The sequence below is a fragment of the Microvirga soli genome (genome assembly GCF_016734765.1).
GTDB classification, from domain to species: Bacteria; Pseudomonadota; Alphaproteobacteria; order Rhizobiales; family Beijerinckiaceae; genus Microvirga; species Microvirga soli.
Genome location: NZ_JAERQE010000002.1, coordinates 340,321 through 395,211, shown reverse-complemented (window position 1 = coordinate 395,211; position 54,891 = coordinate 340,321). Strand labels below are relative to the sequence as shown.

The following is a 54,891-nucleotide window of genomic DNA, read 5'->3' as shown; positions in this document are numbered from 1 at the left end:
GGTGACAGGATAGAACTTTGTCATGGAGCGTCCGCTCGTTTCAGATGCACTTGAAGTAGTCGAAAGGCTCGAGGCAGGCGTCGCACCGATACTGCGCCTTGCACGGCGTCGAGCCGAACTCGCTGATGCGCGAGGTGTTCTCGGACTTGCAGCGCGGGCAGGCGATCGTCAGCGGCTTGCGCAGCAGGCGGTCGAAGACTGAGGGGCCTCCTGCGTTCTCGGCCGGAGGCGCGATGCCGTAGGCTTCGAGCTTGCGCCTGCCGTCCTCACTGATCCAGTCTGTCGTCCAGGGCGGCGAAAGCCGGCGCTCGACGCGCAGGCGGTCAAGTCCCCGCGCCCGCAATGCGGCCTCGATATCGAAGGCGATGACGCTCGTGGCCGGGCAGCCCGAATAGGTGGGCGTGATCGCCACGACAAGCTCGTCGCCAGCCCATTGCACATCGCGCACGATGCCGAGATCCATGACGGAAACAGCCGGCACCTCCGGGTCGGGAACCTCTTCGAGCCAGGTTCTGATCTGCTCCAGGCCGGGCCGTGTCAGGCTGCTCGTCATGGCTGCCGTCTCCCTACCACGTTGCGTTGGGATAGGCCCGCTGCAGGAACTGGAGATCCGCCAGGATGTAGCCGAGATGCTCCGAGTGGATTCCACGCTTGCCGCCGCGCTGCGCCCATCCGGGCTGAGGCAGGGTGAGCGTCGCCTCCTCGGCGGTCGAGCGCATCAGGCCGAGCCAGGGCTCGTGCAGCGACGAGGGATCCGGCCCGATGCCATCGCGCACCATGGCCTCGTCCACCGCGTCGGACTCGAACATCTCGCCCGTATACATCCAGAGATCGTCGATGGCCGTCTGCATGCGGCGATGGCTCTCTTCCGTGCCGTCGCCGAGGCGCAGCACCCATTCCTGGCTGCGCTCCAGGTGATAGGTGACTTCTTTGAGGCCCTTCGCGGCGATCTCGGCGATGCGCGCTTCCTTCGAGCCCGTGAGTTCCCGCAGCAGCAGGTAATGCCACGCATCGAAATAGAACTGGCGCGCCATCGTGGCGGCGAAGTCGCCGTTCGGCTGCTCCACGAGCAGGACATTGCGGAAGTCGCGACCATCGCGCAGGTAAGCGAGCTTGTCGGCATCGCGCCCCTTGCCTTCGATCTCTCCCGCAAGGTTCAGCCAGAGCTGCGTCTGCCCGATGAGATCGAGCGCCACGTTGGACAGCGCCAGATCCTCTTCCAGCGCTGGCGAATGCCCACACCATTCCGACAGGCGATGACCGAGGATCAGGGTGTTATCGCCAAGCCGCAGCAGATACTCGAAAAGAGCCTCCTGCCCGCTCATCACATATGCCCCAGCTCTTCGGGAATCTCGTAGAAGGTCGGGTGCCGGTAGACCTTGCTGTTGGCCGGATCGAAGAGCGGCCCCTTCTCGCTCGGCGAGCTTGCCGCGATGTCGGAGGCGCGCACCACCCAGATGCTCACGCCCTCATTGCGGCGCGTATAGACGTCGCGCGCATTCATGATCGCCATTTCGGCATCGGGCGCATGCAGGCTGCCCACATGGCGATGGGCGAGCCCGTGCTGGCTGCGGATGAATACCTCCCAGAGAGGCCATTCCTTCTTGTCGGTCATTGCACCCTCCCCTATGCGGCCTTGGCCTTGGCGCGCGCTGCTTTCTTGGCTGCATAAGCGTCAGCGGCATCGCGCACCCAACGACCTTCTTCATAGGCCTTCACCCGCGTGCGCAGGCGGTCGCGGTTGCAGGGGCCGTTGCCGGCGACCACCTGATAGAACTCATTCCAGTCGACCTCGCCGAAATCGTAGTGCCCGCGCTCCGCGTTCCATTTGAGGGCCGGATCGGGCACCGTGAGTCCGAGGTACTCGGCCTGCGGCACGGTCTGGTCGACGAATTTCTGGCGCAGCTCGTCGTTGGAGTTGATCTTGATCTTCCAGCGCATGGATTGCGCGCTGTGAACAGACTCCGCATCGGACGGGCCGAACATCATCAGCGACGGCCACCACCAGCGGTTCAGCGCATCCTGGGCCATCTGCTTCTGCTCGGGCGTGCCGCGCGCAAGCTTGGTCATGGCATCGTAGCCCTGGCGCTGGTGGAAGCTCTCTTCCTTGCAGATGCGGATCATGGCGCGGGAATACGGACCATAGGAGCAGCGCTGCAGCGGCACCTGGTTCATGATCGCGGCGCCGTCCACCAGCCAGCCGATGGCGCCGATATCGGCCCAGGTGAGCGTCGGATAATTGAAGATGCTCGAATACTTCGCCTTGCCGCTGTTGAGCTGCTCCATCAACTCGTCGCGGCTCACGCCCAGCGTCTCGGCCGCGCAGTAGAGATAGAGGCCGTGGCCTGCCTCGTCCTGCACCTTGGCCAGCAGGATGGCCTTGCGCTCAAGCGTCGGCGCGCGGGTGATCCAGTTGCCCTCCGGCTGCATGCCGATGATCTCGGAATGCGCATGCTGGGAGATCTGCCGGATCAGGGTCTTGCGATAGGCTTCCGGCATCCACTCCTTGGGCTCGATCTTGATGTCCTGGTCGACGCGATCCTGGAAGGCGCGCTCCTCGGGAGACATCTCCTCCTTGGATTGGATGTGGTCGACGCCCGTTTTCACCATCTGTGCATACACGGCGCTTCTCCTTGAGCCTTCGTTGTGTCGTCCGGTCTCGCGGCAACCGGTTAACGCCCGCAAGGCAGCAATTTTCCATGCGCCACTGTCCAAGCGTCAGGCAGCATGCCCCGAGGGCTAGCAGGCTGCCTTCTCAATATGTCACAAAAACTGGCTTATTCAAGACATTCTTGTAACGGATCGTCTAGCCGGCCTTCAATTTTGCAACCGGCTGAACTGCCGCAAACCGCTCCTGAAAGCTTCGACCCACGGGCGGGAGCGGGCCTTGATCGTTCTGCGCGTGGCTGTCAATCCAGCTTTCGGCGGCCGGGAGCAGGGTCTTGTAGATTGTCCCGCACAGCCCGCGGGCGGCCGCTCCGGTCCAGGAGTCCGGGAGAAGCTCCTGGGGCAGCAAGGGGTCCTTCAGGACGGCCCGCCGGTAGTCATGGATAAGGAGGATGCGGACCAGCAGGGCGTCGAGGCTGCCGAACCGGGCGCCCCCCTCAAGCGCCGCGAGGGTTCCCGCATAGGTGTCGATGAAGCGCCTGTAGCGGCCCTCAATGCTGTCCAGAGGCCAGGCGCGCTGGGCCAGCCGCCGGGCAGTCGCGACATCGGCCGGAGCGGCCGAAAGGCGAAGCGCTCCTTCCCTCTCATTGGGGGATGCCGTGGCAGCGATGAGGAGGTCCGGCCCAAGAACCCCATAGCCGATCCCGGTCAGTTCGGTGCGGAGAGCGCCCCGGTCCTGTCCGTTGTCGAGGAGGAGAAGGTCGAAGGAGCCGTGCCACCCCTGCGGCGGCTCGGCATAGATCCGCTGCGTCGCCTGGGCAAAAGCCTCTTGCCCCTGGGGTGTGAGCCGGTAATAGCTGTTGCGGCCAACCTTCCAGCGCTCGAACCACCCCTCCGACACGAGACGGGACAGGGCTGTCCTGACCAGGGTATCGCTGATGCGGAACGCCCGCATGATCTCATGCAGCGAGGACAAGGACAGGACCCCGCCCCGCGGCACGACCGCGTCCCCGAAGACCGTCACGATCAGCGACCCCGCCCGGATCGGGGTCCGCTCGTGGAACCGGTCCAGAAGGGTTTCGACAAACGCGGCCATTCACGCCAACTCCGCTGCTTCAAGATCCGACGGTCATCACCCCGAGGGTCCATCGTGCCCTAACCTATTCATGCTTCCCCTGCCCCTGTCGACTCCGGAGTCCCGGAGTTGAGATCCCAAAATTTCTTGACTAACCGACCGGTCGGTCAATAATGCGGACACAGGTGCAGCTCCATTTGAGCCGACGCTGCCGCCCCATTCCTTGAGGTGCCCAGATGAGACTTGAGAGCTTCGTTCGCGAACGTTGGATGTCCCCGGGTCAGGAGCTGGCGGAGGTTCGCAGTGCGGTGACCGGCGACGTGGTCGCCGAGGTCGCCAGTGGCGGTTTCGACATGGGCAATGTGCTGGCTTATGCCCGGCAGGTTGGCGGCCCCAATCTGCGGCGGCTGACCTTCCATCAGCGCGCAGAGCTTCTGAAACGTCTTGCCATTCATCTGTCAGAGCGCAAGGAGCAGCTCTACAAGCTCTCCTACCAGACAGGTACCACGCGGTCCGACAACTTCATCGACGTAGACGGCGGCATCGGCACCCTCTTCGTCTATGCCTCCAAAGGCCGTCGCGAACTGCCCAACACCACCTTCCTCCTGGACGGCGCCGTCGAGCCGCTCTCCAAGGGAGGCAGCTTCGTCGGCCAGCATGTGATGGCGCCGCTGGCTGGCGTCGCCGTTCATATCAACGCCTTCAACTTCCCCTGTTGGGGCATGCTGGAAAAGCTCGCGCCGGCCATTCTGGCTGGCGTGCCAGTGGTCACGAAACCAGCAACGATCACGTCCTACGTGGCGCATGCGCTCGTCCGCATGATCGCGGAGTCGCGCATTCTTCCCGAAGGTGCGCTCCAGTGCATCATCGGCTCGACGGGCGATCTCTTCGATCACCTCACCTGCCAGGATGTCGTCTCCTTCACCGGCTCGGCGGACACGGCCCAGAAGCTGCAGCGACATCCGGTCATCGCCAGGGAATCCGTCCGCTTCATCGCCGAGCGCGACTCGCTCAATGCCGCGATCCTCGCGCCCGATGCCGGGCCAGGCACACCGGAATTCGAGCTCTTCATCAAGGAGGTCGCGAAGGAAATGACGGTCAAGGCCGGGCAGAAATGCACCGCCATCCGCCGTGCGATTGCACCAAACAATCATATGCCTGCCGTCATCGAGGCCTTGCGCGAGCGGCTCTCAAAGATCACGGTGGGCAACCCGGAACTCGACAACGTCCGCATGGGCCCGGTCGTCGGCCTTGGTCAGCGCCGGGACGTGCTGGCGCAGGTGGCGAAGCTGCGGAGCGAAGCTGACATCGTGGTCGGCGATCCGGACAACTTCACAGTCGAGGGCGCGGACCGCGAGCGTGGCGCCTTCATTCCCCCGCTCCTATTGCACTGCCCGGACCCGATCCGCGCCACCAACGTGCACAGCGTCGAAGCCTTCGGCCCGGTCTGCACCGTCATGGGCTATGACGGGCTCGATCAGGGCATCGCGCTTGCCAACCGGGGGGACGGAAGCCTTGTCGCCTCGGTCTATACCTATGATCCTGCGGTGGCATCCGACCTCGTCTTCGGCGTCGGCGCCTTCCATGGCCGCCTCGTGCTGATCGACCGTGACTGCGCCAAGGAGCAGACCGGTCACGGCTCGCCCATGCCGCACATGGTCCATGGTGGACCGGGACGTGCCGGCGGCGGCGAGGAACTCGGCGGCATGCGCGGCGTGCACCATTACATGCAGCGCACGGCCCTGCAGGGCTCGCCCGCCATGCTGTCGCGCGTGACGCAGAGCTGGATCAAGGGTGCTCCGATGGTTCAGGAAGGACGCCACCCCTTCCGCTACCACTTCGAGGATCTCGCCATTGGCCAGACCTTCATCTCGAAGGAGCGCACGATCACCCTGGAGGACATTGAGCACTTCGCCGCGTTCACCGGCGATACCTTCTATGCCCATATGAGCGAAGAGGCCACGAAGGACCATCCGTTCTTCCCCGGCCGGGTTGCTCACGGCTATCTGCTGCTATCCTTCGCGGCCGGGCTCTTTGTCGATCCGGATCTGGGGCCGGTGCTCGCCAATTACGGCCTCGATTCCTTGCGCTTCATCAAGCCCTTGCAGCCGGGCGAGACGATCAAGGTGCGCCTCACGGCCAAATCCAAGTCGCCGCGCAACGAGCAGTATGGTGAGGTGCGCTGGGACGTGGAGATCACCACCGACAAGGGCGAGACGGTCGCGACCTATGACCTGCTCACCATGAACGCGGTACGTGCGTGATGGAAGATCATTGGCAGCACATGCCAGTTGCTTTGAGATAAGACTGGTATCCGCCGCTTCGCCACGGCTGGCAGCGGATATCAGAAGAAGAATGTTTGGGGGAGCCAATGGCCACATTCGATCAAGCGACTGCGGAGCGGATGCTCAGGGACGTCTTCGCGCCCTGGATTCAGGCTCTCGACCTTTCCATCGAGAGCCTCAGCGCCGAGGGTGCGGTTCTGCGCATGCCGTTTTCGGAGAGGCTGTGTCGCGACAATGGCGTGATCTGCGGGCAGGCACTCATGAGCTTGGCCGACACCGCCATGGTGTTTGCCGTCTCCTCCTCCGGAGGTGCGTACCGCCCCATGACAACGGTGGATCAGACCATGCATTTCCTCCGCCCTGCCGCGAAGATCGATGTGCTGGCGGACGCGAAGGTCGTGCGGCTCGGGCGAACCATGGCCTTCGGCAGCGTGACGCTCACGACCGTGGGCGACGATCGCCCCGTCGCCATCGCGCAGCTCGCCTACGCGCTGCTGCCCGAGAGCAAGTAAACCAGATGCATCTCAGAACGGCAGCGCCACGCTGGTCTTGATCTCCTTCAGGATCACGTTGGTACGCACATGCCGGATGCCGGGCAGCCGGAACATGAACTCGTCGAGGAACGCGTTGTAGGCCTTCATGTCCCGCACCACGACGCGCAGGTGGTAATCGGCATCCCCCGTCGTGGCGAAGCATTCCAGAACTTCCGCGCGCGCTGTTACACGTGAAACAAATTCGTCGACGAATTTGGCGTCATGCCGTTCCAGCGAGACGTGCAGGATCGCCGATGTGGTGAACCCCGCCTTTTCCCGATCCACGAGGGCCGAGTAGCCGACGATCACGCCGGCCTCTTCGAGCACGCGGACGCGACGCCAGCAGGCGGAGGTGGACATGCCCACGTCCTCGGCCAGTTGCTGGTTAGTGGTGCGACCCTCCTTCTGAAGCTGCACCAGGATGTGCTCGTCCTGCTTCTCCAGCATGGCGCCCTCCCGTCCGGTATTTTTTACCAGATATAGCGCCAAGATCCGAAACATCTACCACAAAGGAGGCCCAAGGAGGAACAAAGAGGAAGCACCTACCAGCCGTTCGGAACTACCATAGTTAGCCAGAACATGGCTCTCTCCTTGGGATCAGGCTGATGACAAGCGTTCCGTCCCTTGACGATTACCGGCTCTCCGACCGCTATGCCCGCGAGACCGGCCGGGCGTTCCTCACCGGCACGCAGGCCATCATCCGCATCGTGCTCGATCAAGCCAAACGCGACCAAGCGGCCGGCCTCAATACGGCGGGCTTCGTGGCGGGCTACCGCGGTTCGCCGCTCGGCGGCGTCGATCTCGAGTTCTGGCGGGTGAAGGAGCAGCTGAAGGAACATCGGATCGAGTTCCTGCCCGCCGTCAACGAGGACCTCGCGGCCACCGCCGTTCTCGGCTCGCAGCAGGTGGAGACCGACCCCAACCGGCAGGTCGAGGGTGTGTTCGGGCTCTGGTACGGCAAGGGTCCCGGCGTCGACCGATCGGGCGATGCGCTCAAGCACGGTAATGCCTATGGCTCTTCGCCCCATGGCGGCGTGCTGGTGGTGGCAGGCGACGACCATGGCTGCGTGTCCTCGTCGATGCCGCATCAATCCGATGTGGCGTTCATGAGCTGGTTCATGCCCACGCTGCATCCCGCGAGCGTCGCCGAGTATCTCGAGTTCGGCGAGTACGGCTATGCGCTGAGCCGCTTCTCCGGCATGTGGGTTGGCTTCAAGGCCGTGTCGGAGATCGTGGAATCCGGCACATCTGTGGAGTTGCATCCGCCGCGCCAGTTTGTTGAGCCCGATTTCACCCCGCCTCCGGGCGGCCTGCATTACCGCTGGCCTGATCTGCCGGGGCCGCAGATCGAGGAGCGCATGGAGGCGAAGAAGCACGCCGTTTATGCCTTCGCCAAGGCGAACCCCATCGACCGGCGGATCTACGACATTCCAGATGCCTCCTATGGCATCGTTACCACCGGCAAGGCCCATCTCGATCTCATGGAGGCCCTGCGCCTCATCGGCCTCGACGAGGCCGCCTGCCGTCAGCATGGCATCGACATCTACAAGGTCGGCATGGTGTGGCCGCTGCCGCTGCACGACGCCATGGAATTCGTGAAGGGCAAGCGCGAGATCCTCGTGGTCGAGGAAAAGCGCGGCATCATCGAAAGCCAGTTCAAGGAATATTTCTACGACTACCCGGGCTCGAAGCCCGAGCGGATGGTCGGCAAGCACGACGAGACCGGTGAGCGCCTCATCCCCTGGACGGGAGAGCTCACGCCGCGCTTCCTCGCCGGCGTTCTGGCGAAGCGCCTCGACCCGATCTTCCCCGATCTCGACCTCGCGCAGCACGTCGCCGCCCTCACCCCCGACGCGGAGCGCGTGATCGCGGTACCGGGCGCAACGCGCACGCCCTATTTCTGCTCCGGCTGTCCGCACAACACCTCGACCAAGGTGCCGGAAGGCTCCAAGGCCCTCGCCGGGATCGGCTGCCACTTCATGGCGAGCTGGATGGACCGGGAGACCTCGTCGCTGATCCAGATGGGCGGCGAAGGCGTGAACTGGGCGGCCTCATCGAAGTTCACAGGCCAGGGCCACATCTTCCAGAATCTCGGCGAAGGCACCTATTATCATTCCGGTTCCATGGCGATCCGGCAGGCCATGGCGGCGGGCGCCAACATCACCTACAAGATCCTGTTCAACGACGCGGTCGCCATGACCGGCGGCCAGCCTGTGGACGGTCCGATCAGCGTCTATGCCATCGCCCACAGCGTTCGGGCGGAAGGCGTCGAGCGCATCGCGCTCGTGTCGGACGATCCCGACAAATTCGTGCCGGCGGATCTGCCCAAGGGTGTGACGATCAATCACCGCGAAGATCTCGATGCCGTGCAGCGGGAGCTGCGCGAGATTTCCGGCGTCACGGTGCTGATCTACGAGCAGACCTGCGCTACTGAGAAGCGCCGTCGCCGCAAGCGCGGCCAGATGGAGGATCCCAAGCGCTTCGCCTATATCAACGATCTCGTCTGCGAAGGCTGCGGCGACTGCTCGGTGGCGTCCAACTGCCTCAGCGTGGAGCCGAAGGAAACGCCCTTCGGTCGCAAGCGCAAGATCAACCTCTCCACCTGCAACAAGGATTTCTCCTGCCTGGACGGCTTCTGTCCCAGCTTCGTCACGGTGGAAGGTGCCACGCGCAAAGCGAAGAGCACGTCGACCTTCGACGCTGCTGCGCGGGCCATGGCGCTGCCGTCCCCTGCCCTGCCGGTTCTCGACAAGCCGTTCGACCTGCTCGTCACCGGCGTCGGTGGCACGGGTGTCGTGACTATTGGCGCCCTCATCAGCATGGCGGCGCATCTCGAAGGCCGCGGTGTGTCCGTGCTCGACTTCACAGGCTTCGCCCAAAAGTTCGGGCCGGTGTTGAGCTATCTGCGCATCGCCACCAACCCCGGCGAGCTGAACCAGGTGCGCATCGACCAGGGCGCCGCCGACGCGCTCATCGGCTGCGATCTCGTCGTCAGCTCCTCGCCCAAGGCCTCCGGCACCTACCGGCATGGCACGCGCGCCGTGATGAACACCGCCGAAATGCCCACCGGCGACGTGGTGCGCTTCCGCGATGCGGATCTCGCCAGCCGCACGCGCCTGCGCGCCATCGAGCGCGTCATCGGCGCGGGCAACATGGCGACGGTCAATGCCAATGCGCTCGCCGAGACGCTGCTCGGCGATACGGTTTTTGCCAACGTGATGATGCTGGGTTTTGCCTGGCAGCAGGGGCTCGTGCCGGTCTCGTTCGAGGCGTTGTCGCGCGCCATCGAACTCAACGGCGTTGCGGTCGAGCGCAACCGCCAGGCCTTCGCCTGGGGTCGCTTGCTCAGCGCTGATCCGGCGGTTGTGCATGAGATCGCGAACGACAAGCCGGAGGAGCCTGAGACCCTCGATCAGGTGATCGCCCGGCGGGTCGCCTTCCTCACCGCCTACCAGGATGCGCTCTACGCGGGCCGCTATGAGATGATGGTGTCGCGGGTGCGCAAGGCTGAAGGCGCGCTCGCCTCCGAGGCGCTCACCGACGCGGTGGCGCGCTCACTGTTCAAGCTCATGGCCTACAAGGACGAGTACGAGGTCGCGCGCCTGCATATGGAGACCGGCTTCCTCGACAAGCTGCAGCAGGAATTCGACGGCGACTTCACGGTGAAGTACCACATGGCGCCGCCGCTTCTGTCTTCCAAGCGCGATGCGCGCGGACGCCCGAAGAAGCGTTCCTTCGGCTCCTGGATTCAGACGCCCATGCGGGTGCTGGCCAGGATGAAGATCGTTCGCGGCACACCCTTCGACATCTTCGGCTACACGGCCGAACGGCGCATGGAACGGGCGCTGATCGGGTGGTACGAGGCCCAAGTCGAGCGCATCCTGGAACGGCTCGACGCGCAGCGCTTGCCTGACCTCGTGGCAATCGCCAAGGCGCCCATGGATATCCGCGGCTATGGCCCCGTGAAGGAGGCGGCTCTCCACAAGGTGCAGGCGGAGGTAGAGCGCCTGTGGTCACGCGTGGCGGAGCAGCCTGAGGTGATCGACACCCGTCCGCGCGAAGCCGCTCACGCGTAACTCACGCCCGCCACCTTGAGAGGTCAAGCCGGCGCGTGATGCCGATGGCCTCCAGGAAGGCTTCGTCGTGGCTGACGATCAGCAACGCGCCGTCATAGGCCCGCAGTCCCGCCTCGACGGCCTCGATGGAATCGATGTCGAGATGGTTCGTCGGCTCGTCGAGCATCAGGAGCGCGGGCGGCTGCGGCCCACCCAACACGCAGGCGAGCCCCGCCCGCAGCAATTGCCCGCCGCTCAACGTGGAGACGAGCTGCAATGCGGCATCGGCCCGGAACATGAAGCGCGCGAGCGCGGCCCGGCAGGCATTCTCGTCAGCCGCCGGATTGATGCGCCTGAAGTTGTCACGGATCGAGATTGTGGGATCGAGCAGGCTCACCCGCTGGTCGAACAAAGCGAAATCGGTGAAGATCCGCACGCTCCCGCTCCAAGGTTGCAGCTGACCTGTGACGAGCGCGAGCAGCGTGGTCTTGCCGGAGCCGTTCGGCCCGACGATGGCAACTCGCTCCGGTCCAGTGATCGAGACCGAGAGGTCACGCAGGATCGGCCGCTCCGGCGCATGGCCGACGCTTGCGCCCTCGACTGACAGAACCATCTTGCCGGCCGGCAGATGCGTTGGCGGCAGAACCACCGAGAACGGCTGCAGGATCTCGATGCGCTCGCGCGCCAGTGCCGCATGGTCGAGAGCCTGCGCGCGGCGCCGCTCGGCAAGGCGCGCGTTGTCGCCGCCCGTGTCCTCGCTCCGGTCTTTTCGCGCATTCATGAGAATGCGCGGCATGTCACCCTTGGCGCGCTTTCTCTGGCCGGCGCCATCCTTGCGCGCTTTGCGCTCAGCGACTGCCTGCGTTTTCCGCTCGATCTCGGCCACACGCTTCTGCGCATCCGCCAGGTCGTGCCGAACCGCCGCGAGTTCCAGCGCCTTGCGCTCGCGGTAACGGCTCCAGTTGCCGCCGTAACGCGTGGCGCCGAGCGTGGTCAGCTCCACGATGGCGTCCATGGTCTCGAGCAGTTCCCGGTCATGGCTGACCACGATGGCGCCACCGCGCCACCGGCTCAGAAGGTCGATCACTGCCGCGCGCCCTTCGCGGTCGAGATTGTTGGTCGGCTCATCGAGGAGCAGGAAGTCAGGCTCCGAGAAGGCGAGCGCGGCGAGGCGGACGCGTGTGGCTTGCCCGCCCGATAGAGTTGCCAGAGGCGTGTCCGGCCGTGCATCCAGCTCGACCTGGGCGAGAGCGGATTCCATGCGCGGCTCCAGGGTCCAGTCCGCATCCGCAAGCTCCTCGGCCGTGGCCTCGCCGTTCTCGGCGCGGCGCAGGAGCGCGAGCGCATCCGTGGCTCCGAACAGGCTGGCGATGGTCTCGGCCCGATCGACCTGAACCGACTGGCGTAAGGTACCGAGAGTGCCGTTGACGGCGACGCTACCGGCATGCGGGCGCAGCTCGCCGGCGACCAAGCGGAGAAGCGTGGACTTGCCGACACCATTGCGGCCGACGAGTCCCGCCCGTTCAGGGCCGAAGCTCAGGTCGAGATCGGAAAGAAGGGAGCGGCCGTCAGGCGTGGCCCAGGAGAGACTGGAAAGAGTGATCGAAGCAGGCATGGCGATGGATGGTCCCGGTGGCAAGGCAAAGCGGCGTTGCTGTCGGGTGGAAATCCATGTCTGCGCGCATCCTGTCGAAAGAACGCCTCCCGGTGAGGCGTCGGGCGCAAGTTATAGGCAGGCCTTGGCCGGGCGGCAAGAGCAGGCTGGCCCGGCAGGTTCGGGCTCTGCGGAGCCTGTCAGGTAGCGTCGCTGTTCTGAGGCCGCCGGGCCATCACCTCCTGCAGGGCCGCAATCAGGTCATCGGGCATGATGGGCTTGTGCAGGAACATGGCGTTGGGCGGCAGGTCCCCCGGTCCGGGGCCGGTCTTGCCGGAAATCACCAGGACGGCCACCTCCGGCCAGCCCTGCCGCACCAGCCGGGCGAACTCGAAGCCGTCCATGGAACCCGGCATGTTGACGTCGGTCAGGATGGCGTCGATCTCCGGCCGTGTTTTCAGGAGCTCGAACGCCTCATCGGCGTCCTGGGCCTCGACGACCCAGAACTCGGATTCCTTCAGGATGTCGACCTGGGTCAGGCGAACCAGGGGTTCGTCCTCCACCAGCAGGACAACAGGCTGCTTCACGATGCGGCGGTGCGGTTTCATCCAGCATAAAACGGCAAAGATTTTATCCGGTTCCCAATCGTCAAGCAGCCGTGATTCTGCGGCGCAGCAGCTCGTTGGGTCCGCACGAGGCTCTAGAAGCGCTTTGCCGTGGCCTTCAGCTGCTTGATCCGGTCCACCACCTCCTGCGTGTGGTAGGGCTTTTTCATCAGGGGACCGGCTTCGCAGAGGGTTCCGGCGATGTCGGCCGACCGCTCTGCCCCAGAGGTGAGGATCACCTGGGTCTCGGGCAAGTTGGACCGGACCCAGCGGGCGAGCCCGAAGCCATCCATCTCTCCCGGCATCTCGACGTCGCTGAACACGATGTCGACGGACACTTCGGGAGCCTGAAGGATGAGGAGCGCCTCCTCGGCGCTGACGGCCTCATGGACCCGGTAGCCGCATTCGCGCAGGTACTCGGCAACCACGAGACGGACCAGAACCTCATCCTCGACGACGAGAACGGTCTGGAGGGGGGTGTCGGCCTCGGCCGAGATATGGGTCGATGACGTGCTCACGCGAAGCTAACCGCCGAGCTTTTGCCTTTGTTCCTGCGGTCAAGCTTGTGGAGGATGCGGCCAGTTCAGGCTCTGCGCGGCAAGGGCCGCGACCTCGGCGGCCTGGTAGGGCTTGCGGACGAACGGCTCAAGGCTGTCCGGCGGATCCGTCTCCCCGGACGTGACGATCATCTTCGTCGGCGCGGGCCTCTCGCGCATGTGACGAACCACGTCCCAGCCGCTGCCGGCCACCGGCAGGTCGAGCGCCAGGACCAGAAGATCGACCGGAACCGCATCGAGCACGGTCAGGGCCTCCGGTGCGGAGCCGGCCTCCAGCACCTTGAATCCCCAGGCCCGCAGCTCGTCGCTGACGCGATACCGGATCCGGACATCCCCTTCGACAACAAGGATGGTCGGTGGGGTCCGGCGTGGAAGAACCGTAACGGATGCAGCACTCATACTTGCCCCAGACGCATACAATAGGCGGACAACGTCGGGATGCCCTGCGGGTTCTCCCCGCCCCGTGCGCTAAGTCACCATGCGGGATAGGCTGGCCCTCTTAAGGGGAACCGTCTATCAATGGCCACGTTTGCCACCTGCCCATCCTCTTGTCCCCTCGGTCCCGTGTCCCATCAGCAACCCATAGGCGTCGTTCTCCTGGTCGAAGACGAACCGCTGGTGCGGCTCGTTACGGCCGACATCCTGCTGGAGGCGGGCTTCCGTGTCATCGAGGCCGGCGACGCCGAGGAGGCCCTGCGCGTTCTGAAGGCCGAGGTCGCCATCGACGTGCTGCTCTCGGACGTGGAGATGCCGCCGGGCATGAACGGCTACGAGCTGGTCGGCCATGTTCGTCGAGACTGGCCCGGGGTGGAGATCATCGTCTCCTCGGGCCGGGAATGGCCGAAAGAGGATGATATGCCGCCGGGGGCGGTGTTTCTCGCCAAGCCCTACCTGAACGCCACGCTGGTGTCGCACGTCCAGGAAGCAGCCAAGAGGGCACAGGAGGCCCGTCGGCTCAGCCGTGAAGCTGGCCCCACGGGCGGCAGTGCTCCGACCGAGGACATCTCAAGAACGGCCTGAGGGCTCCCGCGGCAGGGAGCCTCAATAGAAAAGGCGCAGCCCCGAAGTGCTGCGCCTTTCTATTCTCGGTCTTGAAGCTTTAACGTTACGCCGCCCGGACACCCTGCAGGAAGCCCTCGACCTCGCGGCTCAGGGCCGACGAGTTGGTCGCCAGCTCCCCGGCAGCCGCGAGCACCTGGGAGGCCGCCGATCCGGCATGGGTGGCCGCACCCTGGACCTGGACGATGCTCTGGGTCACCTCCTGGGTGCCGCGGGCCGCCTCGCTCACATTGCGGGCGATCTCCTGCGTGGCCGCCTGCTGCTCCTCGACCGCAGCCGCCACGTTGGTGGCGATCTGGTGCACCTCTTCGATGGTGAGGCCGATCTCCCGGATGGCGTCGACGGCCCCCTTGGTCGATTGCTGGATCTGGTTGATGTGCGAGGTGATGTCCTCGGTCGCCCGCGAGGTCTGGTTCGCCAGCTCCTTCACCTCGGCGGCCACGACGGCGAAGCCCTTGCCTGCCTCCCCTGCCCGCGCCGCCTCGATGGTGGCATTGAGCGCCAGCAGGTTGGTCTGGCTCGCGATGCTGTTGATGAGGGCGACCACCTCGCCGATCTTCTGCGCGCCGTCGGCGAGCGTCTCCACGAGCTCATTGGTCCTGCGCGCATTCTGCACGGCCCGGGCCGCAGCGGCCGAGGTCTGCGACACCTGGGTTCCGATCTCGTTGGACGATGCGGCAAGCTCTTCTGTCGCGGCCGCCACGGCCTGGACGTTGCTGGAGGTCTGCTCGGCCGCAGCTGCCACCGAGTTCGACTGGATGTTCGTCTGCTGGGCGGTGGTTGCCATCGAGCGGGCTGTGGCTTCCATCTGCTGGGCCGCGACGGAGAGATGCTGGACGAGGCCGCCCACGCTGCCTTCGAAACCCTGCGCGAGATTCATCATCTCGAGCCTGCGGCGCTCGGCGGCCTGCTTTTCAGACTCTGCCTGCTGGCGCCGGAGCCCGTCCGCTTCCTCCATGGTGCCGGCGAAGACCTGCGTGGCCTTCCAGATTTCGCCGATCTCGTCGTTGCCGGCATTCGCCTTCGGCAGGTTGTAGTCGCCGGAGGCCAGCTTCTGAAGCGCCTCGGTGACGATCTTCAGCGGACGGGCGATCTGCCTGTGGCCGACAAGCCAGCCGATCAGGAGCGCCAGGATCGTGCCGCCGAACGCGATGGAGACGAGCAGCGTGAGACGCTCGCTGTAGAGCTCCGCCGAGTAGCGGTCGACCGCTGCGATCTCTTCGCTTCCCTTCTTCGTCAGGGCATCGATGCTGGTCTGAAAGGCTTTTCTGTTGGCGCGATTGGCCTCGTTGTTGCCCTGTGCGTTGGCAGCCTCGGGCGACACCTCGGCGCCGAGGCGCACGGTCTCGGACCTGAAGGTCTTGAACGATGCGGCGTCCGCGACCACGGCATCGAACAGCGCCTTGTGCGAGTCAGGAACAATCGGCTTCCACTCCTTCAGGAGCGTGTCGATCTCATTCAAGCTTACGGTAAGCCCGTCGCCGAACTTGCGCGCATCGGCCGTGGTCTTCGAAGCATAGATGCCGCGCGCTTCCATGACCACATGCGTCACGAGCCGGTTCAGGCGCTCGCCGTAAAGGGCGCGCGTGGCCGCGAGCCTCACGTCATCGACCGCCTGATTGTAGGTCTTCAAGGTGCTGATACTGACGGCGGCAATGACCACCGCCACGAAGCTCAAGGCCGCGACAAGCGCAAATATCTTCGTCCTGATCTTCATGCATCCCCCAAAAACAGCTTGATCCGCAATATCGCGTGAGTACGGCAAGCAGTATTCACAGAACGCTTGTGCGGGGCTTGCTCCGAATTATCGAAGTTTTCAACAGGGTTTCTCTTGGGCAAGTGACGGATTGTTAAGCATAACCCCATAGGAATGATTGCAGTCGATTCTCATAGCGGCGGTTTCCATGGGCGTACGGTTCGATAAAGTATTGGAGCAGGTGGCCAGGGCCGGACAGGCCGGGAGCGGAGCCACCGTCGACCCGCAGGAGCGCAAGGTGCGTCGCCTGGAGGAACTGATCCGGGCACGCGAGGCGGTGGGCGATCGGATCGTCATGTGCCTCGGGCTGGCACTCACCCTCTCGGCTGTCGCCCTTCCGGTCTATGCGGTTTATCTCAGCGACGGCTATGCCTATCTTCAGAGCGCAGGGAACGGCCTGCAGATGAGCAAGAGCGCGGAGGCAGGCCATGCGCGTGCACCCGATCTCAGCCCGGCCACGACCGGCTCTCTGAACAGGCAGAAGATCTCGGAATCTGTGGTGGAGGCCAAGACCGACAAGGCGCTTCTCGCCATCGATCGGCAGAGCCAATTCCAGCGCTACGTGATTCACCGCGCCACGAGCGAGTCCGCCCTGATCGAAGGTCCGGACGGCGTCTGGTGGGTCACGCCGGGAATGACGCTTCCCGGCATCGGTCAGATCATCTCAATCGAACGCTCCGACAACGGTTGGGTCGTGCTGACGTCCGAGACAATGATCAGCCAGCGGCCGACTTCAAAGGTTGCAAGCTGAGAGACGCGATAGCATCGAACGCAAAAGTGGAACCCGGCTCTGCATAGAAAGATGCGTTCATTCAAATCACTAAAGCATCAGGCGTGGGTTCAGATTCACGTCTGATGCTTTATCTGCTTGAGCGCGGCTTGCGCGCTCATGCGATGCCGCGACATCCTTACTTGGTGGCCGTCACGATCGGCGCGGCCTGATTGCCGAGCCACACCCAAGTCGTGCTCTCCGAGCCTTCCCGCTTCACATAACGATAGCCGGTCTCCTGCCAGGACAGGACGGCCGCACGCTTGTTATCGAGGATGTAGTCGCCACGGTCGGTCCGCACCATCAGCACCGCATGGCCGGCGCCGAGCTCGTCGATCACCACAGTCATCCGCAGAGCCCGCCGCGGCAGGCCTGCCTCGATGAGCACGCGGCGCTTCAGGATCTGAATGTCCTCGCAATCGCCCATACCGTTATCGGGGTAATCCCAACGATCCGCCACGCCCCAGTGGTCCTGGTCTGTCACTGGCAGGATCGTGGCGTTCACGCGCTCGTTGACGTCGACGAGAAGCTTCCAGGTCTCCTTGTCCAGCGCAACGATTGCGGGCTCGGAAGGATCGACCGCGCACTCATTCGGCATCTGCTTGCAGAAGAGGATCCAGGCCGGAGTCGGTCCGGCCTGACCGGAGGACAGGATCGCGGCACTCATCACCGGCAGGTTCAACTGCGGAAACGCGTGAGCGGTCTTCGCCGCAGCGATTGTCGAGAGGATCGCGACGCCCATTCCTGCGGCGGCCAGCAATCGCCTTCTTGTCTGCTTTAAGAAACCGATCCTGTTCATGCCCCCGCATCCAATCGCTTCTTTTCATCAAAGCTGTCAGCCGCACGAGATCTGCGCAAGCGGGATTCGGGGTAAGATGTCAGAACGATGTCGCAGTGTTGACTTCAAGCAACAGGCTGACGCACGAACAAAGCGCCGGGCACCGATACTCTTCAAATGAAGAGGATCGCAGTGATTGACTCTCCGGTTCGCAGCAACGTCCCGATCGACAAGAAGTGACTCTATCGGATAGAGCAGCCCGGCAGGGCGGCATCTTCCCTCACCGGCTTGGTCCGCTTTGCCTCAGTAACGACGCAGTATTCCGCTCTGGCTCTTGGCCCAGCTCTTGGCCCTTTTCGACGATGCCATGAGGCGAATGGCAGGCGTGCCGACAAGGCCGATCAGCGATGCCGCAACAACCGGCACCAGAATGATGCTCATTCAATCTCTCCGAGATTCGACACTTCTGTCGTTCGGAATGGATCATGCACCGGCAGCCTTGTGCGAGACTGGTACGAACAGGCGGGCGCAAACCGGAAGATGCCTTAGGACATTCGAACACTGTCTTTACCAAACGACGCGAAGTCTCATGGCGATGGATCGGAGCGGCGGGAAATTCGTGATAGGTTTTGAGAGTTACGAGGAGGCTGGCTTGAGACCTGTTTTTGCCTTGATTGCAGTTGCTTTCGCCACCAGCGGCTGCACGACGGCCACCTATGAGACGGCCGAGATGTCGTGCTCGGATTATATCGGTAAGCCGATCTCATCACGCATCGCAGCCTATGGCCCACCCACATCCGTATACCGCATCAACTCCAGCCAGGTAGGCTATGTCTTCAACACCAAAACGACAACCTATCTGGGCGGCGAACCCTACTACACCGTGAACTACCTGACGGGTGCGGACAAGCACCACACCCCCGTCCGTAGGATGACCCGGGTCTGCCACGGGGTGTATGTGGTCCAAGCCCCGTCGGACGCCATGCCGGTGTCCGAGCGTGTCATCGTGGCGGTGCGGGCCAAGGGCTAAGCTGTCGCGAAGGCGTTGCGTGATCCCAACGCCTTCGCGACGTTAGAAACCGCCGGGACGGAGCTTGGCGATGCTCATCATTAGGTCAACGCTGAAGCCTTGCTGAGGCGATGACTGATCGAACAGCGTCAGCACCGGCGCAGCAGTGGCCATGCTGGGATTGGTCACGTCCCACATGGCATTGAAGCGCTGGATCAGCTTGTCGACCTTCTTCGGGTCCTGCAGATCCTTGATGGTGATGTGCTTCTCCAGGTTTCTCACTTGGATGTCGAGATCGGCCTTGGAAGCATTCTGCGGGATGTTGAAGGTCGTCTGCACGAACTTGAGGAGCGCTTTGTCGGCGAGCAAACCCATTGTGGTCGTAACCGACGAGGCCTTGCGCTTGAAGTACATGGCGAGCTGCACGCCCTGGTTCTGGTCGCCCTCCTTCTTCTCGAGGGAGATTTGAACATACTTCTGCACCGCGTCGGTCGAAGCACTGGCCTCCGACGTTGCCGCGGCTCCCTTCGCCTTGAAGTCGAACGCTTTGGCAAACTCCTTGTAGAGCGGGTTCGACATCTTGTTCGCCATGCTCAGGGGGTTGGTGACTCCCTCCTGGAGCAGCTTCTTGAAGAGTCCCTTGGCGTAGGCCATGTCCTCCAAACCGTAGGCCTTCATGGCGAACTTGAAGATGCGGTCGTTCTTGACGAAATCTTCGATCGTTTTGATCGTCTTGATGTTCGCCTGATAATACTCGATCTCGCGCTTCGTCGCCGGATCCTTCTCGATCAGGGCTTTGGTTCGTGCCAGATCCCGGGTGACGAGTTGGTAGCGTGTGGATGTGGTGATCATGGCGGGCCCTTCCAGCTCTGAATCAGGCGGTCACTCGGCGAGCGAAGAATCATCAATCTTTTCGCGAAGGATAGCGGCGCAGTCTTTCCTGAACCTGTCCGCGACGTTGCTGATGTCTTTCGGGTCAAACCGGAACTCGTGCTGCTGCGTCTCATAACGATAGTTCGAGAGCTCGATGGTCAGGCTTTTCGCTCCAGCGAGCTTGTCGACGAAGGCGCGTACCTGGCCGGGATCCGGGATTTGACCGTGCCGGTCGCGGTAGATCCAGTGGCCAACCATAGGACCATTGTCGTCGAACCAATAGACGGTGCTTCTCCCGTTCGGACTGCTCCGACCAAGAAACTGTTTCTGCGCAACGGCGACCGTCATGAAAGGAGTCGAGGGCTGATCGGGCTCAGACGCGAAGCGCTGGCACGTGAGCCAAAGCAGAGAACCGTTCTCTCCCCGCAATCGAGCGAAGGCCGCCTGGGGCTGCCCCTCGTCGTCATGCCTCAGCACATAGTCCCAGGGGCCGAACCAGGTGGCCAATCCATGGCTCTTGCTGGAAAATCCCATTCCGGCGATGCCGGCTGTCAGCCCTGTGGCCAGCAGCTTGAGCCGGAACAGAAAGCGAAGTGATTGGATAAGGGACATAATACGCTCTTCCCGAACGAAAGGAGCCCCGCCTTTCTCAAGGCGAGGCTCCCTTCAGGCTGATGCTGAACCTCTTACTGGAAGAGCTTCAGGATCATCTGGCTGTTCTGGTTAGCCATGGAGAGAGCCTGCACGCCGAGCTGCTGCTGGGTCTGCAGAGCCTGGTTGCGGGTCGACACCTCGTTCATGTCGGCATCGATGAAGGCGGAGACGCCAGCGGTCAGTGAGTCAGACAGGACACCGATGAACTCTTCCTGGGTCTCAAGGAGAGCCTTGTTGGCGCCCAGCATGGCTGAACCAGCCCGCAGTTCGTTAAGTGCGTTATCAACAGCCTTTAGGGCGTCAGCAACTGCTATCTGACCCGTGGTGGTGGAAACCCCGTTAGAGACATTAGCGAAGGAGCCACCAACGTTGTTCGTGTTTGCCTTGGCGGTCAGCTTCAGTTTTCCGTTCGTGTCCTTCGTAGCTTCAACTGCGCTATTGATGGCGCTGTCACCATTGATAGAAGCGACAAGATCGTCGATTGACCGCTCAGCACCAACTTTGAAGCTATAGGCTGTACCACCGGCACCGGACGCTGCAGTGCCAACGTTGAACCGGATCTCGTCACCAGCAGACAATTTGGTCGCATCGATCGCGAAGGTTGTTGAGCCGCCTACAACACCTGCAGTAAGTGCGACGTCGCCGGTGTTAGTGGAAACATCGCCAAAGTTTGCAGTGACATCCTTACCGGGCACAATCGAAGTAAGGCGAAGCTTGTTGTCGACTACGGTAGCCTTCACAAGTGTACCAATTTCACCTGCGGCGGTTGCGCCATTGATGGTGTTGGCGAGTGCCTGAAGGCTAGCAGGAACGGCAGCAAGCGTGAGCTTGGTCGCAGTCGTAGTGGTGACTCCGTCGGACACCTTCAGATCGATGGTGTCACCAACCGTGAGATCTGCGAGCTTAAGAGAGAAGTCGGTGTATCCAGCTGCCTTTGGCGGGTTCGCGACATCAATGTTCGCGACCGCTTTCAGAAGACCAGCTGTTGGATTAGCTACGTTATCAAACAGCTGAACTTTTGTGGTATCAATGTCGAGCGTATTGACCTTCTTCGATTCGCCATCGTACGAGCTGACGAGCTTCACCGATTTGGCTTCTCCGCTAAGCCAGTTCTGTCCGTTGAAGGTTGCTGATGAGGCTGCGCTCTTCAGACCTTCGATGCTGGACTTGAGCTCAACTTGGATCGCTTCCAGGTTTGCACCCGGGTTTGAACCAGCCGTTAGCTTGGTCTTCATGGTGTCGAGATACTTCAGGCTCTTGTCGATGGCCGAAGTATAGGTATCGATCATCGCTTTGGACTGCTTGATCGAGTCTTTCACAGCGCCCAGGGCACCGTTGTCGGACTTCATCTTGGTCGAAATCGACCAATAGGAAGCGTTGTGGGAGGCCTCTCCGACGCGCAGACCCGTCGAGATCTGGTTCTGGTTCTTGTTCATGGCATTCTGCGTGGTCTTGAGGGACTGCAGAGCGGTGATAGCAGAGAGGTTCGTGTTAATTGAAGACATGTGCTTCTTCCTTGAATGATGTGATTGTTCAGGGAATGTCGGGATCTAACCGACCCAGCGGAATGGCTTCATGCCTCAAGAGAATCTCGATCCGCTGCTCACATGACATCCGGGCTTTACCGGCAAAATGGATTGGCATCATGCCTGGCCTTCGCGTGAAGGCGTACCATAGTGCTTTATCGGCACCTGGAGAGCTTCAAGATCTCCGTCTGCGGTGCTTGCAGATCTTGTCTACCAATCCCCTCGCCCAACGTCAAGCATCAAGATCGAGGTTTGAGCAGAATTTTTTGTTGTTAATATTTTGTTAACTATGAGGGTTGGAGCGGTTTACTACCTCAAGCACATCATTCGACATACGAACGAAGCGCTTGAGACAGCAAAAACTTTGACGCATGCGTATCCAGACGCTGATTTACCGCCCGCCGACAGCAAACATCTTCGGAGCAGCGCTCGCAGCGTTCTTTGAATACAATCCCCGATGAGCCGGATCGAGGGTCAGCGCGTCGGTCACACCGAGCACCGTCTCCGAGGCGCCGAGCAGCAGGGATCCGTCTGGCGCCATGATGTTTGCGATCCGGCGCAGCACGTCGGCCTTCAAGTTGGGATCGAAATAGATCAGCACGTTGCGGCAATAGACGATGTCGAACTGACCCAGGCGATTGAAGTCCTCGATCAGGTTCAGGTAGCGGTAATCCACCATCGCGCGGATCTCGGGCGCGATCTGCCACTGGTCGCCCACCTGCGTGAAGTATTTCACCAGTAAGCGGATTGGCAGGCCGCGCTGCACCTCGAACTGGTTGTAGAAACCGGCCTTCGCCTTCTCCAAAACTTCAGTGGAGATGTCCGAGGCCACAATGTCGATGTGCCAGCCCGGCATGCGCGGAGCGGCTTCCTTGAGCAGCATGGCAAGAGAATACGGCTCCTGGCCCGTGGAGGCTGCCGCGCACCAGATCCGGAGCCTGCGGGTCGAGGCGCGCTCCTTCAGGTATTTCGGCAGCAGGACGTCCTGGAAGAGATCGAACGGCCCCTTGTCCCGGAAGAAGAAGGTTTCGTTCGTGGTCATCGCCTCGACGGTTGCCTTCTCCAGGGCAACCGACCGCCCTGCCCTGATCTCACGCACCAGGTGCGACAGGCTGTCGATCTTGAAGCGCGTGCAGACCGACGAGAGACGGCTCTCCACCAGGTATCGCTTGTCCGGAGACAGCGCCAGGCCCGAGCGGGTTTTGAGAAAGGCGCGCAGAGCGTCGAATTCGGCCTCGGTCATTTTGCGGATCCGGTGATGTGGCCCTTCAGAGAGCGGCCGATGGATTCCAGGGGAAGGATCTCATGGGCCAAGCCGGCCTTGACGATGCTTCCCGGCATTCCCCAGACGATGCTCGTGGCTTCGTTCTGCGCAATTACTGTGGCGCCTGCCTTGATGAGATGGCGCGCTCCGTGCGTTCCATCAGACCCCATGCCCGTGAGCACGGCCGCAATGGCGGAGGCCCCGAACACGCCGGCGGCTTCCCTGAAGAGGACGTCGACCGCGGGGCGGCAGAAATTCTCAGCCGGCCCGTCGTTCAGCCGGATGACCGCTTTTCCGCCGGACGAGACCACACCCATGTGACGCCCGCCGGGAGCGACGAGGATGGTGCCGGGAGTAACGGCATCACCATCCCTGGCCTCACGGGCCGGAACGGAGAGGAAGGATTGCAGGTGCTCGGCAAAGACCGCCGTGAACATGGCCGGCATATGCTGCACGATCAGCACCGGAATGCCCGAAAGGGCAGGCTTAAGATCGAGCAGAACCCGTTCGACCGCACGAGGACCGCCGGTGGACGATCCGATCAGCAGGCATTGCGGCCTCACCGTACCGGGCTTCGCACCAGGCAGAGCGGGTGCCGTCGAGAGGATCGGGAAGGCCGGTGACAGCGTTCTCGCCTGACGGCCCTTCGCCTCGCCAAGGGCGCGCAGCTTCGCAATGAGATCACGCTGGAAGTCGGCCGCCGCACCTGCCGCGCGGGCGCTTTCCGGCTTCGCCAGGTAATCGACCGCCCCCAGAGAGAGGCACTTCAGCGAGATTTCCGCATTCCTCAGTGTCAGGGTCGATATGACAATGACCTTGCTCGCCGGATGCACCTTGAGGATCATCGGAAGAGCCGCGAGGCCGTCGACCTCCGGCATCTCGATATCGAGGAGGATGATCTCGGGCTTGGAGCGCTCGGCGGCGTCCACCGCCATGCGTCCGTTGGATGCCGTGGCGACGATCTCGAAGCCTCCAGCCTCGGTGAGCCAGCGGGCGATCATCCCGCGGATGACAGCGCTGTCGTCAACGATCATGACGCGGGTGGCCCTGTTCTGAGCAGGACCAGGCTGAATGACAGGAGCTATCGACATGATGTCACGCTGAATGGGAGGCGGGGAGAACACCAAGTTCCTGGAACTTGGCGGCAAGAATATCCCTGTCGAACGGCTTCATGATGTACTCGTCCGCGCCTGCATCCAAAGCCCGCGTGATACGATCGATATCGTTCTCTGTCGTGCAGAACACGACCTTCGGGGCCTGACCCTCCGGCGTCGCACGCAGATGCTTGAGGAAGCTGTATCCGTCCATGACGGGCATGTTCCAGTCCAGGAGGATCACATCCGGCATCTCTGCCTGGCACGCCTGGAGGCCCACCTCACCGTTCTCCGCCTCAGCAACGCGGAAGGACAACCCTTCAGCAACTTCGCGGGAGACCTTCCGGATGACCCGGGAGTCATCAATGATCAAGCAATAATTCATTTGAAAAAATTTCCTGTTCCCGTGCAGTTCGGCTCCTGGTGGAGCGCCTACCGCTAGGAGCGAATGGCAGACTTGTCGACGAAGTTGAAATTTTCGACAAGGATTTCCTTGACGATCTCGGCACCCAGACGTTTGTTGATTTTCTCTCGAACGTTGCTGATCATCCCATTGACATTGTAGCGGGACAGCTTCTTGAAATCGAGGGTCTCATCGGCATAGACATGCCGGAAGACCTCATCCTGAATGAAGGCTTCCGGAGGGATCGAAATCTCCCGCAATGTCTTGGCATCGGCCGTGAAGACGAGGTTGGCGATCACGTATCCCTGGACGGCTCCCTCGGCGATGACCGGAATGTTCATTGGCGGCAGCTTCTTGTACTGCAGGCCTTCATAGCTTCCCTTGTCCTCGACAGGCGCCTTTCCGACGGTCCAAGTCACCGCCGCATAGCACGAGGCCAGCGTGACGGCGCAGACCCAGAAACCCGCCATCACGTTCTTGATCATGCGCCGTACCCTGTCTTGGCCACATGAGCCGAATAGGTGCTGTCGGACTCGGCTTTCTGGATTGCGTTCGAGATGATGCTTGCGACCTCCTGAACGGCATGCATGTGACGCCGGAGAATATCCTGGTTCTGCTCGATCTTGCCCTGCAGGTTCTGTAGGCGCTTCGTCGCTTTAGGATCTAGGGCGCTGATCTCAGCCGTCCGAACGATGCGGCTGATCTCAAGAAGGCATTGGCTCTTGCGGCGGTTGAACTCATCCAGATTGGAGAGGTCCCGCGCCATGAGCGCCGACGTTTCCATGTCGAGCGTCTCTTCAAGCCGGTCCAGCGATTTCATCAGCATGGGCATATTCCTCTGTTCGAATGATTTCTGGCGACCAGCTCTACACCTTGCCGAGCAGGGTATTCATCGATTGGGCCGCTCCCTGTGGGGCGGCAGCGGACGAACCATGCTTTCGAGCGTTGAGAAGCCTCTCCGCGATCCCGATACCGCCAGCCTTCGACAACTGGCCGCCGATCTGCTCGGCCAGCATGGACTTCCAGATCGAGCCCGCATTGCCCTTGCCGTAGGTGTTCTCGGCATCCTTAGGCAGCATCGACTCGACGAAGGTTTGCAGAATGTAAGCCTCGAAATCCTGATGGGCCTTGCGCACCTTCTCGGCGTTTGCAGTCTCGGCATCATTGCGCAGCGAGTTACGCAGGGAATAGATGTCGGCGCCTGGCATCATGAGAGGCTTGTCCGCGGCCTCCTTGATGGCGTCGTCGAAGCTCGCGCCTTCCGCAGGCGAAGCCCCCTCCGTGAGCTTGCGCGACGCAGCTTGGAGGCGAGCCGGGTCGGCCGCTCTGGCAACGTCGTTGATAATATCTGAGGGCGGGCTGATCGCCATCGCGTCACTCTCGGTTCTTGCGTTCGGCTTTTTCTACAACGGCTAGCTTACGGGAAGCTTGCGCGGCTGCCCTTTGCAAGCGTCTCAAGGATCGAAGCGAGATCCTTCTTCTCCGTTTCACGCCGATCCTGACCTTTGAGGTTCGTCAGCATCTTCTCCGTCCGCTTCGCCTGCATGGCTTTATCGAGAGCGACGGCCTTCTGGGCGACCTTCGCCTTTTCGACATGGCCTTCCTGAGTCGAAAGAGCCTGCAATCGCTTGGCGGCCACATCCACGAACAGGCCATGGAGCGTATCATGGTCGTTCATCGAGTGAATGATCGCCTCCTGCGCCGTTCTCAGCTCTGCGGCCTCCTTTTCAAGAAGAGAGACTTTCAGCTCGGCCTCCTGCTTGAGACGCTCCTGAACCTTCAGAATGCGGTTCATTTTCTTGATGCGTTGTTTCATGCCGGTTATCCGTTTTTAAGCCAGACGGATAAGGCATCGATGAAGAGGAGAACGTAATCCTGAACGGCAAAGTACATGATGAAGAGGCCGCCGAGCATGATGAAGGGTGTTGCCAGGAAGTAAACCGGGATCTGCGGTGTCAGCTTGTTGGTAAGTCCCACTGCCAGGTTGACGATGACAGAGTAGAGAATGAACGGACTGCTGATCCTGAGGGCCAGAACGAAGGCCGCGGTGATCTGGTCCACCAGTTGGTTCAGAGACAAACGTGTTCCGAAACCCACGCCCATCGGCAGCCGCGTATAGGATTCTACGATGCCGCGATAGAGTTCCCAATGCAGGTCGGAAAAGAACAGGATCGCCGTTGCCGCCATCATGATGAAGGAACTGATCGGCGGAAGAGGCTCAGCCTCATCGATAGGCGTTCCGGGCATGCCGCCGAGGCTTAGCGCCATGGCGACGGCACTCAGCATGGTCTGCAAGGCCAGAAAGTAGACCCGTCCCAGCAACCCGATCAGAAGGCCAGTCAGCAGTTCGGACCCAATCGAGACGAGCATCGTGGCGGGCGCGAGGTCGGTCACGCCATTGTTGATCCTCGTCAGCAGGACGGGAGCCAGGGCGAGACTTGTCGTCAGGGCAATGAACAGGCGAACCTGCATTGGGATGCGGAAGCTTGAGAAGCCAGGGGCAATGAGCAGACAGCCGCCAACCCGGCAGAAGATCAGGAAGATCCCGAGCAAAATCTCGGAGGAGGCTTGGGTCACGAGATCGTCCCAAGGGAATTGACCTCCACGCCGCGCGCAATTTCCAGGTGGGATAGCACGGGCAGCGACGAGAACATGCGCTCGATGATCATCCGCACATAGGGGCGCGCGTCCGGCGCAGTCACGATGGCGAAGTTCTGGACCTGTCCCATCCGGGTCTTGATCGCGTCGGAGGCCTCGCCGCCGAACTGCTCCACGAGGCGTGGGTCGATATCGAACTCGACCACGTCCCCCTTGGCATCCCGCTTGAGGCTCTGATGGAAGGCGATGTCCCACTTGTTGCCCAGACGCAGCACGTTGAGGGCGCCTCCATCCGCGAGATCGCCGCAGATCTGCTGTGCAATGCGCACCCGAACATGCTCGACCAGCTGCTCGGCCCTGCGCGCATGCGGGGCAATCTCGGCAATCGCCTCGAGAATGAGGCTCAGGTTCCGGATCGAGACCCGCTCCGCCAGCAGGAGCTTCAGCACGGCCTGGAGACCTGAATAGGAGATCTGCGATGGGCAAATATCATCGAGCAGCCGCTTATACTCCGTGTCGAGGCCATCCAGGAGATTGCGAACGTCCTTGTAGGAGAGAAGCTGCGGCAGGTTGTTGCGGATCACCTCGCTCAGATGCGTGAGCAGGACCGAACCGCCGTCGACTGCCGTGAAGCCCTGCCGCTTGATCTCGCTGACATAGACGTCGGAGATCCACAGGGCCTTCATTCCAAAGGCAGGTTCGCGGACCTCGTCGCCCGGAACGTCCGGCATCGGGCCGTCACCGAGCACGACGAGAAGATCGCCCGGCCGGATCTCCTGCGTCGCCACTACGGTTCCGTGGATCTTGATCTGATAGCTTTTGGGCGGAATCATCAGGCTGTCGGAGAGCTTCACATCCGGAAGAACGAAGCCGTAATCCTGGGCGAACTTCTTGCGCATCTTGCTGACGCGGTGCGCAAGATCCCCATGTGAGCTTGCGAGGTAGGACGCGAGATGCTTGCCGAGGCATACCTCGATTTCTGCCAGCTTCAGGGACTCCTTCACCGAATCCCGCGACTCCAGAAGATTCTTCTGCTGCTCCTCGGCGACCTTGACCTTAGCCTTGGCTTCCAGGTCGGCTCTCTGCCTCGGGATCGAATAGGCGATGAAGCCCATGCAGCCGCCCAGCGCCAGGAAGGGGATCATGGGAAGGCCAGGCATGATGGCGAATACGAACATCAGGGCAGCGGACACCATCAAGGCCCGCGGATAGGCTCCCAGCTGATCGAGAACCGCCTCCTGCGCCTGCCCGCGCGTGCCGCCCTTCGAGACGAGAAGGCCGGCCGCGAGGGAGACCACCAAGGCCGGGATCTGGCTGACGAGGCCGTCACCCACGGAGAGCTGCGTGAAGACGTCTGCAGCTTTCGACAACGGCATGCCATGCCGGGTGACACCGATGATGATCCCGCCGAAGATGTTGACCGCAATCGTGATCAGGCTTGCGATGGCCTCGCCGCGGACGAACTTGGAGGCACCGTCCATGGAGCCGAAGAAGGCGCTTTCCTCCTCGAGTTCCCGCCGCCGCTTCTGGGCTTCCTTCTCGTCGATCAGGCCTGCGGACAGATCCGCGTCAATGGCCATCTGCTTGCCGGGAATGGCATCGAGGGTGAAGCGGGCGCCGACCTCCGCGATTCGGGTAGCGCCCTTGGTGATGACCAGGAAGTTGACGGTGATGAGAATGATGAAGACGACGATACCGATGACGAAGTCGCCGCTCATCACGAATTGGGAGAAGCCGCTGATCACATGCCCGGCCGCATCGATGCCCTTATGGCCGTCGGAGAGGATCAGGCGGGTCGACGCGATGCTGAGGGCAAGCCGCAACAGGGTCACGATGAGGAGGACCGTCGGAAAGGCCGAGAATTCCAGCGGCTTCTGAATCCAGAGAGCCACCATCAGGATCAGGACCGACATGGCGACCGAGAGGGCAAGGCCCATGTCGATCAGCAGAGGAGGAATCGGCAGGAAGAGAATGGCGAGAATGGCGATCACGCCGCCGGCGAAGGCCACATCCCTGCCGCGGCTCAGCGCTGTAGTTTGAACTGCTTCCATGTGCCTGTCAGCTCACCGATTGAACGTTGAGCCTGACAGATGCACCACGAAGCTTGCGCGGAGGTCGCAAGCCATCGGGAGCAGGAGAATGCCGCTGTTCCCGATGAGCAAAAGGGCCTCGGCTCTTAGAACCCTGTTACAATCCGGCCGTAGACAAGTTCTGTGAAGGCGAAGATCTGGGAGCCGACGAAGGAACCCGTTATCAGCGTGACGACCAGAATCGCGATGATTTTCGGGATGAACGTAAGGGTGACCTCCTGGATCTGGGTCAACGCCTGGACGAGGGCGATAACGATGCCGATCACCATGGCGGCGGCCACGGCAGGACCTGCTCCGATGATGACGGTCCAGATCGCGGCGCGGACCAGTTCCAGGGCGTCGACTTCGTTCATGTCAGCTCACCACGATACCTGGGCCGAGCAGAACGTTGGCGCCACCGGTCAGCTTGGCGACGGCGCCCTCGTTGGTGATGAACACCGATTCCACCTTGCCGGAGGTCTTGCCGTCTGCCGTCGTCACAGTCCGGCCGATCACACTGCCGGCTTGGTCCAGAGCCGATGATGCGAGCAGCGCATCGAGCTTGGCATTGCTCTGCACGGTCTGCTCGACCTGGGAGAAGGTTGCGAGCTGAGCCATATACTCGGTGGACTTCATGGGTTCCGTGGGGTCCTGATTTTTCATCTGGGCCATCAGGAGCTTCAGGAAGTTGTCATAGGTCGCCGTGGCGGTCGCCTGGCCGGTCGCACTCGACCGGTTTGCGATAGACGATGATACAGAGGTCACATTCATCACAATATTCCCGGTTAGGCGGCCTGAACGGCTGCAGTGACTGGGGCGACGGAGCGCTCCTCCGGCTCGAACAGAGTTCTGATGAGCTTGAGAGCCTCGAAGATCCGGCCCGCTTCGACCAGATCACCGGTCCTGCTAAGGGCCTCCTTCGTGGGCTCATCTGCAGCGGTCAGAAGGATCGAGGCATACAGCTTGCGGAAGGCGCCCATCACCTTGTCGGCTTCCTGAGGGTTGATCAGGATGGACTGCGCAACGAAGTAGAGCTGACGCATCGGCGTGGTTGCCTCCGTGACCTGAAGCACGTGGCTCTCCAGGAGGAAGCGCGCTTCGTTCAGAAGACTTAAGGTGACCTTCTGGCTCACCGTCAGCACCGCGCCATTGATGAAAATCCGCTCGCCCGCCTTGAGGGAAAACCGCATCTTCGCTTTCATTTCAGGCCTTCCTGGATCATAGAATTGATATCAATCAGAGCTTCAAGATTGTTGTGTTCGCCTCGGACTACGCGATCGGACTCGCGCATGACCCAAAGGCCGATGGAGATGAGCTGCCCCTTCAGTTTGTCCGGGAGCCCATTATCGGGATGTCCGATATCCTTGATCAGGTAGGTCCAGAGACGCTGAACGAAGACGATGGTCTCAAGCATTTCCTGGGACTGTGACGGCTTGCCTTTGGCCGCCTTCATCATGGTAATGGCCTGGTCGAAAAGCTGGTATTCGCGGTCGCGGCAATCTCTGGAGGAGTCCTCAATGACTTCGGCGTAGGAAAAACGGTACATACTTCACTCCACCCATTACAAATAGTTGATCAGGCTCATGGTCCTGAGTTGTGCCGTCAGGGAGTAGGACGTCTGGATTTGCGTCATCAGCCGATCAACCCTGATCTTCGCCTCGGCCGGGTCGACCGCCTCCAGATGGATGATCTTCGCGTCGAGAATATCCTTCTGCAGGCTCATCCGCTCATCAGCCTCCTCGACCTTCTCCTGAACGGCTCCAAGCTTCGATTGCATGATGGTCACGCCGGTAGTGGCCTCGGAGAAGGTCGCAATCGCTTTGTTGACGAGGGCTTCCCTGGTACTCTCACCGAGACGATCGAGACCGAGTTCTGAGATCATCGTGTAGGCCATGGCCATCTTCTGGATCCCACGGTCGTTGGCGTTGGTCGATGCCTCCACCTTTTCCGTCGCGGAGATCTTGCTCTGGATGTTCTGGCCCGATGCATTCGACCAGTCCTGCCAGTTGGTGCCTTCGAAAAGCGCCGCAAAAGGCCCGTCCAGAAAGGCTTTCATGTCGCCGGGTGTGATCGTCGATACGGCAGCATCATTCACCCCGAAACCGAACGTCGACATGAAGGCTGAGGCAACCGCGGCTTGAGGGCTTCGCGTGACGGATCCCTCGACTGGGATCCCGGTCCCGTCCATATCCGTGAAGGAGCCGGTCACATCGGTCTTGCCTGTCAGATCGGTCGATTTCAGCACGAGGTTTCCAGTCACGGGGTCGCGGGATGCCTCCACACCGCTGAGGGTGGTTGCCGTGACCGCTGCGTTGATGGACGCGACGAGATCGTCGACGGTGGTCTCTCCGGTGACAGTGAAGATTTGATCCAGGGCACCACCCACATTGAACGTGATAACATCAGTAGTCGACAAACCCGATACAGGAATGCTGACATCCGGGCGCAGGGCAGGCGTTCCGCCCGAGTAGTCGTTGAGCGGCTTCTCCTGCGAGTTGATGCCGCCGAAGATGTACTGGCCGCCTACGGTGCTGTTCATCGACGACGTCATGCTTTGGAGATTGGCTTTCGCCTGATACATGATTGTCGAAAGGCTCGACGAACTCAGCGGCGTCGCGATGAGTGCATCCATGAACTTGTCGGCATTGGTCCGCACCTGATCCAGAGCCGTCGTGCTCGATTTCATCCGGAGCAGGATTGAGGCGTTGCTGTCGACCAAGGCGTCGATCTCAGCGCGATCCTGGCGCAGGGACAGAGTCTGGCCGGTCTTGTAGCCGAGCTTCAGGCCCACATCGGCCTCACGGCCGGTGACAAGCTCCTTGTTTGCCTTCACAAGGCCTGTCTGCAGCTTGTCGAGCGACGTTTTGGATGAGTTCCAGAGCGCCAGGGTCGAGACAAAAGTCGTTCTCATGGATTAGCCCACCACGCTGAGGAGTGTCTTGAGCATCTGATCGATAACGGAGAGCAGCTTGGCCGAAGCGGAATAGGATTTCTCCAACTGCAGCATGAGCGCGGTCTCGTCATCCATGTTCACATCCGTCGCGTTGGACAGCGCCTCGGATGCGTGACCGAGGAGAGTTGTCTGATACTCCACCCGCTGATGCGCACTCTGACGCGTCGCCTCAAGCCAACTCCCCGATGATGAGGTGAGGCTGAGAAGCGACGCCTGAGGGCCGAATCCCAGATCGGTATTGATTGGGCGCTTCACAGACATGGCATCCACAAGCCCGGAAACGCGGCCGGAGAATGAAGCATTTGCGCCATCGGCACGGTTATAGACGTAGTTAGCCCCGTTGATGCCGCCATCGCGGATCAGTTCGAACTTTCCGCCCTCTGCCGGATTGACTGCAGCATTCACCCGCAGCACTCCAGCGAGTCCAATCGGAGCCGGAGAGCCGGGCACAGTTGTGCCGGCCGGATAGGTGAAGACACCAGGCTTGTCCACATCTGGCGGCACCGTCTGATCCTTCTCTGCGAAGGCCTCGACAAGGGTGCGGGCGATCTCGTCAAGCTGCCCCTGGTAGGTTGCGGCGACATCGTCACGCAGCTGGGTCAGCCCAGCAAGGTTGCCGGAGTTCAGCGGCATCGGCGCGCCCAGGCCCGTCACGCGGATGCCGTCAATGAAGACATCCGCTCCCGACACCGCAGGGCCGAACACGGTCGTGCGCGCGAACGTCACGGTCCGCGGAGACCGGTCGAAGAGCGGGACGCCACTGTCCGTGTAGAGTGCAACATCATGGCCAGCACGAGGGACGACCGTGATGCCGATTTCCTCGGACAGCTGCGCGATCAGGCTGTCGCGCTGATCCATCGCGTCGCTCACGTCGGCTCCCAGGGCCGACCCGCTCATCACCTGATTGTTCGCCTTCTCGTACTTGAGAAGCAGGTCGTTGATGCGCGCAACCGAATCCCCGATCTGGCCGTCGGCTTCCAGGCGGACGGCCTGAACCGTGGATGTGGCATCGTTGAGGCTCGTCGCCATCTCCGTGGCGGCCTTGACGACGGCCTGAGCGAGATTGGGATTGTCCGGCGCGTTCGCATATTGCTGGAGAGCGCTGTTCAGGGCTCCCATGCGAGCCGCCGGCGATTGATCGAGCTCCGTGTCGCCAATGGTGGCGCTGAGCTTTTGCAGCCCTTCGAGCAAGGCCTTCTGGGTTGCGGCACTGGAGGTGGTCTCCAGCATCTTCGACAGCAAGGCGCTGTCACTCGCCCGAAGCACCGTGATCCGGGCGAAGCCGCCCGTCGTGGTGAGCGCCCCGATCTTGCGGGAGTAGCTTGGGTCCGAGGCGCCAGCCGTATTGCGCGACACAAGCGCCATCTGCGATTGCGACGCCTGGAGCGATGAACGTGCCGTGTTGTAGGCAACAGACAAAGACATGGATCAATGGCCCTAAGGCAAGAGGATGCAGATTACCGCTTCAGATTCATCAGAACGTCGAGCAGCTCCGATCCGGTCTGGAAGACCTTCGAATTGGCCGTGTAGCTGGTCTGAGCCTCGATCATCGCCGTGAGCTCGGTACCAATATCGACGTTCGATCCTTCCAGGGCTCCTGAAGCGATCGAGCCGAAGCCGGACATCTCAGGGAAACCAACTTGATAGCCGCCGGAAGCCGCCGTCGTCTCGTAGACGTTGCCAGCCCGGGGGCTGAGGTTGTCCGGGCTCGACACGTTCGCCAGCGGGATCCGATATGCCCCGACCCGAGTGCCATCCTCATAGACAGCATAGACGGTGCCATCTGCGGCAAATTCCACATCCTTCACAGCGGATGGAGCATTGCCGTTGGCCTCGCCGGTGACATTGTACTCGCCGGCCAGCTGCGTCATACCCTTCATATCAAGGGCAAATGCTTCGCCGCCAGGAATGCCAAAATTCAGTACGGACGGCCCGGTGATCTGCCCGTCATCATTGAACGTCAGAGTCATCGATGTCGTACCGGCCGCGGGAATGGGGGTCAGCGGGTCAGATGTCGTTCCATTCGCAACACTGATGGTCCATTGCGTGTCGTTGATCTTCGATAAGGAGATATCGATTTTGATCGGGTTGCCGACCTTGTCGTAGACTTGAAGCGAGGATTGCTTGCTGACGACCGCGGGGGTAAGAGCAATGGTACTATCCGGCAGATTGCCTTTGAAGGTTCCCTTTGTCGATCCGGTGGCCTGCATAGCGAAAGAGGCCATATTCACGGGCACGACGCCGTCGAGGCTGTTCAAAGAGGGAGTAGCTTCGCCCGCCCCGAGCTTATAACCCATCAGGGTGAAGCCCGATGCATTGACGAGATTGCCTGTCCGTCCATCTTTAACGAAGTTGCCGGCGCGGGTCAGGTAGGGGGACCCACTTGGGTCGCTCACCACGAAGAAGCCGTTGCCTGAGATCGCAAGATCCGATTGAGACGTCGTATAGGCGATTGGCCCCTGATCGGCGATGGTGTAGCGGACACGGCTTGTGACGGAGCCAGAGTTGTAGTTGCCTTCGCTCGACGGCAGGATAAGCGACGAGAACTCCGTCGAAGCACGCTTGTATCCATTGGTGCTCGAGTTCTGGATGTTTTCGGCGACAGTCCCCAGCTTGTTGGACTGGGCGTTCATGCCAGAGACGCCGCTACGAAGAACGCCATAAAGACTCATGGATAGCTCCTAGATTTCAGCCTGAACTAAACACCACGACGCTTGTGCGAAGCTGTGTTGGGCCATGCTGTGGATGGGGGAAGAATTCATGCTATTGTCTCAGGATCTGAGCCAGATCCATGAAGGCATCGCGGCTGGCCGGCATCGACGGATCCTGCCGCAGGGCCTCGTAGATCTTTGGGACGAGCACCACGGCCTGATCGAGTTCCTGATCGTTCCCAGGGTGATATCCGCCCATCAGCCGGAGGTCGCGCGTATCCTCGAATCGCGCGATGAGGCTGCGCAGACGACGAACGAGCTCCTTCTGATCGGGAGACCATACGTGATCGGCCAAACGTGAGATGGAGCCGAGAACATTGATGGCCGGGTACCGGCCCTGGTCGGCAATGGCGCGATCAAGAACGATATGCCCGTCGAGCGTTCCACGGATGTTATCAGCCACAGGATCATTGTGATCGTCGCCGTCAATCAGCACCGAGAAGATGCCTGTGATCGCCCCTCCCTTGCCCTCCTCTCCCGGCCCGGCGCGCTCGAGAAGACGTGGGAGATCGCTGAACACGCTGGGTGTATACCCGCGCGCGACAGCAGGCTCGCCGGCGGCAAGCGCCACGTCGCGAGCCGCATGGGCATAGCGGGTCACGGAGTCGACAATGAGCAAAACCGATTCGCCGCAATCGCGAAAATATTCCGCCAGCGCCACGGCCGTCCTCGGCGCTTGGCGGCGCATCATCGGGCTTTCGTCGCCGGTAGAGACCACCATGATGGACTTGTGGAGGTTGGCCTGGATCGGCCCCTCCAGGAACTCTCTCACCTCACGACCGCGCTCTCCGACTAAAGCGACGACGATGGTGTCGAAGCCGTCGCACTTCGCCAGCATGGTCAGAAGCGTAGACTTGCCGACGCCCGAACCGGCGAAGATGCCGATGCGCTGCCCCTTGCAGATCGGTGTGAACAGGTCGATCGCCTTGACGCCGGTCCTGAGCGATTCCTTGACCCTGGAGCGTAGCATGGCCGATGGAGGCTCGGCGTCGTTCTGAACCGTTGTCGCGCCCGGAATGAGCGGCCCTGATCCATCCAGCGGTTCACCGAGGGCGTTGATCACTCTGCCGCGCCAGCTGTGATCGGGGCTCAAGCCGATATCCCCGGCAAGGAACGCCGGCATGCCGAGACCGGCCTCGATCCTTCCGTTGAAGGGTTTGACCGTGACGCCGCCACTGTCAATGCGGACGACCTCTCCGATCTCGGTTTTGTCCTGTGCTGCAAACCCGATCCGGTCTCCGAGCTTGACGAACTGGGACAGGCCGGCGACTCGGTAATAGCTCGGCGTGACCTCGTTGATGACGCCGCTGATTCTGACCTTCCGCCGCGCCCCACCTTCGGTGAGAACGAACTCTTCAAGCGACTGCAGGGCATTCATGGCAGCCATCAGGTGCTAGGACCCAGGGTCTTGATCGCATCCATGAGGGTCGATTCGCTCTCCTGGATCGTCGTCGCTGCGCTCTCGAAGCTTCTCTGAACGGCAATCATCTTGGTCATTTCCAGAACCGGATTGACGTTCGAGCCCTCACTGTAGCCCTGCTGGATGCTGTTCGAGTTGAAGTCCTGAACCACGTCGCCCGGGACGCTCGAGATCACGCCCGAATTTCGATAGCGGGTGAGCTTGGCGTCAGGTCTCAGGTTGAAGAGGCCGATGGCTCCAACCTGGTTGTCGCCCTGGGAGATCGTGCCGTCCCGGCCGATCGTGGGAGTTCCTGCCATCGGGTCGAGGGCAATAGGAGCGCCGCCTGCATCGAGGACCTGAAATCCTTCGACCGTCATCAGATCGCCGTTCTCATTCATCTTGAACCGGCCGTCCCGCGTGTAGACGGGCCCGTTGGGACCGGTGAAGGCGAACCAGGCCTCTCCCTGTATCGCGACATCGAGTGGATTGTCGGTCTTGATGACAGGTCCCGTGCGCCGGGACACGAAGTTCTGGCCGGACGACGCGAAGGACACGTTCTCCTTTGCCGCCAGAGACAGGATCTCCTCGAACTTCACCTCGTCCGCGCGAAAGCCGCCCGTGTTGATGTTGGCAACATTGTTCGCAATCGTGCTGAGGCGCTTTTCCATGGCCACTTGGGCGGACAGCGACACATAAAGCGAAGATTGCATCTGAACTCCTCCAGCCTGCGCCCCTGCGGGACGCCGATGTCACCAGGCAGCGTGTGAGGCGTGCCGAGTGCGGCAGCTGCAGGCCCGATGATCAATGCAGGATCCGTAGTCGAGCAGCCTTGCACGAGGCTTGCTCCCGCTTTTCCAGCTTCGCGCAAGCCTCCGCGGTTAGGACATCGTCAACAGGTTGGATTTCGAGAGAGGACTAAGGCATTGGGCGTCTTGATCGGACTGGCAGTTGCCATCGGCTCGCTCGTCAGCGGCTATGTCGCCATGGGCGGACATTTGGCCGTCATCTGGCAGCCTTGGGAATATGTAATCATCTGCGGCATCGCGATCGGCACCTTCATCATTGCCAATCCTATGGCTCTCGTGAAGGACACCGGACGCGCCGCCCGTGAGGCAATCACCGGGGCTGTCCCCAAGCGGGAGCACTACCTCTCGATCCTGGGCCTCCTCTATGCCTTGATGCGGGAGTTGAAGAACAGGCCGCGCAATGAGGTCGAGGGGCATATCGATCAGCCTGAGGAATCGGAGATCTTCAAATCGTTTCCGAGCGTCCTGAAGGACAAGGACCTGACCCTCTTCATCTGCGACTATGCCCGCCTGATCATCATCGGCAATGCCCGTCCCCACGAGATCGAAGCGCTCATGGAGGAGGAGATCTCGACCCTCAAGCGGGATCGGACGAAGCCGTATTATTCTCTCAACACCGTCTCAGAAGCCCTGCCGGCCCTTGGCATTGTGGCTGCCGTGCTCGGGATCGTGAAGGCTCTCGGCGCCATTGACCAATCACCCGCGATCCTGGGTGGCCTGATCGCCTCCGCCCTGGTGGGAACATTCGTCGGCATCTTTATCTCCTACGCGTTCCTGTCGCCCCTGGCCAACAAGGTCAAGGCGACGCGAGAGAAGCAGACCCGTGTCTATGTGATCGTGAAGCAGGCGCTTATCGCCTACATGAATGGCGCTCTGCCGCAGATTGCCGTCGAGCATGGCCGCAAGGGTATCTCGGTGGAATACCGCCCGACGATCGACGAGGTTGAGGCCGCCACCACGACGGGCGGCCGGTCCGAAGAGCTGAAAGAGGCGGCCTAAGCGATGAGCGGGACACATAGCGCCAACGACATTCGCGATATGCTGCTGGACTCGGCGGGCCTTTCGCTCGACCGACTGCCGATGTTGCATGTCATCTTCGACCGCATGACCACGAGCTGTGCGGAGCATCTGCGCCACATGGCGGCTTCGCCCATGTACTACTCGCTCAGCGGCCTCGAGAGCGGGCGAGTCAGCGAAATCCTCGAGATGTACGAGGCCAATGCGGTCGCCGGCATCTTCCATGCGCCTGAGTGGGACAGCCACATCCTGATCGGTTTCGATCGCGACTTCATCTACACGATGGTGGAAGTGCTCTTCGGATCCGACGGATCCGAGGCGCCCGTCGAGGAGGCGCGCGGCTTCTCCACCATCGAGCTGCGGATGGCGCAGACCCTGTTCGAGCAGGTTGCCAAGGCCCTGCAAGCCTCCTTCGCACTGGTCGCCGACACCAAGTTCAAGCTCGAGCGCATCGAAACCCGCATGGACTTTGCGGTCATCGGGCGCCGGAACAATCAGGCGGTAGCAGCGAAGTTCCTGCTCCAGGCACTCAACCGCGGCGGCGAGATGTTCGTCGTTATTCCGCAATCGGTCCTGAACCCGATGCGCAAGGTGCTCTCCCGCGTGGTTTCCAGCGAATCATCCGGCCGGGATCCCCGCTGGATGAAGCAGATCGCGACCGAGGTGAAGAAGACGGAAGTAACGCTCAAAGCGGTGCTCGAAGAGCGCTTCCTTTCCCTGGGCGAGATCGCCGACCTGAAGGTGGGTGACGTCATCGAGCTGCAGGCAACGCCCCGCAGCCGGGTCAAGCTCGAAGGTAATCATCAGGGTCTGTTCTGGTGCAATATCGGCCAGTCTGAAGGCAGCTACGTCCTTAAAGTCGACGAGCACATCGACCAAGAAAAGGAATTCCTCGACGATGTCCTCCCTCGCTAACGTCATCCTCTTCCTGGCTCTTGTCACGACCAGCATCATGGTTGCGGTCATGTACGTGAAGCTCAAGAAGCTCGATCGGTATCATGCCGAGTATCAGCAGATCTTCGACAGAACGGGAGATGCCCTCAAAGGCGCTCAGACGGCGGTCATGAGCTTTGGGGCTGAAGGCAAGGAGACGCTCGCCCTGCTTGGTTCGCGCATCGAGGAGGCCAAAGCGGTTGCGGCGCAGCTGGAGACGCTCACGCGAGAGGCCAGCCGGCAAACGCAGCCACGCTCCAATTCTCTTAATTCGTAAGGTTCACTCCCATGACAAATCCCTTCGAAAGCAAGTCTCACGACAAGGCCATCTGGCAGCAGGAGAGTGCCATCTCCTCGCAGGACGACAAGCTCGGCGGCAGGAATCTCGATTCCATCCTGCGTATTCCGGTCACAATCCAGGTGGTTCTCGGATCCGCCACCATGCCTGTCGCCAACCTGATGAAGCTCGGCAGAGGAGCCATCGTTCCGCTCGATCACCGCGTCGGCGAGCCTGTCGATGTCGTGGTCAACGGCAGAATCATCGCCCGCGGTGAAGTGGTGGTTGTCGAAGATGACAATTCCCGCTTCGGGATCTCGCTGACCGAGATCGTGGGTCCTCCGAGCAACGATCTTAACGGCTGAAGTGGCTTTTCCGCATGGTCGCACCAGTTCCCATGAAGGCGAATGGCTCTAAGGTCCTCAAAGGTCCGGAGCGCGTCGCAACACTGCTTTTTGCAATGGGGAAACCTGCTGCCAGTAGGGTCCTCAAGCATTTCAGCGAAGATGAAATCCGCCTCGTCACCAAGTCGGCCGCGCAACTGGGCCCCGTCTCACCCACGCAGATCGAGCAGTTGGTAGAGGAATTCGCATCCAACTTCACGGACGGAGCGGACCTCATCGGAGGCGCCTCCCACATCGAGAAGCTGCTGACCGGAATTTTGAGCCCGGAGCAGATCGCCAGCATCATGAGCGAGGTGGTCGGCAATGCCAACAGGAGCATCTGGGAGCGGATCTCGACGGTGTCGGAAAGCGCCATCGCTTCCTACCTGATGAAGGAGCATCCGCAGACGGCGGCCCTGATCCTCTCCAAGGTCAAGCCCTCCTGCGCCGCGAAGGTGATGGCACAGCTTCCTCAGCCGCTTCGGAACAACCTCATGCGCCGTATGCTCAGCATGAAGCCGATCGTGGACGAGACCATGAAGAATATCGAGAAGACGCTCCATGAGGACTTCATGGCAAACTTCTCGAAGAACGCCGGTGCTGACACCCACGCCAAGATCGCCGACATCATCAACAAGATGGAACGCGATCACATGGAAGATGTCCTGACCAACCTCTCGACCGTTCGCCCCAAATCGGCGGAAATCCTCAGAGGGCTGCTCTTCACGTTCGACGATATCGTCAAGCTTACTCCGAAGGATCGTACGACGCTGTTCGATCAGGTACCCCCGGATCGTGTCGTTCTCGCGCTCAAGGGAACGAACGACGAGTTCCGCAAGGTTGTCCTGTCGGCTCTCTCATCGCGCGTGCGCCGCATGATCGAGCACGAGCTGAACAGCAAGGAACCCTCGTCGCATCGCGATATCGCAGAGGCGCGCCGGACCATTACGGATCTTGCACTCGAGATGGCCGGTCGCGGAGAGATCGTCATCAATTCAGAGACTGAGGATGAAGCCTACTTCTAACCGGCAGGCTTCAGCACATGTCTGATACGGATGACAAGGACAGTAAAACAGAAGCACCTTCCGACAAGAAGGTCCGCGATGCCCTGGAGAAGGGAAACGTTCCTTTCTCCAGGGAGGCGCCTCTGTTTGCCTCGATCCTGGGCATTCTCATCGGACTGACCTTTGCGGTCCGAAGCAATACTGTAACCCTGACGGAGAAACTGTCGCTCTTCATCAACCGGCCGCAGGATTTTCGCCTTGATACGGGTGCCGACGCGGCAAACCTGATTCAGGCTGTTGCCATCGAGGTGGGACAATGCCTACTTCCGGTTATCGTCATCCTGGCCGCCTGCAGCCTCTCGGCTTCCATCCTTCAGAACGTTCCGTCCATGGTGTCGAAGAGGATCAGGCCGCAATGGAACAGGATCTCCCCCGTCGGCGGATGGAAGCGCATCTTCGGCCGGCAGGGCCTCGTCGAATTCTTGAAGTCGTTGTTCAAGTTCGGAACGATGACAATAGTCAGCATCCTGCTCCTGAGATCGGAGCAACATAAGGTCTTGAATGCCATGTTCAGTGATCCGTCCCTTCTTCCGGAGCTGATGTTGACCATGGCGATGCGTCTCGTCTCCGCCATCGCGATCGCCACAATCGTCCTCGTCGCCGCCGACCTGCTCTGGGCCCGATTCAAGTGGCACAGTGACCTGAAGATGACCAAGCAGGAGGTGAAGGAGGAATACAAGCAGATGGAAGGTGATCCCATGGTCAAGGCGCGCATGCGCTCCCTGGCTCAGGATCGAAGCCGTAAGCGGATGTTGGCGGCCGTGCCGAAAGCCACCTTCGTCATCGCAAATCCAACACACTACGCAATTGCCTTGCGCTACGAGCGCAGCGAGGCAAGCGCACCGATCGTCGTTGCCAAGGGGCAGGACCTTATCGCGCTCAAGATTCGCGAGATCGCCGAGAAGAGCGGCGTTCCCGTTATCGAAGACAAGCCTCTGGCAAGATCCATGTACAATCATGTTGAGGTGGATCGCATGATTCCTCCTGACTTCTACAAAGCCGTCGCACAGATCCTGTTCTACATTCTCACGAGGTCGAAATGAGAAGCCTTCGCACCGTGGACGTGGTGGCCTCGTCAATCGAGCATCTGGATATTCAGGCTTTCGAGGAGGTCCTCGCATGCAATATCAAGGATGTCATTGCGGATTTCTGCCTCGCGGATTCAGAGATCATCAGGTTCTATGCGGACAACCAGCTGCACGGAAACATGGATGAGATGCTGACCTCATCGGCGGAACTGTTCTTCAAGGGCGAGACGCTGTCGTACGGCCATGTCGCCCATGTTAGAACAGTCCGGGGCGATCAATCCTGTGTCGTTCTCGATATGGAGTTCGTGCACGATTCGGTGACCGTCTTCTTCCAGATCATCTTCGGCGACTACTACATCGGTGTGAAGATCAGCAGGGTTCTGCTCGACCCAACCTTCAAGCGGTCCGAATTCAATCTATCCTCCTTCGCGCGCATCGTCTCCTCCGCACGCTTGCGGCCTCTGCCTCCGCGCTTCCAACCCTCCTACTGCCTTGCCAACGCTGTTCGGCATTGATGGCTGAGCGCTGGCGGCTTTCCCTTATGACTCGTAAAGCAGTCTCCACAGTTGCATTATTCTTGGTTGCGGGCACGGTCTCGGCGTGCAACCCGACGGACGGTCCTTATCGCCAAGGCCCATGGGGGCACGCTTCCACGCCGAGGGGCTATCCTGCATATTCCGCTCCTTGGGGTATGCCGCCCGTTCCCTCCATGGGCGAAGTTGTCGTTCAGCAGGTCAATGACCCAATCCATGTCGTAGAGGCGCCTTTGCACCCTGTCCGGAAAGGCTATGCTGCCCATATGGAGCCGGAGCCGCCTATGCTACTTCCAGGTCGGCCCGCGATTGGTGCAGGCCCAGGCCAGGAACCTCCCCCCGCGCCCGGTTCCCAGTATCCTGCCCCTGGGCAACGCGAGACCAGCGCTGATGTCCAGGCCAGTGCTCCAGGTGTCTTCACGCCACCTCAACGCCCATCTTCCTATGCCGGCACGTGGAAGGCCAGCGTCGGATCCCTCTCATGCCGCATCCAACTCTCGAGTGTCCCATCCCTTGATCTGTATAAAGCTTCGACTCAGAGCTGTTCCAGCGACGCCCTGAGGACGGTCAATGCATGGAGCATCCGTGACAATGAGGTCATCCTGTTCTCGCGCGGGCAGATTATCGCCCGTTTGTCAGGTGCCGAGGCGGCTCTCTCAGGCACGTTGAGCGGCTCCAAGACTGAAGTGATGATGACACGTTAAGATTACACGTCTCGCCGGGAATATAAACTCTGCGGAACTATTCTAGTCTGCCGAAGCGGTCTGCCCGGGATTGAGACCCGGAGCATCTGCGCAGAACGATCGCGCGCCAGGGGTCCAGGCACCGAATCCCGTTGCGACCATGTTGGCAATGACGCGACAGACATATCGCTTCTGGGCCGGATCGTTGTTGGGCCCGGCATGATAACGCGCAACCGCCATGGTCCACGTCTCATGGCGCGCCTTCAGTTCCTTGAGAAAGCGGGCGGCATATTCCACGTTCATGCGCGGGTTCAGCATGCTCTCTAGGGAGGGGAACTTTTCGCGATGAAAGTGATGGTTGATCTGCATGCACCCCATATCGACCAGCTTGGCTCCGGATCGGCTCGCCTGCTCGAACTTTTGGATCGCCTCAGTCGCACTGTTGGAGAAGACCGCTTTGCCTTCAACGTTCATGGCATAGGGCTGCAGGCTGCCTCGCTTTCCTGTCTCAGTGAGGCCCACGGAGTAGAGCATTCCCAGCGGAACACCATACAAAGCGGAAGCGCGCATCATTTCCCGCTCGCAAAGCCCTGCTTGAGGCTGAGCGACAGCGGGTGTCACCTGAATAGCGCTAGAGGTAAACCCCACCAGAGCTGCCGCTGCCGTCAGCCCGATTCTGCTTCGGCTCAATGCGTATTTCCGCCTCGTTCCGCCCATGATGTTTAGAGGAGTGGTTCTGGCCGCCTGCATTGCCTTGGAAGCTTTGGTCTTGCGCCCCCGAATGCGGTCGCTGGAATGAATTGCGGTCATGGGTGGTTGGTTCAGCAGTCTGAATATTGATCACGTCTGGCCGGTAACCGGAGGTTCTCAGCAGGCCGGAGAGTTTCTCGGCATCATTTCTGAGGAGTTCAGCCGTTTCCTGTTTCTCCACCTGCAGTTCCATCTCTAAGCTATCGCCGGATAGGCGCATCTTGATTGTCACAAGCCCCAACTCCACCGGGTTGAGTTGAAGGCTGAGAACCCTGAGAACGCCTCCTGAGGCGCGGGCCACGGCAACGCGGTGCACTCCATCACCCTGAAAAGACGGCTGCTGGAGGTCAGACACCTCAGACACATCGTCCAGGATCGCTCGGGCCATCTGGTGGAGCGTTCCGGCTGGTAGCGAACCGCCATCGGCCTTCTGGAGCCCTGGTGCAGTTTGTTTCTGCACTTCAGCCCGATCAGCCATGCGCCCGAGAGAGACCCTGTCGAGGTTTATCTCCTCGTCTCTCTGACGAAGGCTGGCCGGCTCGGCATCATGGATCACCGGCTCATCGCCTGATCGATGCTGCGGATTGATAGAAGGCTGCTTCGTTGCGGCCTCCATGGATTTCTTGACGCCAAGATCGTTTGAAAGAGCTTCGGTCGAAAGCTCGGTCGACTCTGCAGATGTCGTCTCCTGAAGTGCTGCGTCGAAACCCTCGACGACAGGTCGAAAATGGGTTTCCTGGTTCTGAACGGAAACTGACAGCTTCGGCCCGATGGCAGAGCTCAAGATACTGTCAGCCGTTGCGTCCGAGGTCAGCGACGGCAGCATCGAAGAAGCACCTCTGTGCATTTCGGGTTCGGCCTGGCCGCTGGCACCGGTCTGGGACAGAATGCGGGGTAGAAGGCTCTCAAGAGCGGAGTAGACCTGGCTTCCTGCAGGAGGGGCGGTTGTTCCCGCAGAGGATCCGTCCGGCACAGTGGCCGAGAGCAGAGCCTGCAATTCAGTCGGACCGCTTGATGTCGATTCCACCCCCTGCTCGGTCAGGTTCAACAGATTGCCATCCTGAAGCAGGGCCACATTCTCCCGGCTCTGCTCGCGCGAGAGCCCTTCGAGCAGCGTATCGAACCCTGTCAGCCCCTCGCCGGAGCCGTTGCCGCCCTGCCGAGCATCGGATGGGGAAGGACCGCGCAGCGTCTGATTGGATTCAATCGGGCGCGAGGGTGTCTGAGGCATGAGATCGAGACGGTTCATTGACTTACGGAAGCCTGGTTCTTGATTAACGTGTCGACGCGGCTCAAGGCGTCACGGGCTTTGGATAAGGCCTGAAGCTGTTCCAGCCCTTGCGCTTGAATGTTCAGGTCTGCCGTCTTCTCGGCGGCTGCCTTGGTAGGCAAGGGCATCGCCTTTTCAACCTGAGCAGCGGGTGCGCCTGGCATCGTCTGGATGTGACTGGCCATTGCAATGGCCGAATCCAGCAAGGACACGTCACTAGGGGGAAGAGCTGACCGATCGAGCTGGCGGAGCTCTTCGGTCGCAGCTTTGATACTCTCCGGTGAGGTGATCATGGAGGCTGCACGATAAAGCCTTGCGCGTGCGGCACTGACAGCGTCGCCCTCTACCAGTTCCTTGGCTTTGTCGGCCAGCAGGCGAGCGGATTTGGTAAATCCCTGTTCGACGGATGCGCGGGCGGCAAGAAGGTATAGGTCGCGCCTTGCCTCGGGTTCCAGTTCCTGCATCATCGCGACAAAGCCATCGAAGCGGGATTTGTTCTGACCGAAGTCGATGCGCGGCGAGGCCGATGCCAGACGCTGCCGGAAATTGCCGGCATAGACCGAGTGCCGGAAGCGCCTGAGGTAATCTGTTGCGAGGGATTGAAACTTTTCGATGTGGCCCGTCTGGCTTGCAACAAAAACCTGCCGCCGTAGCGCGGCTTCTTCGAAAAGCGTACCAGGAGCTTGGAGCCGTACGAAGTCGAGCAGCTCATCGGACTTTGCAGGATCTTTCCGTACAACGAGTGCCGACTGGACAAGCGCCAGCTGCGCGCTCATGGTCGGTGGAAAGGTTCGCGGATCCAGGGACACGAGGGCGTTGTAGGCGGCCTCTTCTCGCCCCTCGACATAGGCGAGAGCTCCTTCGACGAGAGGCCTTTCATTCTCGGTGACCACGGAAGATCCCATTTCCAGAAGCTTCCGCAAAAGACCAGGATTGCCGCCGCTCAGAACGAACAACACGGCCGCATGAACGTTCTTGCCGTTCTGCCAGACCTCCGGCGCCAGTTCCATAAACCGGATGTCCAAAACACCCAGCAGGCCCCGTTGCCCGATATGAGCCTCCGTCGAGCCTATCGCGATCTGATCCTGCATCAGGTGCAGGGTACGCACCATCTGCAGAGGACTGGGAACTGCCAAGGGCCGGGCCTCATCCTCAGACTTAGATTCCGGCGCGGTCTCGGCAGGGCGGCCGCTCTCGTTCGCAGAGCCATGCGCAACGAACAGCAGAAACATTCCGAGAGCAGAGAGCAGGCGCAATTTCACCGTCATCACTCCTGCAGAAGAATCTCGACCCGGCGGTTCTGGTCGGCATTTGGATCGGACGGGATCTTCGGCTCCCGGTCCGCATATCCCTCGACACGAACGATCCTCTTCTCATCCAAGCCTCCCCGGACGAGCATGTACAAGGCCATCTGGGCTCTGGCATGGGACAGACGCCAGTTGTCGTAATTGGCCGATTTGAAGGGTCGTGCGTCAGTGTGACCACGGATCACGATCTTCCCCGGACGCGCCTGCAGGATCTTGGCGATCTCGGCCATGGCGCGTACGACCTTGGCATGCGGTTCTGCGGAGCCAAGCGCGAACATCGTAAAGTCGAAATCATCCGTGAGGCTGATCAGAGTCCCTGCACCTGTCCGGCGGACCTCAATATGCGGTTGAGGTGTGACTTCCTTCGTCGGCTGAACGGCCTTGAGGATTTCCCGCTTCAGCTCTGCCGCCTTCTGATCGGCGGCATTTATCTCCGCCGCATTCTGTTCTGCGGATGATCCAGGGGCAACTGGAGGCGCAACCCGTCCCTCAGAGGATGACACATTCCCTGCAGGTTCCTGCTGTTGCGTTTTGTGACCTGTCTGTGGCTTTTCGCTTAAGGACGCGATTGCATCCATAATGGCTTTGGATGGCGCGGACGGTGCCGTGCCTGGCTTCAGCGGGGTGTCCGTCTTCATTTCTTCGACGGGTGCAACCTGCCAGTAGAGCGGATCGAATGGGTCGCGGAAAGCCTCGCCGGCCTTCAGCCCAGGCACGTCGTTCTCACCAGGCGTGACGTCAGCGCCGAGTGTATCGTGCGGCGTTGGCTCGATCTCATCTGCGATTCGGGCGAGCACAGCATAAGGGTCCTGGAACAGGGCCCCCTCCTTGAACCGAGGCTTCTGCAACTGGTGGGACTTCCCACCTGTTCCCTCGCCGCTTCCTTTTTCCTTACCGTCCTTCGTATTATCGGTCTCGTTATCCGGAGGCACATTCTGCGGGTCGTCGAGCCCCTTCTTGTTTGGGGTCGATTCCGCAAGCTGCACCGGGTTGAAATAGTTGGCTACGCCGCTGCGCGTCTCCTCATCCGTCAGGCTGATAAGCCACATGACAAGAAAAAAGGCCATCATTGCGGTCATGAAGTCTGCGTGAGCGATCTTCCACGCCCCACCCTTCACGACATCCTCGCCGTCACCGCCTCTCCTGACGATGACGATTTCCTGCTTATCCGACTTCGACATCATGATTCAGCTTTCAAAACCTGCTCGAGCCGATCCGACCAAGCTCGCAGTTGGGTCTGAGCGGTCGTGTCGCAGGTGGTGACGCTCACCTCGATTTGGTCGCCAGGAAGGAAATCGATCGCGGCGCCATGAGGGCCGAGATTTTCTTTTAAGGTCTGCAAGAGGTCCTCAGGACCTACGATCTTCATCGTCCCAGTGTTTTCGCCGAGAAGAAGCGTTGCGAGCACTTCCCTGAACTCGACGATGCTCCGCTGCCGGAAAGCTTCGGACACGAAAGGCCTTAGGATATTGGCTACTCTTTCGGAAAGTATGGCTTCGATCCGGCCGAGGCCTTCTACGACCAACGTCGAGAGCGGACCGGTCTGCTGCTCAACCCAGATCACCCGTTGCGCCGACAGCTCTTCCTCATAGCGTGCCTTTTCGGCCGCAACCGCATCCTCAAGCTGCTGGCGAGCAACCTCCCTCTCTTCAGCTCTCACTTTCGCCTCGAGAGCTTTCACGATTTCAGCCTGCCGGTCCACCGCCGGTGGTGGCGGCGGCGCCAGATCGGGTTCGGGTGCAACCTTGACGGTGCGCAGAACGCCAATCCCCATTAATCCGCTGCGGGGCTCTGGCGAGAAATCCTCCAGCAGGCTGGCGATCGCTCCGGCCATCATGCAGCCTCCCGACCGAGCCACTGCTTCAGCACGGCAGCGGCATGCTCTTCGCTGAGCTCAATGATCTGCTCGAGCTTGCGCTGAGGCGTACGGGGCATCTCGATGAGGTTCTGCTCCTCCCGTTCAAGTGCAGCTTGCAGCGCCTGCCTTCCATTCTCATTTTCAGCCTCTTCGGCCTCGGCTGCAGCCAGAGAAGCCGCCTGCTCGCGCTGAAGCTCAAGTTCAGCCTGATGGCGCGCCATCAGCATTCTCACGGCAGGACGCAGCCCAAACCAGATCATCATCGCGCACAGAGCCAGAATGGTCAGGGCATTCACGACCGTGCCGAACTGGCGCATGAGAATCTCGGTCAGCGACGGCCCCGAAACCGGCTGCAGCATGCCGCCGTCGTCGACGAAGCTCACAGCCGCGACCTTGATCTGGTCGCCACGCGTCTTGCTGAAGCCGGTGGCCGAGGAAACCAGCTGCTCGATCTCCGCGATCTTGGCCTCCATCTCTGCAGGAGTGGCATTCTCGCCCAGCAGGGATGCAATCCGAGACCTGTTCACCAGCACGGCGACCGAGAGATTTTTGATCTGGTAGCCGTCACTGATGGTCTGGATCGTCTTCGAAGAAATTTCGTAGTTGGTCAGTTCCTCGCGACGCTGATTGTCTTCGCTCGAGCTGTCACCCGATTCGGCGCGGACACTCTCGTCCGGCAGATTCTGCTGGACGGTCGTCGGCTTCTGCCCGCTCTTGTTCTGCGCGACTTCCGTCTCCTTGACCGTACGAACCGAACGCTCGACTTTCGATTCGGGGTTGAAGATCGTCTCGCTGGTATTGACCTTATCCGTGCTCAGCCGCGCGGCCACGCTGATTTCGAAGTTGCCGGTACCGAGATAGGGCATCAGGGTGCGGCGGACGTTGTCCTGAATTTCCAAGCCTACTGTCTTCTCAAGCCGGGCCATCTTGCCCGTTGAAGCATTGCTGGCATCATCCCCGGACATGAGGAGGGTACCGTCGGTGTTCATGACGGTCACCTTGTCCACTGCCATTCCAGGGATGGCAGCGGCGACCAGGTGGCGGATGGCCTGGGCTGATGATGCATCGTCGGCCGGTGAGGTGCGAATGACCACGGAGGCGGAAGGTGCCTGCTGCTCGCGGCGGAACGAGCCGCGATCCGGAAGGACGATATGGACGCGGGCGGCCTTGATCCCCTTCATTCCCTGGATGGTGCGCGCCAGCTCGCCTTCGAGAGCACGAACCTTGGTGACCTCCTGCATGAAGGAGGTCAAGCCGAGTGAACCGAGATCGTTAAAGAGTTCGTAGCCGGATTTCGTGCTGTGCGGCAGCCCCTTTTCGGCGAGGAGCATCCTGGCGGCAGCCGTATTGCCATAGCTGACCAGGAGAGCCGTTCCGTCGGCGCTGACGTCGAAGGGGATACCCGCATCCTTGAGAACAGCGCCCATCCGACCGACATCTTCGCGGTCCAGGCCGGTGTACAACGTCTCCTGAGCCGGCCGGCTGAGGTAATAGGCTCCGACACCAACAGACAGGAAGACAGCAAGGCCGATGGCGGCCAAGGCAGCCAGGCGACGCGGGCCCAGCAGCAGCAAACTACTCCAGATTCTTTCGGCGTGTTGACGACCAGGCATGGGGAATCTCGGTACTGATAGAAGTTATCGAGACTACTTTTGCGTCGCCAACCTTGTGCGAAGGTTGCTGCCCCTTGGAGATTGCTCAATTCGTTGGTGGGGAGCTTGTCGTGTCAGACAGGAATTAGAAGTAGGAGCGCACCAAGCCGCTCACGAGGATGTTCCAACCGTCGATCAGGACGAAGAAGAGGATTTTGAATGGCAAGGCCAGAACGGTCGGCGGCATCATCATCATGCCCATGGACATCACCAGGGTGGCGACGATCATGTCGATCACAAGGAACGGGAGGGCGATTAGGAAGCCGATCTCGAATCCGCGCCTCAGTTCGGAGATCATGAAGGCAGGAATCAGGATGCGCAGGTCAATCTTCTCGCCCTCCTGGGGCTTCGGATAATTAACCGCCGCCAGATCGCTGAACATCTGGAGGTCCTTCGGTCTGACATGCGTCAGCATGAAATCCCGGAACGGCTCCGTCGTCCTGGTGAAAGCCTCCGTCTCGGTGATTCGGTTCTCTGTCAGCGGCCGAACGCCCTCATTCCAAGCTTTGTCGAAGGTCGGGCCCATGACGAAGAAGGTCATGAACAGGGACAGGCTGATCAGAAAGACATTGGCCGGCGTGCTCTGAAGTCCCAGCCCTGAGCGCAGGAACGAGAAGGCCACTACGAACCGGGTGAAGCTCGTCACCATGATCAGAAGACCCGGCGCGAGGGACAGCACGGTCAAGAGGACGACGAGCTGAATGATGCGCCCGCTGACAGCGCCTTCTCCCGAAGGAAGCAGAGCCTGAAGATCCGCCAACTGGGCATTGGCGCTGGTCGCCAGCAGAATGAATGCGCCAGTGAGGACGAGACGGAGAGGCATGGCAATGGTCTTTCGGGAAAATGAACTGGCGGCTTGAAAACTCAGACTGCGTTCGACCTACTGAACGATAAGGGTTTCGAGAACAAGCTCCTGAATGGCGCCCTTCGAGCGCAATTTGACGCGCTCATTGAGATCCTCCCTGAGATGCAGGAGGCCGCTCGGTCCTTGGATCTGTGCCAACGACAGAGTGCGGAGATAGGCCAAGATATCCTGCCTGATCTCACTGGCTATCACGTCGGGGTTCTGCTCACCGCCCATCTTGTAGACGATGGAAGCCTCCACCCTCACCCAATCCTCGCTCGAAGCGGCGAGATTCGTCACGACTGGAGCGAGCTTCTTGATCCCGATATTGCCTGCATATGGACTTGCAACCTCGGTCTTCTCAGGCAGCGCCTTGTACTTCTCCTCGACCCGCTTCTCGATACCGGAGACCATCACGAGCCCGAATCCGCCTCCGATTGCCGCCGAGAGCAGGGTCAGTAGGCCGAGCGTCAGGAGCCACCTCAGCGATCCCTCCCGGGCCGGTGCGCTGCCGGCTGGAGCCGGAAGTTCCAGGGCCTTGGCCATGTTTCCAATCCTCGTATTCTGGCTAGAAGGGGGTCAGAACATCGAACAGCTGATGCCCATAGGCGGGCTGCTGGACTTCCATGAGGCGTCCGCGTCCACCATAGGAAACTCTGGCCTCGGCGATCTTGTCGTAGCTGATGGTGTTCTTCGGCGAGATGTCGCGGGGTCGCACGATGCCGGCGATGTTGAGCACGCGAAGTTCGTAATTCACGCGCACCTCCTGCGAGCCGCTGATCACCACGTTGCCGTTCGGCAGCACCTCGTTCACAACAGCAGCAACCGACAGGCGCAGCTTCTCCGAGCGATCGATGGTCCCCTGCCCTGTCGACTTGGATGAGGAGTTGATGCCGCCATCTGCCGTACCATCCGCGTTCCAGCCCTCGAACGAGAAGGCATAATCGAGGCCGGCGCTCACCGAGGATCGCCTCGACCGGTCGCTGGCATTATCGAACTCCGCCTTGTCGTCAATCTGGATATTGACTGTCACGATATCGCCCACCTGCCGGGCCCTTGGGCTGGTGAAAAGGTCGGCGCTGGCATTGCTCCAGGTGGAGTTTGCGGCGGACGGGCCGGTGCCTTTGAAAAGGTGCGGGAGCGGCTCGCGGTCGACAGTGACCCCCGAGCCGACTGGCGTCATGCCCGGCTCACGCCCCAGATCCTCCGGCCTCGTCGCGCAAGCGGCGAGGAAACACAGGCCAATGATGGCAATGAGATGCTTCAATTTTGCCTCACAGGGTTCTTTTCGCGCTTGGGAGCGTCGGTAATGACATTGGCAAGCTGGGCGGCTCGGGCGGGCTCCATCTCATTGAGGACCGCGCTTGCGGCTCGCGGATTGAGCTTGGCGATGACCGCTGCTGCGATCTCTTCATCCATATTGGTGAGCTGGAGAGCAGCCGCGTCCGGGCGCATCCGCGAGTAGATCATGACGATCGTCTCATCGGCCTTCTCCAGAACCTCATTGCGACGCTTGAGCCATTCCTCATACTCGGCGCGCTTTGCCTCCAGAACCTTGATGCGTCCCTCGATTTCCTTTTCCATATCGGCAAGGGCCTGCTTCTGCAGCGCAAAGCGCGCATCCGAGGCCGCATCGGCGATATTGGTGCAATACTGGCTGTTCTTAGGTGACGCATTCGCTTCCTGGGCCTGAGCACCACCGGAAGTCATGATTCCCAGGATAAAGCTGCAGGCTGCCATTCGCCGCAACTTCTGGCACGTCATGCGAGAAATCATTGGATCACCAACTCCGCTTGAAGAGCCCCTGCGGTCTTGACCGCCTGCAAGATCGCGATGACATCGGATGGCTTGAGGCCCATCTGGTTCAGTCCCTTGACGAGGGTCTGCAAGTCCGAGCCCCGGACGATCGCGAGGGGCACGCGCTCCTCTGCGGCCGTGATCTGCGTGCGCGGCACCACCACTGTCTGGCCCATCGAGAACGGATCCGGCTGCGAGACTTCCGGTGTCTCCGTCACGCGGATTGTGAGGGCCCCGTGGGTGATGGCCACCGTCGAGATCTGCACATTCTTGCCAATGACGACCGTCCCGGTTCGTTGATCGACGACGATACGAGCAGGCGTATCGGGCCTGATCTCAAGATCACCAAGTTCGGCGATGAAGCGGGTCGCTGCGATGTTCTTCGGCTTCTGCAGGAGAACGGTCCGGAAGTCGCGGGGTGATGCCACGCGGATGCCGAAACGCTGCTGGGCATACTGGTTGATCGCATCGGTGATCAGCGTCGCCGTCTTGTAGTCAGGGTTCTTGAGTTCGAAGGCCAAGCCGCCGACCGCATCGAAGCCGCCTCGGACCTCACGCTCGATCAGTGCACCGTTCGGAATACGTCCGGCCGTTGCGACGCCGGAGGTCAGGGTCTCGGCCTGCCCCTGCGCGGAAAAGCCAGACACTGCGATGGCGCCTTGCGCAACCGCGTAGACCTGGCCGTCGCCGCCCTGGAGGGCAGTCAGCATGAGGGTTCCGCCTTTCAGCGAGGTTGCATCACCCATGGACGTGACGGTCACATCGATGCGCGACCCGGTTCCGACGAAAGGCGGCAGGTCGGCCGTGATGATGACGGCTGCGACATTGCGAGTGCGCAAATTGATGTCGCGAACATTGACGCCCATGCGGTCGAGCATGGATTGCAGGGACTGTTCGGTGAACTGGGAGTTGCGAAGGGTATCGCCGGTTCCCTGAAGGCCCATGACGAGGCCATAGCCGATCAGCTGATTGTCCCTGACGCCCTGAACCGATGCCACGTCCTTGATGCGCGTCGCGGCTTGAGCCTGCCCCATAAACAGAGCGGCGAAGAGAAAGAGGATGACGCGGAGCATCAATAGACTCCAATCCGGACTCGACCATCGGCCTGTACGCGTCCGGTAATGACCCGCCCGCTGTCGACATTCTTCACCTGGATCGTTTCACCCATGGTGCCGGACTGCAGGGGGATGCCGGTTCCCATGATCGAGAGCCCGCCCTCTTCGAACACGATCTGAGCTTGTACGCCGCGTGTGACGAGTTTGGGATCATCGACCGCATTCATCGGGATCGGCTCCCCCGGCAGGAGAGTGCGACGGGCCAATTTTCCGGTCAGAACGCGAGGAGACTCAACAACTGCAGTGCGGTAGCGGTAGTTCTCCGGAAAGCTTCTGTCCTTGAGCATCGACTCCTGGATCGTATCGCCTGCATAGATAGTGACGGCTGGAACCGGGAGGATACGCTCCTCCGCAACAGCGCCATGCAGCGCTCCCACGCTGAAGACGGTTGCGGCAAGAACGATCTGGACGAAGTGCTTCATGATGAGATTACCCAGATACCGCCTTTAGCGGATGCCCTTTGAGACGGTTCCGGCCATGTCGTCTGCGGCCTGGATGACCTTGGAGTTCATCTCGAAGGCGCGCTGAGCCGAGATCAAGTTCGTGATTTCCTTGATAGGATCCACGTTCGAGGCTTCGAGATAGCCCTGGTGGATCTTTCCGTAGCCGGGATCGGACGGGATGCCTACGGCCGGTGCGCCCGAGGCCAGCGTCTCGCGATAGTAGTTGCCGCCGAGGGGCTCCAAGCCTGCATCGTTGGCGAAGTTCGCAAGGGTTAGCTGGCCCAAGTTCTGAGGCTGAGCCTCACCGGCGATCTTCGCGAAGATCTCGCCCGACTCGTTGACCGTCACGTCGAGCGTATTGGGCGGAACGATGATAGGTGGATTGAGGGTGTAACCGTCGAGAGTGACGAGTTGTCCATCGCCATTCTTGTTGAATGACCCCGCACGGGTATAGACGATCTCTCCACTCGGTGCGTTCACCTGAAACCAGCCGCGTCCATTGAGGGCGAGGTCGAACTGGTTTGAGGTGTTCGTCAGCGAACCCTGCCGGTGGAGATTGCGGATGGCCGCCGTCTTCACGCCAAGTCCCAGCATGGCCCCCTCTGGCACAGGGCTCGAGCCCGCCTGGTTCGGAATCGCCTGGGAGCGCTCGGTCTGATAGAGAAGGTCCGTGAACTCCGCCCGCGCAGCCTTGAAGGCGGTGGTGTTGACGTTCGAGATGTTGTTGGCAATCACCTCGACATTCAGCTGCTGTGCATTCATTCCCGTGGCAGCAATCGCAAGCGCTCTCATAATCTTATCCTCTTAGATCGCCATCCGTGCGATTTCCTGATAGGCCGCAACCACCTTGTCGCGGATAGCAATCGCAGTCTGAAGTGTCTGTTCGGCAGACATTACTGCCT

The 54,891-nt window shown here is 60.9% G+C and carries 62 protein-coding genes (2 of these 62 cut by a window edge); 13 read left to right on the top strand and 49 right to left on the bottom strand.

The window, feature by feature from the left end:
* The 6 genes from paaE to JKL45_RS03665 all read right to left on the bottom strand — a co-directional run.
* A protein-coding gene (paaE, locus tag JKL45_RS03690) for a 1,2-phenylacetyl-CoA epoxidase subunit PaaE (protein ID WP_201859750.1) crosses the window boundary here: on the bottom strand, positions 1 to 24 show its start. Its footprint begins 1,053 nt before the window's first position; only the first 24 of its 1,077 coding nucleotides appear in the window; it begins with the start codon at positions 22 to 24; the stop codon falls past the left edge of the window.
* Between the two features lie 16 nt (positions 25 to 40).
* A complete protein-coding gene (gene paaD, locus JKL45_RS03685) occupies positions 41 to 553 on the bottom strand; it encodes a 1,2-phenylacetyl-CoA epoxidase subunit PaaD (RefSeq protein WP_201859749.1) in 513 nt (170 codons plus the stop codon).
* Positions 554 to 566: 13 nt separating this feature from the next.
* Positions 567 to 1,325, bottom strand: coding sequence for a 1,2-phenylacetyl-CoA epoxidase subunit PaaC (gene paaC, locus JKL45_RS03680; RefSeq protein WP_201859748.1), 759 nt, complete (start codon positions 1,323 to 1,325; stop codon positions 567 to 569).
* Complete coding sequence (gene paaB / locus JKL45_RS03675; RefSeq protein ID WP_036358944.1) at positions 1,325 to 1,615, bottom strand: 1,2-phenylacetyl-CoA epoxidase subunit PaaB; 291 nt, start codon at positions 1,613 to 1,615, stop codon at positions 1,325 to 1,327. The genes paaC and paaB overlap by 1 nt, the downstream gene beginning before the upstream one ends.
* Before the next feature lie 11 nt (positions 1,616 to 1,626).
* Positions 1,627 to 2,622, bottom strand: a complete 996-nt coding sequence (gene paaA / locus JKL45_RS03670; protein ID WP_201859747.1) for a 1,2-phenylacetyl-CoA epoxidase subunit PaaA — start codon at positions 2,620 to 2,622, stop codon at positions 1,627 to 1,629.
* Between the two features lie 184 nt (positions 2,623 to 2,806).
* The gene (locus tag JKL45_RS03665; RefSeq protein ID WP_201859746.1) at positions 2,807 to 3,703 is read right to left on the bottom strand and encodes a PaaX family transcriptional regulator; all 897 of its coding nucleotides are present in this window, start codon (positions 3,701 to 3,703) and stop codon (positions 2,807 to 2,809) included.
* Between the two features lie 215 nt (positions 3,704 to 3,918).
* On the opposite strand from JKL45_RS03665, the gene paaZ reads away from it, so the two are divergent.
* Both paaZ and JKL45_RS03655 read left to right on the top strand, forming a co-directional pair.
* Positions 3,919 to 5,946, top strand: a complete 2,028-nt coding sequence (paaZ, locus tag JKL45_RS03660) for a phenylacetic acid degradation bifunctional protein PaaZ (RefSeq protein ID WP_201859745.1) — start codon at positions 3,919 to 3,921, stop codon at positions 5,944 to 5,946.
* Between the two features lie 107 nt (positions 5,947 to 6,053).
* Complete coding sequence (locus JKL45_RS03655) at positions 6,054 to 6,479, top strand: PaaI family thioesterase (protein ID WP_201859744.1); 426 nt, start codon at positions 6,054 to 6,056, stop codon at positions 6,477 to 6,479.
* 12 nt (positions 6,480 to 6,491) lie between these two features.
* Here JKL45_RS03655 and JKL45_RS03650 read toward each other — a convergent pair whose 3' ends face one another.
* Complete coding sequence (locus JKL45_RS03650; RefSeq protein WP_201859743.1) at positions 6,492 to 6,947, bottom strand: Lrp/AsnC family transcriptional regulator; 456 nt, start codon at positions 6,945 to 6,947, stop codon at positions 6,492 to 6,494.
* 158 nt (positions 6,948 to 7,105) lie between these two features.
* Between JKL45_RS03650 and JKL45_RS03645 the strand changes: the two genes are divergently transcribed.
* Positions 7,106 to 10,576 carry an indolepyruvate ferredoxin oxidoreductase family protein gene (locus JKL45_RS03645; protein ID WP_201859742.1) on the top strand — a complete coding sequence of 1,157 codons (3,471 nt, stop codon included), beginning with the start codon at positions 7,106 to 7,108 and terminating at the stop codon, positions 10,574 to 10,576.
* A 1-nt stretch (position 10,577) separates the two neighbouring features.
* Here JKL45_RS03645 and JKL45_RS03640 read toward each other — a convergent pair whose 3' ends face one another.
* The 4 genes from JKL45_RS03640 to JKL45_RS03625 all read right to left on the bottom strand — a co-directional run bounded on the left by JKL45_RS03640 (position 10,578) and on the right by JKL45_RS03625 (position 13,710).
* The gene (locus JKL45_RS03640) at positions 10,578 to 12,170 is read right to left on the bottom strand and encodes an ABC-F family ATP-binding cassette domain-containing protein (protein ID WP_201859741.1); all 1,593 of its coding nucleotides are present in this window, start codon (positions 12,168 to 12,170) and stop codon (positions 10,578 to 10,580) included.
* Positions 12,171 to 12,349: 179 nt separating this feature from the next.
* Positions 12,350 to 12,757: a response regulator gene (locus JKL45_RS03635; protein ID WP_201859740.1), complete on the bottom strand. Its 408-nt coding sequence runs from the start codon at positions 12,755 to 12,757 to the stop codon at positions 12,350 to 12,352.
* A gap of 92 nt (positions 12,758 to 12,849) precedes the next feature.
* A complete protein-coding gene (locus JKL45_RS03630) occupies positions 12,850 to 13,272 on the bottom strand; it encodes a response regulator (protein ID WP_201859739.1) in 423 nt (140 codons plus the stop codon).
* Positions 13,273 to 13,311: 39 nt separating this feature from the next.
* Complete coding sequence (locus tag JKL45_RS03625; protein ID WP_201859738.1) at positions 13,312 to 13,710, bottom strand: response regulator; 399 nt, start codon at positions 13,708 to 13,710, stop codon at positions 13,312 to 13,314.
* Between the two features lie 120 nt (positions 13,711 to 13,830).
* Between JKL45_RS03625 and JKL45_RS03620 the strand changes: the two genes are divergently transcribed.
* Positions 13,831 to 14,331 carry a response regulator gene (locus tag JKL45_RS03620; protein WP_201859737.1) on the top strand — a complete coding sequence of 167 codons (501 nt, stop codon included), beginning with the start codon at positions 13,831 to 13,833 and terminating at the stop codon, positions 14,329 to 14,331.
* 85 nt (positions 14,332 to 14,416) lie between these two features.
* Here JKL45_RS03620 and JKL45_RS03615 read toward each other — a convergent pair whose 3' ends face one another.
* Positions 14,417 to 16,087 (bottom strand): methyl-accepting chemotaxis protein, encoded by a 1,671-nt coding sequence (locus JKL45_RS03615; protein ID WP_201859736.1) that lies wholly within the window; start codon positions 16,085 to 16,087, stop codon positions 14,417 to 14,419.
* Between the two features lie 157 nt (positions 16,088 to 16,244).
* On the opposite strand from JKL45_RS03615, the gene JKL45_RS03610 reads away from it, so the two are divergent.
* On the top strand, positions 16,245 to 16,877 hold the full coding sequence (locus JKL45_RS03610; RefSeq protein WP_201859735.1) for a hypothetical protein: 633 nt from the start codon (positions 16,245 to 16,247) through the stop codon (positions 16,875 to 16,877).
* A gap of 157 nt (positions 16,878 to 17,034) precedes the next feature.
* Here JKL45_RS03610 and JKL45_RS03605 read toward each other — a convergent pair whose 3' ends face one another.
* Both JKL45_RS03605 and JKL45_RS03600 read right to left on the bottom strand, forming a co-directional pair.
* Positions 17,035 to 17,694, bottom strand: coding sequence for a transglutaminase-like cysteine peptidase (locus JKL45_RS03605; protein WP_201859734.1), 660 nt, complete (start codon positions 17,692 to 17,694; stop codon positions 17,035 to 17,037).
* 282 nt (positions 17,695 to 17,976) lie between these two features.
* Positions 17,977 to 18,114, bottom strand: coding sequence for a hypothetical protein (locus JKL45_RS03600; RefSeq protein WP_201859733.1), 138 nt, complete (start codon positions 18,112 to 18,114; stop codon positions 17,977 to 17,979).
* Between the two features lie 211 nt (positions 18,115 to 18,325).
* On the opposite strand from JKL45_RS03600, the gene JKL45_RS03595 reads away from it, so the two are divergent.
* Positions 18,326 to 18,703, top strand: coding sequence for a hypothetical protein (locus tag JKL45_RS03595; RefSeq protein ID WP_201859732.1), 378 nt, complete (start codon positions 18,326 to 18,328; stop codon positions 18,701 to 18,703).
* Between the two features lie 42 nt (positions 18,704 to 18,745).
* Here the strand turns inward: JKL45_RS03595 and JKL45_RS03590 are convergent, their stop codons facing one another.
* The 21 genes from JKL45_RS03590 to flgF all read right to left on the bottom strand — a co-directional run bounded on the left by JKL45_RS03590 (position 18,746) and on the right by flgF (position 36,939).
* Positions 18,746 to 19,534: a DUF1217 domain-containing protein gene (locus JKL45_RS03590; protein WP_201859731.1), complete on the bottom strand. Its 789-nt coding sequence runs from the start codon at positions 19,532 to 19,534 to the stop codon at positions 18,746 to 18,748.
* Positions 19,535 to 19,564: 30 nt separating this feature from the next.
* Positions 19,565 to 20,167, bottom strand: a complete 603-nt coding sequence (locus tag JKL45_RS03585) for a hypothetical protein (RefSeq protein WP_201859730.1) — start codon at positions 20,165 to 20,167, stop codon at positions 19,565 to 19,567.
* Between the two features lie 74 nt (positions 20,168 to 20,241).
* On the bottom strand, positions 20,242 to 21,714 hold the full coding sequence (locus tag JKL45_RS03580; RefSeq protein WP_201859729.1) for a flagellin N-terminal helical domain-containing protein: 1,473 nt from the start codon (positions 21,712 to 21,714) through the stop codon (positions 20,242 to 20,244).
* 412 nt (positions 21,715 to 22,126) lie between these two features.
* Positions 22,127 to 22,978: a CheR family methyltransferase gene (locus JKL45_RS03575; RefSeq protein WP_201859728.1), complete on the bottom strand. Its 852-nt coding sequence runs from the start codon at positions 22,976 to 22,978 to the stop codon at positions 22,127 to 22,129.
* Positions 22,975 to 24,090 carry a protein-glutamate methylesterase/protein-glutamine glutaminase gene (locus JKL45_RS03570; protein ID WP_201859727.1) on the bottom strand — a complete coding sequence of 372 codons (1,116 nt, stop codon included), beginning with the start codon at positions 24,088 to 24,090 and terminating at the stop codon, positions 22,975 to 22,977. The genes JKL45_RS03575 and JKL45_RS03570 overlap by 4 nt, the downstream gene beginning before the upstream one ends.
* Before the next feature lie 4 nt (positions 24,091 to 24,094).
* Positions 24,095 to 24,478 carry a response regulator gene (locus JKL45_RS03565; RefSeq protein WP_201859726.1) on the bottom strand — a complete coding sequence of 128 codons (384 nt, stop codon included), beginning with the start codon at positions 24,476 to 24,478 and terminating at the stop codon, positions 24,095 to 24,097.
* A gap of 53 nt (positions 24,479 to 24,531) precedes the next feature.
* Positions 24,532 to 24,981: a hypothetical protein gene (locus JKL45_RS03560; RefSeq protein WP_201859725.1), complete on the bottom strand. Its 450-nt coding sequence runs from the start codon at positions 24,979 to 24,981 to the stop codon at positions 24,532 to 24,534.
* Positions 24,978 to 25,322, bottom strand: a complete 345-nt coding sequence (locus tag JKL45_RS03555; RefSeq protein WP_201859724.1) for a magnesium transporter CorA family protein — start codon at positions 25,320 to 25,322, stop codon at positions 24,978 to 24,980. Before JKL45_RS03555 ends, JKL45_RS03560 begins: the two co-directional genes overlap by 4 nt.
* 40 nt (positions 25,323 to 25,362) lie before the next feature.
* Positions 25,363 to 25,866, bottom strand: a complete 504-nt coding sequence (locus tag JKL45_RS03550; protein ID WP_201859723.1) for a rod-binding protein — start codon at positions 25,864 to 25,866, stop codon at positions 25,363 to 25,365.
* Positions 25,867 to 25,913: 47 nt separating this feature from the next.
* Positions 25,914 to 26,312, bottom strand: coding sequence for a hypothetical protein (locus tag JKL45_RS03545; protein WP_201859722.1), 399 nt, complete (start codon positions 26,310 to 26,312; stop codon positions 25,914 to 25,916).
* A gap of 5 nt (positions 26,313 to 26,317) precedes the next feature.
* Complete coding sequence (gene fliR, locus JKL45_RS03540; RefSeq protein WP_201859721.1) at positions 26,318 to 27,073, bottom strand: flagellar biosynthesis protein FliR; 756 nt, start codon at positions 27,071 to 27,073, stop codon at positions 26,318 to 26,320.
* Positions 27,070 to 29,145 (bottom strand): flagellar biosynthesis protein FlhA, encoded by a 2,076-nt coding sequence (gene flhA / locus JKL45_RS03535; RefSeq protein ID WP_201859720.1) that lies wholly within the window; start codon positions 29,143 to 29,145, stop codon positions 27,070 to 27,072. The genes fliR and flhA overlap by 4 nt, the downstream gene beginning before the upstream one ends.
* A gap of 125 nt (positions 29,146 to 29,270) precedes the next feature.
* Positions 29,271 to 29,537, bottom strand: coding sequence for a flagellar biosynthetic protein FliQ (locus JKL45_RS03530; RefSeq protein ID WP_201859719.1), 267 nt, complete (start codon positions 29,535 to 29,537; stop codon positions 29,271 to 29,273).
* Position 29,538: 1 nt separating this feature from the next.
* Positions 29,539 to 29,934 (bottom strand): flagellar hook assembly protein FlgD, encoded by a 396-nt coding sequence (flgD, locus tag JKL45_RS03525; protein WP_201859718.1) that lies wholly within the window; start codon positions 29,932 to 29,934, stop codon positions 29,539 to 29,541.
* A gap of 14 nt (positions 29,935 to 29,948) precedes the next feature.
* Positions 29,949 to 30,365 (bottom strand): flagellar biosynthesis repressor FlbT, encoded by a 417-nt coding sequence (gene flbT / locus JKL45_RS03520; protein WP_201859717.1) that lies wholly within the window; start codon positions 30,363 to 30,365, stop codon positions 29,949 to 29,951.
* Positions 30,362 to 30,709 (bottom strand): flagellar biosynthesis regulator FlaF, encoded by a 348-nt coding sequence (flaF, locus tag JKL45_RS03515; protein ID WP_201859716.1) that lies wholly within the window; start codon positions 30,707 to 30,709, stop codon positions 30,362 to 30,364. The genes flbT and flaF overlap by 4 nt, the downstream gene beginning before the upstream one ends.
* A 15-nt stretch (positions 30,710 to 30,724) precedes the next feature.
* Positions 30,725 to 32,074 (bottom strand): flagellin, encoded by a 1,350-nt coding sequence (locus tag JKL45_RS03510; RefSeq protein WP_201859715.1) that lies wholly within the window; start codon positions 32,072 to 32,074, stop codon positions 30,725 to 30,727.
* Between the two features lie 3 nt (positions 32,075 to 32,077).
* Positions 32,078 to 33,541 carry a flagellar hook-associated protein FlgK gene (flgK, locus tag JKL45_RS03505; protein WP_201859714.1) on the bottom strand — a complete coding sequence of 488 codons (1,464 nt, stop codon included), beginning with the start codon at positions 33,539 to 33,541 and terminating at the stop codon, positions 32,078 to 32,080.
* A gap of 32 nt (positions 33,542 to 33,573) precedes the next feature.
* Complete coding sequence (locus JKL45_RS03500) at positions 33,574 to 34,788, bottom strand: flagellar hook protein FlgE (protein WP_201859713.1); 1,215 nt, start codon at positions 34,786 to 34,788, stop codon at positions 33,574 to 33,576.
* A 91-nt stretch (positions 34,789 to 34,879) separates the two neighbouring features.
* Positions 34,880 to 36,205 (bottom strand): flagellar protein export ATPase FliI, encoded by a 1,326-nt coding sequence (fliI, locus tag JKL45_RS03495; RefSeq protein ID WP_201859712.1) that lies wholly within the window; start codon positions 36,203 to 36,205, stop codon positions 34,880 to 34,882.
* Positions 36,206 to 36,213: 8 nt separating this feature from the next.
* A complete protein-coding gene (flgF, locus tag JKL45_RS03490) occupies positions 36,214 to 36,939 on the bottom strand; it encodes a flagellar basal-body rod protein FlgF (RefSeq protein ID WP_201859711.1) in 726 nt (241 codons plus the stop codon).
* A 213-nt stretch (positions 36,940 to 37,152) separates the two neighbouring features.
* Between flgF and motA the strand changes: the two genes are divergently transcribed.
* The 7 genes from motA to JKL45_RS03455 are packed head-to-tail and all read left to right on the top strand — an operon-like array spanning position 37,153 to position 42,252.
* Positions 37,153 to 38,034 carry a flagellar motor stator protein MotA gene (gene motA / locus JKL45_RS03485; RefSeq protein WP_201859710.1) on the top strand — a complete coding sequence of 294 codons (882 nt, stop codon included), beginning with the start codon at positions 37,153 to 37,155 and terminating at the stop codon, positions 38,032 to 38,034.
* 3 nt (positions 38,035 to 38,037) lie between these two features.
* Positions 38,038 to 38,967, top strand: a complete 930-nt coding sequence (locus JKL45_RS03480; protein WP_201859709.1) for a flagellar motor switch protein FliM — start codon at positions 38,038 to 38,040, stop codon at positions 38,965 to 38,967.
* Positions 38,951 to 39,262 (top strand): hypothetical protein, encoded by a 312-nt coding sequence (locus tag JKL45_RS03475; RefSeq protein WP_201859708.1) that lies wholly within the window; start codon positions 38,951 to 38,953, stop codon positions 39,260 to 39,262. Before JKL45_RS03480 ends, JKL45_RS03475 begins: the two co-directional genes overlap by 17 nt.
* Before the next feature lie 11 nt (positions 39,263 to 39,273).
* Positions 39,274 to 39,627, top strand: a complete 354-nt coding sequence (fliN, locus tag JKL45_RS03470) for a flagellar motor switch protein FliN (RefSeq protein WP_210345649.1) — start codon at positions 39,274 to 39,276, stop codon at positions 39,625 to 39,627.
* Positions 39,628 to 39,641: 14 nt separating this feature from the next.
* The gene (locus JKL45_RS03465; protein WP_201859707.1) at positions 39,642 to 40,670 is read left to right on the top strand and encodes a flagellar motor switch protein FliG; all 1,029 of its coding nucleotides are present in this window, start codon (positions 39,642 to 39,644) and stop codon (positions 40,668 to 40,670) included.
* A 17-nt stretch (positions 40,671 to 40,687) separates the two neighbouring features.
* Positions 40,688 to 41,752 carry a flagellar biosynthesis protein FlhB gene (flhB, locus tag JKL45_RS03460; RefSeq protein ID WP_201859706.1) on the top strand — a complete coding sequence of 355 codons (1,065 nt, stop codon included), beginning with the start codon at positions 40,688 to 40,690 and terminating at the stop codon, positions 41,750 to 41,752.
* A complete protein-coding gene (locus JKL45_RS03455) occupies positions 41,749 to 42,252 on the top strand; it encodes a BspJ family T4SS effector nucleomodulin (protein ID WP_201859705.1) in 504 nt (167 codons plus the stop codon). Before flhB ends, JKL45_RS03455 begins: the two co-directional genes overlap by 4 nt.
* 764 nt (positions 42,253 to 43,016) lie before the next feature.
* Here JKL45_RS03455 and JKL45_RS03445 read toward each other — a convergent pair.
* From JKL45_RS03445 to fliE, 14 genes are all read right to left on the bottom strand, one after another.
* Positions 43,017 to 43,526 carry a transglycosylase SLT domain-containing protein gene (locus tag JKL45_RS03445; RefSeq protein WP_246498263.1) on the bottom strand — a complete coding sequence of 170 codons (510 nt, stop codon included), beginning with the start codon at positions 43,524 to 43,526 and terminating at the stop codon, positions 43,017 to 43,019.
* Positions 43,527 to 43,584: 58 nt separating this feature from the next.
* A complete protein-coding gene (gene fliK, locus JKL45_RS03440; RefSeq protein WP_201859702.1) occupies positions 43,585 to 44,529 on the bottom strand; it encodes a flagellar hook-length control protein FliK in 945 nt (314 codons plus the stop codon).
* Between the two features lie 419 nt (positions 44,530 to 44,948).
* On the bottom strand, positions 44,949 to 46,235 hold the full coding sequence (locus JKL45_RS03435; protein WP_201859701.1) for a MotC family chemotaxis protein: 1,287 nt from the start codon (positions 46,233 to 46,235) through the stop codon (positions 44,949 to 44,951).
* Between the two features lie 5 nt (positions 46,236 to 46,240).
* A complete protein-coding gene (locus JKL45_RS03430; RefSeq protein ID WP_246498261.1) occupies positions 46,241 to 47,464 on the bottom strand; it encodes a MotB family protein in 1,224 nt (407 codons plus the stop codon).
* Complete coding sequence (locus JKL45_RS03425) at positions 47,461 to 48,117, bottom strand: hypothetical protein (RefSeq protein ID WP_201859700.1); 657 nt, start codon at positions 48,115 to 48,117, stop codon at positions 47,461 to 47,463. The genes JKL45_RS03430 and JKL45_RS03425 overlap by 4 nt, the downstream gene beginning before the upstream one ends.
* On the bottom strand, positions 48,114 to 49,751 hold the full coding sequence (gene fliF, locus JKL45_RS03420; RefSeq protein WP_201859699.1) for a flagellar basal-body MS-ring/collar protein FliF: 1,638 nt from the start codon (positions 49,749 to 49,751) through the stop codon (positions 48,114 to 48,116). The genes JKL45_RS03425 and fliF overlap by 4 nt, the downstream gene beginning before the upstream one ends.
* Positions 49,752 to 49,875: 124 nt before the next feature.
* A complete protein-coding gene (gene fliP / locus JKL45_RS03415; RefSeq protein WP_201859698.1) occupies positions 49,876 to 50,613 on the bottom strand; it encodes a flagellar type III secretion system pore protein FliP in 738 nt (245 codons plus the stop codon).
* A 57-nt stretch (positions 50,614 to 50,670) separates the two neighbouring features.
* Positions 50,671 to 51,180: a flagellar basal body-associated FliL family protein gene (locus JKL45_RS03410; RefSeq protein ID WP_201859697.1), complete on the bottom strand. Its 510-nt coding sequence runs from the start codon at positions 51,178 to 51,180 to the stop codon at positions 50,671 to 50,673.
* Positions 51,181 to 51,202: 22 nt separating this feature from the next.
* Positions 51,203 to 51,901, bottom strand: a complete 699-nt coding sequence (gene flgH / locus JKL45_RS03405; RefSeq protein WP_201859696.1) for a flagellar basal body L-ring protein FlgH — start codon at positions 51,899 to 51,901, stop codon at positions 51,203 to 51,205.
* Complete coding sequence (locus tag JKL45_RS03400) at positions 51,898 to 52,374, bottom strand: MotE family protein (protein WP_246498259.1); 477 nt, start codon at positions 52,372 to 52,374, stop codon at positions 51,898 to 51,900. The genes flgH and JKL45_RS03400 overlap by 4 nt, the downstream gene beginning before the upstream one ends.
* A gap of 32 nt (positions 52,375 to 52,406) precedes the next feature.
* The gene (flgI, locus tag JKL45_RS03395; RefSeq protein ID WP_201859695.1) at positions 52,407 to 53,504 is read right to left on the bottom strand and encodes a flagellar basal body P-ring protein FlgI; all 1,098 of its coding nucleotides are present in this window, start codon (positions 53,502 to 53,504) and stop codon (positions 52,407 to 52,409) included.
* Positions 53,504 to 53,968: a flagellar basal body P-ring formation chaperone FlgA gene (gene flgA / locus JKL45_RS03390; protein ID WP_201859694.1), complete on the bottom strand. Its 465-nt coding sequence runs from the start codon at positions 53,966 to 53,968 to the stop codon at positions 53,504 to 53,506. The genes flgI and flgA overlap by 1 nt, the downstream gene beginning before the upstream one ends.
* Before the next feature lie 24 nt (positions 53,969 to 53,992).
* A complete protein-coding gene (gene flgG / locus JKL45_RS03385) occupies positions 53,993 to 54,781 on the bottom strand; it encodes a flagellar basal-body rod protein FlgG (RefSeq protein ID WP_201859693.1) in 789 nt (262 codons plus the stop codon).
* Between the two features lie 12 nt (positions 54,782 to 54,793).
* Positions 54,794 to 54,891 carry the end of a flagellar hook-basal body complex protein FliE gene (gene fliE / locus JKL45_RS03380; protein WP_201859692.1) on the bottom strand. The gene runs 235 nt beyond the window's last position, so 98 of the gene's 333 nt are visible here — the last part of the coding sequence; its start codon lies off the right edge, out of view; the stop codon is at positions 54,794 to 54,796.

Coding starts and splice junctions, on each gene's coding strand:
- fliF (WP_201859699.1), bottom strand. CDS start 49,751: ATGCCTGGTCGTCAACACGCCGAAAGAATCTGGAGTAGTTTGCTGCTG.
- JKL45_RS03665 (WP_201859746.1), bottom strand. CDS start 3,703: ATGGCCGCGTTTGTCGAAACCCTTCTGGACCGGTTCCACGAGCGGACC.
- JKL45_RS03445 (WP_246498263.1), bottom strand. CDS start 43,526: ATGATGCGCGCTTCCGCTTTGTATGGTGTTCCGCTGGGAATGCTCTAC.
- fliI (WP_201859712.1), bottom strand. CDS start 36,205: ATGAATGCCCTGCAGTCGCTTGAAGAGTTCGTTCTCACCGAAGGTGGG.
- flhB (WP_201859706.1), top strand. CDS start 40,688: ATGTCTGATACGGATGACAAGGACAGTAAAACAGAAGCACCTTCCGAC.
- flgF (WP_201859711.1), bottom strand. CDS start 36,939: ATGCAATCTTCGCTTTATGTGTCGCTGTCCGCCCAAGTGGCCATGGAA.
- JKL45_RS03635 (WP_201859740.1), bottom strand. CDS start 12,757: ATGAAACCGCACCGCCGCATCGTGAAGCAGCCTGTTGTCCTGCTGGTG.
- JKL45_RS03645 (WP_201859742.1), top strand. CDS start 7,106: ATGACAAGCGTTCCGTCCCTTGACGATTACCGGCTCTCCGACCGCTAT.
- JKL45_RS03580 (WP_201859729.1), bottom strand. CDS start 21,714: ATGTCTTCAATTAACACGAACCTCTCTGCTATCACCGCTCTGCAGTCC.
- flgG (WP_201859693.1), bottom strand. CDS start 54,781: ATGAGAGCGCTTGCGATTGCTGCCACGGGAATGAATGCACAGCAGCTG.
- JKL45_RS03475 (WP_201859708.1), top strand. CDS start 38,951: ATGTCCTCCCTCGCTAACGTCATCCTCTTCCTGGCTCTTGTCACGACC.
- JKL45_RS03560 (WP_201859725.1), bottom strand. CDS start 24,981: ATGATCAAGAACGTGATGGCGGGTTTCTGGGTCTGCGCCGTCACGCTG.
- JKL45_RS03575 (WP_201859728.1), bottom strand. CDS start 22,978: ATGACCGAGGCCGAATTCGACGCTCTGCGCGCCTTTCTCAAAACCCGC.
- JKL45_RS03425 (WP_201859700.1), bottom strand. CDS start 48,117: ATGATGGCCGGAGCGATCGCCAGCCTGCTGGAGGATTTCTCGCCAGAG.
- JKL45_RS03555 (WP_201859724.1), bottom strand. CDS start 25,322: ATGCTGATGAAATCGCTGGACCGGCTTGAAGAGACGCTCGACATGGAA.
- JKL45_RS03650 (WP_201859743.1), bottom strand. CDS start 6,947: ATGCTGGAGAAGCAGGACGAGCACATCCTGGTGCAGCTTCAGAAGGAG.
- flhA (WP_201859720.1), bottom strand. CDS start 29,145: ATGGAAGCAGTTCAAACTACAGCGCTGAGCCGCGGCAGGGATGTGGCC.
- JKL45_RS03570 (WP_201859727.1), bottom strand. CDS start 24,090: ATGTCGATAGCTCCTGTCATTCAGCCTGGTCCTGCTCAGAACAGGGCC.
- JKL45_RS03585 (WP_201859730.1), bottom strand. CDS start 20,167: ATGTCCCTTATCCAATCACTTCGCTTTCTGTTCCGGCTCAAGCTGCTG.
- flgK (WP_201859714.1), bottom strand. CDS start 33,541: ATGTCTTTGTCTGTTGCCTACAACACGGCACGTTCATCGCTCCAGGCG.
- JKL45_RS03590 (WP_201859731.1), bottom strand. CDS start 19,534: ATGATCACCACATCCACACGCTACCAACTCGTCACCCGGGATCTGGCA.
- JKL45_RS03430 (WP_246498261.1), bottom strand. CDS start 47,464: ATGATGTCGAAGTCGGATAAGCAGGAAATCGTCATCGTCAGGAGAGGC.
- JKL45_RS03455 (WP_201859705.1), top strand. CDS start 41,749: ATGAGAAGCCTTCGCACCGTGGACGTGGTGGCCTCGTCAATCGAGCAT.
- flgA (WP_201859694.1), bottom strand. CDS start 53,968: ATGAAGCACTTCGTCCAGATCGTTCTTGCCGCAACCGTCTTCAGCGTG.
- paaB (WP_036358944.1), bottom strand. CDS start 1,615: ATGACCGACAAGAAGGAATGGCCTCTCTGGGAGGTATTCATCCGCAGC.
- JKL45_RS03615 (WP_201859736.1), bottom strand. CDS start 16,087: ATGAAGATCAGGACGAAGATATTTGCGCTTGTCGCGGCCTTGAGCTTC.
- flgI (WP_201859695.1), bottom strand. CDS start 53,504: ATGCTCCGCGTCATCCTCTTTCTCTTCGCCGCTCTGTTTATGGGGCAG.
- JKL45_RS03530 (WP_201859719.1), bottom strand. CDS start 29,537: ATGAACGAAGTCGACGCCCTGGAACTGGTCCGCGCCGCGATCTGGACC.
- JKL45_RS03655 (WP_201859744.1), top strand. CDS start 6,054: ATGGCCACATTCGATCAAGCGACTGCGGAGCGGATGCTCAGGGACGTC.
- JKL45_RS03480 (WP_201859709.1), top strand. CDS start 38,038: ATGAGCGGGACACATAGCGCCAACGACATTCGCGATATGCTGCTGGAC.
- JKL45_RS03605 (WP_201859734.1), bottom strand. CDS start 17,694: ATGAACAGGATCGGTTTCTTAAAGCAGACAAGAAGGCGATTGCTGGCC.
- fliP (WP_201859698.1), bottom strand. CDS start 50,613: ATGCCTCTCCGTCTCGTCCTCACTGGCGCATTCATTCTGCTGGCGACC.
- JKL45_RS03410 (WP_201859697.1), bottom strand. CDS start 51,180: ATGGCCAAGGCCCTGGAACTTCCGGCTCCAGCCGGCAGCGCACCGGCC.
- flgD (WP_201859718.1), bottom strand. CDS start 29,934: ATGAATGTGACCTCTGTATCATCGTCTATCGCAAACCGGTCGAGTGCG.
- JKL45_RS03510 (WP_201859715.1), bottom strand. CDS start 32,074: ATGAGAACGACTTTTGTCTCGACCCTGGCGCTCTGGAACTCATCCAAA.
- JKL45_RS03550 (WP_201859723.1), bottom strand. CDS start 25,866: ATGGCGATCAGCCCGCCCTCAGATATTATCAACGACGTTGCCAGAGCG.
- flaF (WP_201859716.1), bottom strand. CDS start 30,709: ATGTACCGTTTTTCCTACGCCGAAGTCATTGAGGACTCCTCCAGAGAT.
- JKL45_RS03565 (WP_201859726.1), bottom strand. CDS start 24,478: ATGAATTATTGCTTGATCATTGATGACTCCCGGGTCATCCGGAAGGTC.
- JKL45_RS03625 (WP_201859738.1), bottom strand. CDS start 13,710: ATGAGTGCTGCATCCGTTACGGTTCTTCCACGCCGGACCCCACCGACC.
- JKL45_RS03620 (WP_201859737.1), top strand. CDS start 13,831: ATGGCCACGTTTGCCACCTGCCCATCCTCTTGTCCCCTCGGTCCCGTG.
- flbT (WP_201859717.1), bottom strand. CDS start 30,365: ATGAAAGCGAAGATGCGGTTTTCCCTCAAGGCGGGCGAGCGGATTTTC.
- paaC (WP_201859748.1), bottom strand. CDS start 1,325: ATGAGCGGGCAGGAGGCTCTTTTCGAGTATCTGCTGCGGCTTGGCGAT.
- JKL45_RS03545 (WP_201859722.1), bottom strand. CDS start 26,312: ATGAAACAACGCATCAAGAAAATGAACCGCATTCTGAAGGTTCAGGAG.
- paaD (WP_201859749.1), bottom strand. CDS start 553: ATGACGAGCAGCCTGACACGGCCCGGCCTGGAGCAGATCAGAACCTGG.
- JKL45_RS03400 (WP_246498259.1), bottom strand. CDS start 52,374: ATGGCAGCCTGCAGCTTTATCCTGGGAATCATGACTTCCGGTGGTGCT.
- JKL45_RS03465 (WP_201859707.1), top strand. CDS start 39,642: ATGGTCGCACCAGTTCCCATGAAGGCGAATGGCTCTAAGGTCCTCAAA.
- fliK (WP_201859702.1), bottom strand. CDS start 44,529: ATGCTGCCGTCGCTGACCTCGGACGCAACGGCTGACAGTATCTTGAGC.
- JKL45_RS03640 (WP_201859741.1), bottom strand. CDS start 12,170: ATGCCTGCTTCGATCACTCTTTCCAGTCTCTCCTGGGCCACGCCTGAC.
- JKL45_RS03600 (WP_201859733.1), bottom strand. CDS start 18,114: ATGAGCATCATTCTGGTGCCGGTTGTTGCGGCATCGCTGATCGGCCTT.
- JKL45_RS03500 (WP_201859713.1), bottom strand. CDS start 34,788: ATGAGTCTTTATGGCGTTCTTCGTAGCGGCGTCTCTGGCATGAACGCC.
- fliN (WP_210345649.1), top strand. CDS start 39,274: ATGACAAATCCCTTCGAAAGCAAGTCTCACGACAAGGCCATCTGGCAG.
- paaZ (WP_201859745.1), top strand. CDS start 3,919: ATGAGACTTGAGAGCTTCGTTCGCGAACGTTGGATGTCCCCGGGTCAG.